This window comes from Ideonella sp. BN130291 (genome assembly GCF_036231905.1).
In the GTDB taxonomy this organism is placed as follows: domain Bacteria; phylum Pseudomonadota; class Gammaproteobacteria; order Burkholderiales; family Burkholderiaceae_C; genus CAMLIZ01.
Genome location: NZ_JAZARE010000001.1, coordinates 506,640 through 563,103 on the forward strand (window position 1 = coordinate 506,640; position 56,464 = coordinate 563,103).

Genomic DNA, 56,464 nt, shown 5'->3' on the forward strand with positions numbered 1-56,464 from the left:
AAACCGCGTGAAGGCCGCTTCGCCAGGCGGCAGCTCGCCGCTGGGCCAGGCCACGGTGCGCAAGGCGCCATGGTCGAACACGATCTGGCCCTTGGCGTCATACACCCGCTGCAGGTAGTGGTCGGCTTCCGGCACCCGGCGCAGCAGGTCGCTGAACAGCACCAGCCCCAGACCGAAGCTCAGCTCCGCGCGGCTGATCACGTCCGGGTCGGCGCTGTTCAGGGTGATCGGCTGGGGAAACTGCAGCACGCTCCACAGGCGGGCGTTGGACACGAGCTCCGGGCGGTGGTCCAGCAGGCGGCGGACGTTGGACTGAAAGGGCATGGAAGGCGGGCCGGGTAGAGAGAAACCCGCGGACTGTGTCGCATTCCTTGCACTCCATCAAGCGATAAAATTTCCTTGTTTCATTCCAGCAAGGATTGCATGCGCCGCCTTCCTTCGATGACCGCCCTGCTGGCTTTCGAGGCCGCCGCCAACCAGGCGAGCTTCACCAAGGCGGCGCAACAGCTGTCGCTCACCCAAAGCGCCGTCTCCAAGCAGGTGCAGGCGCTGGAGCGCCACCTCGGCCGGCGCTTGTTCGAGCGCCGCGGCAAGGCGATCGCGCTCACCCTGGCGGGCGAGCAGCTGATGCGCCAGCTGCCAGGCTGGCTGAGCGCTGGCGAGCGCCTGTGCGGCCAGCCGGCCGGGCGCGGCAGCGTGGGCGGGCCGTTGAAGCTGGCCGTGCTGCCGACTTTTGGCACCCAGTGGCTGGCGCCGCGGCTGGGCGAGTTCCTGGCGCAGTACCCGCGCATCGAGCTCACGCTGGAAAGCCGGGTGCTGCCCTTCGACTTTGCGGCCACCGACTTCGATGCCGCCATCCACTACGGCCAGCCGGAGTGGCCCGGCGCGCAGCTGCAGCGGCTGTTCGGTGAGGTGACGGTCGCCGTGGCCGCGCCGGCTGTGGCCGCCGGCATCAAGACGCCCCAGGACGCCCTGCGCCAGCGCTGGGTGCTGCAGACCACACGGGCGCAGGCCGTGGCGGATTTCCAGAGCTTCCTCAAGGCGCCCGCGCCGGCGGCGGCCACCTTGCCGCCGCTGCATGTGGAGCAGTTCGCCACGCTGGTGCGCATCGTCGGTTCGGGGGCCGGCATCGGCCTGGTGCCCGAACGGTGGGTGCAGGACGAGCTGGCCGCGGGCCGGCTGGTCACCCTGCTCGGTTACGCCCGCACCGAAGGCGCGGCCTACCACGTGGCCACACCCACGGGCCGAGCGGCGTCTCTGGCATGCGCGGCTTTCGTGCGCTGGATCGGCGAACAGGCGCAGGGCGCCTGAGCGGCCGGCCCAGGCGCGGCGGCGATACCCGCCTAGGCGTACGGGCGAGCCGAAAGCGCGCCGCGTTCAGCGCGCCTTGCGCGGCTTGGCCTCGGGCTTGCGGGCCGGCGGCTCGATCGGCAACCGCAGCTCCGACTTCACTTCCTTCAGCACCACGCTGGAGCGCACATGGGTCACGCCGGGGAGCTTGAACGCGGTCTCGTGCAGGAACTGCTCGTAGCCCTTGATGTCGGGCACCAGCACCTTGATGACGTAGTCCGCCTGGCCGGTGGTGGAGTAGCAGCTCACGATCTGCGGGCAGTCGGCCACCGCCTGCTCGAAGCGGCGCACGTCGTCCTCGTTGTGGCGGGTGAGGTTCACCTCCGCGATCACGCACAGCGACAGGCCCACCTTCTCGCGGTCGATCAGCGCGGTGTAGCCGCGGATGATGCCGGCCGCCTCCATGTCCTTCACCCGCTTCCAGCAGGGCGTGCTGGACAGGCCCACCCGTTCGGCCAGCTGCTGCACCGTCTGGCGGGAATCGCGCTGCAGCTCGGTGAGCAGCACCACGTCATGTCTGTCTAGCGGTTCCATTCTTCTGTTTCCCGGTTTGGAGGAAAAACGTTCCTGCCGGATTGTCAAACCGAAGGAAGAAAGAAGCAAATTCCGCCCTTGTTTGCGTACGCTTGACGCTCCTCAAAGAGAGCCGACCAGAGCACCCGCCATGCCCGAGACAAGCCCTTCCTCCTCCGTCGTCCGCCCCGAGTACAAGCTGAGCGACAGCCTGTGGGCACGCGAGGGCCAGATCTTCCTCACCGGCACCCAGGCGCTGATCCGCCTGATGCTGATGCAGCGCCAGCGCGACGCCGCCATCGGCTGGAACACCCAGGGTTTCATCAGCGGCTACCGCGGCTCGCCGCTGGGCATGGTGGACCAGGCGGTGTGGAAGGCCGGCAAGAAGTTCGAGGAGCAGGGCCTGCGTTTCCTGCCCGCGATCAACGAGGAGCTGGGTGCCACGGCAGTGCTGGGCACCCAGCGGGTGGAGGCCGACCCCGAGCGCACCTGCGACGGCGTGTTTGCCATGTGGTACGGCAAGGGCCCGGGCGTGGACCGCGCCGCCGACGCGCTCAAGCACGGCAATGCCTACGGCGCCTCGCCGCATGGTGGCGTGCTGATGGTGGCCGGGGACGACCACGGCTGCGTCTCGTCCTCCATGCCGCACCAGAGCGACCAGGCCTTCCAGGCCTGGCATGCGCCCATCGTGTCACCGGGCAACGTCGCGGAGTACCTGGAGTTCGGCCTCTACGGCTGGGCCCTCAGCCGCTTCTCGGGCAACTGGGTCGGCTTCACCGCCTTGAGCGAGGTGGTGGAAAGCGGCTCCACGGTGGACCTGGACCTGGTGAACGCCCGCGTGGCCACCTGGCAAGACGCCAACACCGTGCGCCAGATCACCGGCTACACCCCGCCCGCCGACGGCCTGCACTACCGCTGGCCCGACCTGCCGTCGCTCAAGATCGAGCAGCGCCTGCACGCCAAGCTGGACGCGGTGCGCGCCTTTGCACGCGTGAACAGCATCGACCGCCAGGTGGTGAGCGCCGAGCACGCCACCGTGGGCATCGTCACCGCCGGCAAGGCGCACTACGACTTCATGGAAGTGCTGCGCCGGCTCGACGTCTCGCCCGAGGTGCTGGCGCAGCATGGCGTGCGCATCTACAAGCTGGGCCTCACCTACCCGATCGAGACCACCCGCATGCTGGACTTCGTGCGCGGGCTGAAGGAGGTGCTGGTCATCGAGGAGAAGGGTGCGGTGGTCGAGGACCAGTTGCGCGCCCTGCTCTACAACCACCCGGTGCGCCCGGCCATCGTCGGCAAGCACGACGTGGACGGCAAGCCGCTGATCTCCGCGCTGGGTGAGCTGCGCCCGTCGCGCCTGATCGAGACGGTGGCGCACTGGCTGGTGCGCCACTTCCCCGACCTGGACCGCCGCGCGCTGGTGCGCGACTTCACCCTGCCGGACCTGCTCTCCAACGCGAGCGACAGCGTCAAGCGCCTGCCCTACTTCTGCGCCGGCTGCCCGCACAACACCAGCACCAAGGTGCCGGAGGGCTCCCATGCGCAGGCCGGCATCGGCTGCCACTTCATGGCCAGCTGGATGAACCGCGACACCGAAGGCCTGATCCAGATGGGCGGCGAAGGCGTGGACTGGGTGTCGCACGCCATGTTCACGAAGGTGCCGCATGTGTTCCAGAACCTCGGCGACGGCACCTACTACCACTCGGGCTACCTTGCGATCCGCCAGGCGGTGGCCGCCAAGGCCACGCTCACCTACAAGATCCTGTTCAACGACGCGGTGGCTATGACCGGTGGCCAGCCGGTGGACGGCGTGATCACGGTGGATGCGATCGCGCGCCAGGTGGAAGCCGAAGGCGTGAAGCAGGTGGTGGTGCTGTCGGACGACATCGGCAAGTACGACACCATCAAGCACAAGTTCCCCGCCGGCACCGAGTTCCATGACCGCGCCGAGCTGGACACGGTGCAGCGCCGGCTGCGCGAGATGGCCGGTGTGACGGTGCTGATCTACGAACAGACCTGCGCCGCCGAAAAACGCCGCCGCCGCAAGAAGGGCGAGCTGGTGGACCCGGCACGGCGCGTGTTCATCAACGAGCAGGTGTGCGAAGGCTGTGGCGACTGCTCGGTGCAGAGCAACTGCGTGGCGGTGCTGCCGCTGGAAACGCCGCTGGGCCGCAAGCGCAAGATCGACCAGAGCAGCTGCAACAAGGACTACTCCTGCGCCAAGGGCTTCTGCCCGAGCTTCGTGGGCGTGCTGGGGGGCAAGCTGCGGAAGAAGGCGGGCGCTTTGTCCGGCGGCAGTGGCGATTTCATGAAGCGTGTGGACTCGCTGGCGCAGCCCGCTCCCCACACCTGGACCGGCCCCTACGACCTGCTGGTCACCGGCGTCGGCGGCACCGGCGTGGTGACGGTCGGCGCACTGATCTCCATGGCCGCCCACCTCGAAGGCAAGAGCGCCAGCGTGCTTGACTTCATGGGCTTTGCGCAAAAGGGCGGCTCGGTGCTCAGCTTCGTGCGCCTGGCCGACGTGCCGCAGCGGCTGAACCAGGTGCGCATCGACACCCAGCAGGCCGACGCGCTGCTGGCCTGCGATCTGGTGGTGGGCGCCTCGGGCGACGCGTTGCAGACGGTGCGGCACGGCCGCACGCGCATCCTGGCCAACACGCATGAAGTGCCGGTGGCCGAGAGCCTGCACAACCCGGACGCCAGCCTCAAGGTGCCGCAGCTGCTGGAAAAACTGCGCTTTGCCGCGGGGGCCGAGCGGGTGGAGACGTTGGACGCGCAGGCGCTGGCCGAGGCCTTCCTCGGCGACTCGATCGTGTCCAACATCCTGGCGCTGGGTTATGCCTGGCAGCGCGGTCTGGTGCCGGTGAGCCTGGCCGCCCTGCTGCGCGCGATTGAGCTCAACGGCGTGGCGGTGGACAACAACAAGCTCGCCTTCTCGCTCGGCCGCCTGGCCGCCGCGGACCCGGCGGCCATCCAGCAACTGCTGCAGGCCGACCTGGCCGAGGACTCGATGCCCGAAAAGCTGGACGCACTCGTCGCGCGGGGTGTCGCGCACCTCACCGGCTACCAGAACGCCGCCTATGCCCAGCGTTATGCCGACCTCGTGTCCAGCGTGCGCCAGCGCGAGCAGGCCCTGGGCACCGACCCCGCCCTGCCCTTCACGCGCACGGTGGCGCAGAGCCTGCTGAAGCTGATGGCCTACAAGGACGAATACGAAGTGGCGCGCCTGTACACCGACGGCCACTTCGCCGAGCGGCTGAAGCAGCAGTTCGAAGGCGATTTCGAGCTCGAGTTCTACATGGCGCCGCCGGTGATCAGCCGCGCCAGGAACGGCCAGGCGCCGAAGAAGGTGCGCCTGGGCGGCTGGATGCTGCCGGCGATGAAGCTGCTGGCCTCGGCGCGCGGCCTGCGTGGCAGCTGGCTGGACATCTTCGGCAAGACGGAAGAGCGCCGCATGGAGCGCCAGCTGATCGAGGCGTATGTGCAGCGGGTGCAATCGCTGCTCCCGGCCTTGAGCCCCGAGCGGCTGAAGGTGGCCACCGACATCGCCGCGCTGCCGCTGTCGATGCGCGGTTTTGGCCACGTGAAGATCGCCAACGTGGCGCTGGCCAAGGCGCGCGAAGCGGAGCTGCTGCATCGCTTCGACCCGGCGGCGTATCCGCGCCCGGCGGCCAGCAAGGCCGCTGGCCAGATCCGCGGCATCCGGGTCACGACGGCCGCGGCGCGCTGAGCCGGCCCGTACCGAGGCGACCGCCTCTGCGCCGCGCGGCCGCTCACAGGCTGCGCGGCGGTTTCTTCTCGTACCAGTGCGTGATGCGCTGGCCGTCCCAGTGCAACGCGATGTGGGCGCTCTGGCGCGCGGCCTTCAGCGCGCGCGGACGGAACACGCCCACGCACACGCCACCGTCGTGGCGCACGCTGTCGTAGATGACGCCCCAGCTGCCGGCGTCGCGCAGCGCGCGCCCCAGGCGCTGCGGCGCCGAGTAGTCCAGCGGGTGGTACAGCGCCGGTTCGCTGGCGCGCAGCGGCCGCAGGTCGTGCAGCGGCGCCTCCAGGTCGGCGGCGATCAGGCGCAGGTCGATGTCGATCGCCGGCTCCGCGGTGTAGGCCAGGAACACGCCGCGGTGGTAGCTCACCTCGGCGACCGCCGTCTCGCGCGTGTCGGCCGCGTAGTACACGCCGTAGTGGCCGTCGGAGAAGCGCGAGCCGTCCGGGTTCAGGTGAGTGAAGGCCGCCATGATGGGCGTGCTGCCCGGCCCGCTGATGCGCTCGTCCACCGGCACCAGCGGCAGCTGGCCCACCTCGTCGCGGATGCGCGGGTTGGTGAGCGCCTCCACCGCGTACACCACCTCCAGGTCGGCGGGGTCGGCGATCGCGTCGTACAGGCCGACGGTGGGATAGCGCGACGGGATCAGGCGATAGCAGGGCCGCCAGGCGATGGGCTCGACGGCGATGTCCGCGGCCCGCACATCGGTCAAGCCTTGCCTCCGCGTTGGGCGTCCAGGTATTGGCGCACCACGAACAGGTCGGCCACCTGGCCGCCCATCATGCGCTCCAGCGCGGAGCGGCCGGCGAACAGCGGCGCGGCATTGGGCTTGCGGATCCACTCGTCGGCCCGCTCGGGCACCGGCAGCAGGATCTGCAAGGCGGCGTAGATGCCGAACAGGTAGGACAAGCGTTCCAGCACATGCCGGTCCAGCGGGCCGGGCTTGCCCTGCTTCCACTGGTAGAGCGTGGTGCGGCCGACGCCCAGCAGCGTGGTCTGCTCCGCGACGCTCAGTTTCCAGGCTTCGGCCAGGCGCCAGAAGGTGCGTAAAGCGGCCGCGGCCGCAGCGGCGGAGTTCAGGTCAACGGGGTGGAGGTCGGGGGCACGCAGGGCAGCACTCATGCCCGGCAGTTTATTCCGTTAGTGAACAAACTTCAATCGAATGTTCATGCACGAACATCCCCGGCAGATCAAGGCAGCGCCTGCAGGAAGGCCCGGCTGTAGGCCTGCGGCGGCTGCGCCAGGCCGCTGCAGCGGGGGGAAACGCCTGCTTCGGCAGGCGGGCATGGCGTGTCGCGGTCCAGCGACCACCAATGCAGGCCACCCAGCCCTTGCTCGCGCACCGCGCGGCCCAGCTGCTCCGCGTCCGCCAGGGTGAACACGTTCTCCACCACGTCGTTCACGCCGATCATCGCGGTGAGCTCGATGTGGTTCATCGGCACACGCTGGCCCTCGTGCAGGTTCTGCGCCGCGCGCAGCGCCGAGCGCGCCATGTCGCAGCGCTGCCCTTCGGGCGTGGCCTTGAGCACGCAGCGGCTGGCGTGGGCGCGGCCGTAGTTCATCACCATCAGGTTGATGTAGGGGTCGCGCACGCGGTGCTTGCGCAGCGCCGCGAGCACGCGCTGGCCGATGCGGTTGAGGCTGCGGCCGCTGCCATCCGATGCGGCGAAGGTGGGCAGCGTGAAGCTCATGCGCAGGCCCGGGTGGCGCGCCTGCGCCCGCGCGATCTGCCGCACCAGGGCGTTGATGGACGCGTCGGACTGGCCAGCCTCGATGTCGAAGTCGAAGCCCACCAGCTGCGGCGAGGCATAACGCGCGATGAAGCGCTCCATGCCCTCGTCGCTGTCGCAGTGGAACTGCTGCCCCTGGCCGCCGGTGGACACGATGTAGCGCTGCTTCGCCTGCACGAACGCTGCCACGTTGGCCTGCGCAAAGCGCTCGGTGACGATGCCATCGCCCCAGTGTTCGTTGCCGCAGTCGCCGGTGGCAAAGGCCCAGCTGACCACCGCGCCGGGCGCCAGCGCCTGCGCCAGCGGCTGCGCCGGTGTGGTGTCGGCGGGGGCGGCCTGCATCAGGTGCGTGTGGGCATCGAAGGCGAGCGGGGCATGCTTGTAGGGCCCGATCACGAGGGACGGCTCGGCTCGCGCAGCCGGCGCGGCACAGGCCAGCAGCAGCGCCGCCACGGCAGTCGGGATTCGTCCAGCACGCATCGAGGGTCTCCAGGCAAAACGGGCAAACGGTTCAGATCGCGATGTACCAGCGGCGGCGGTCCATGGCCGCCATCAGCACCCAGACCACGCCGGTGAAAGCCACGGCGAACGCGGCCGATGGCACCCAGGGCGGCAGGCCGCTCATCGGCGCGGCAAACAGCGCGGGGTAAAGGTGCTCCATCGCGCCCGTGCCGGCCAGCGCACAAGTGCCCAGCCAGGCCAGCGCGTAGGCCGTGATGGCGTTGCGCCCCATGGCGCGGCCCAGCGGCGGCGCGCCCATGCGGTCGATGAGGCGATGCGCCAGTGCCAGCAACAGCAGGGAGAGGCCACCGGTCCACAGCGCGAACGACGGCGTCCACAGATGTTTGTTGAGCGGCTGCCACCCAGCCCACAGCGCACCCGCCACGCAAGCCGCCAGCCCCATCCCCAGCAGCGCGCCGCCGGCGCCGCGCCGCAGCAGCGCACCGGCCCGCACACCGAGCAAGGTGCTCGCGATGGCCGGCACCGTGCTCAACAGCCCTTCGGGATCATGGGCACGCCCGCTGGCCGCGTCGAACTGGTAGGCATGCGGGCCCAGGATCCAGGTGTCCACCCGATCGGGCAGGTTCACCCATGGCTGCAAGGAGCCGCCCGCTGCCAGCAAGAGGCCGTAGCCAGCCAGCAGCAGCGCCAGCAGCACCCACTGCAGGCCCGCGCGCAGGTACAGCGCCGCCAGGCCGGCCACCGCGTAGCAGACGCCGATGCGCTGCAGCACACCCAGCACGCGGAACGGACGCTGCTCGATCGTGAGCCAGGCCACCGCCTGCAGCAGCAGGCCGAGCAGCAGGATGCGCAAGGCCCGCACCAGCACCTTGCGTGACAGCGCAGCGGCGTCGGCGCCGCGCTCGCGCAGCGGCACCAGGCCCAGCGAGATCGAGACGCCCATGATCACCAGGAACAACGGGAACACCAGGTCGGGCGGCGTCAGGCCATGCCACCGCGCATGCTCCAGCCAGGGATGCACATGGCCCCAGTCACCGGCGTTGTTCACCAGCAGCATCGCGGCCACGGTGAGGCCGCGCAGGGCATCCACCGACTGCAGCCGCGCGGGTGGCGGAGAGGCGGTACCGGTGGCGAATGGCGGTATCGACGGCGGCATCTGAAGCTGCGTTGTTTGCCAGAACAAAAAAGGCGAGGCCGCCAAAGCGCCTCGCCTGGGAAGACGAGGCCGAAGCGAATGCCCCGGCCCGTGGAGACACCTCAGCTCAGATCTGGCCCCGGATGCCGAAGAAGAACTGGCGGCCGTTCTTGTAGAACGCGCGCGGCTGCTCCGGCGTGGCGGCATACGACTTCAGCGTGGGATCGTTCAAGTCCTTGCCCTCGAGGGTGAGGGACAGGTTCTTGGTGATCTTGTAGCCCAGCGACGCCGACACCGTGCCGATCGCGTCCTGGTAGATCGCGCTGTTGCGGTTCAGGCCGTTGAGGAACTTCGAGCGGTAGTTGTACGCGACCCGTGCGTTGAACAGGTCGTTCTCGAAGAAGGCCCCCAGGTTGTAGGTGTTCTTCGAGTTGCCCACCATGTCGCAATTGCCGATGGTCTCGCACGCCGAGCCGGGCGCCTTGCCGGTCTCCTTGCCGTCGGAGTGGGTGTAGTTGGCATTGAAGCCGAAGCCGTTGCCCAGATCCTGCACATAAGCCAGTTCGAAACCGCGCACCTCCGCCTTGGTGTTCGTGGCGGCGCTCATGTTGTATTCCGCGTCATGGCCCAGCGACTGGTTGAAGTAGGTCGCCTTGTACTGGCCATAGGTGACGTAGGTGCTCATGTTCATTGCGAACACGCCAGCCGACACCATCGACTTCGGAGAGAAGTACCACTCGATGCCCAGGTCGAAGTTGTTCGACCGGATCGGCTTGAGCTTCGGGTTGCCGCCGGTGCCTGTGCCCTGGATGTCCTGCAAGCTCAATGCACCCAGCGAGCCGATTTCCGGCCTGGCCATGGTGCGGCTGAGTGCCGCGCGGCCGATCAAGGACTTGGAGAACTCGTAGCGGAGGTTGGCGCTGGGCAGCACGTCGGTGTAGCTGCTGTCGTTGATCACCGGAGCCCACACGTTGTTGGGCGAGCCGTTCTCCACGTGCACCTTGCTGTTCACCAGGCGAAGGCCGACGTTGCCGGACATCGCGCCCACCCCGTAGTCCGCCATCACATAAGCGGCCGAGGTCTTTTCGCGGATGTCGAATTCGCTCTGGTAGGCGTGGTTGGCGAAGGACACGAAGCGGTCGCCCCAGGCGTTCACCGAGTCCGCGGAGAAGGTCCACGCGCCGCTCAGCATGTTCGGCAGCGGGCTGCTGGGAAAGTGCGTCAACCCACCCGTGGGGGCGTTGGCAAGGTCGCCCGCGCCGTCGGCCAGGGTGCCCCCAAGCCAGGTCAGCGTGCGGCGGTGGTTCGCGAACCGCACGCCGAAATGCAGCGCAGAGACGGCTTCCATGTCCAGGCGCAAGGTGGCGTCCGCCTGGGCATAGTCCTCCTTGTCGTTGGTGGTGATGTCCGAGGCCCACCCGCCGAAGAAAGGCGCGCCGGTGCGCGGCGAGAAGGTGCCCGCGTTGTCGATGCTCACGTTGGCCGGTGCATCCAGGCCGTGCAGCGTGATGGTGCTGCCGGAGTAGGCGTTCCACACCTCATAGCCATAGTCGCGTGCATGGCCGGTGCCGCGGGTGGTGCCGAGCTTGCCCTTGATCGAGAGCTTTTCGCTCGGGCGGTAGTCGGCGTCGAGGTTGAGGAATTTGCTCTCCATGTAGGAGCCGGGGCGGGAAATCACGTCCTGCACCGACGCACCCATCTTCGAGCAGTCCGCCACCGGACAGTTGGCCGGGAAGGTGAGCGACGTGATCGTGTCGCCGGTGACCGTATAGCTGCTGGGCACCGCGCTGTTCGCGTCATTCGACCAGTTGTTCGACAACACCTGGTACGGCGACAGCATGAAGTTCGCGTTGATGTTGGTCGCGTTCATGCGACTGTAGAAACCAGAGGCGTCCAGCGTGAGGTCGCTGGTGGGCTTGACCTGCACATCGATCAACCCGCCCTTGCGCACCCGCTCCTGCTGGAACAGCACGGAGCCGGTCAGCAAGGAGATGTTCTTGCCTTCCACTTCGGGGTTGGCGGCGATCCAGGCTGGGGCGAACCATGTGGCGACCTTGTCCCACCACAGGAACTCCTGGCCGAACCGCTGGAGATGCCGCTTCTCGTGGAACGCCTGCACCAGCACACCTACCGTCCCCGGCTCGTTCTTCCAATTGAACAGCGCGCTCACTTGCGGGTCGGTCTTCTTGGCCGCCTCGGTGTAGGCCGCTTCGATGGAGGCCATCGCACTCAGACCAGTCTGGAAGCTGAGTGGCTTGCGCGTCTCGATGTCAACGGTACCGACACCGCCACCCTCGACGATGTTGGCCTGGGACGTCTTGTAGACCGTCACGCGCCCGATGAGCTCCGATGGGAACAGCGAATAGCTGACGCTACGGCCGCCGCTGGTGATGTTGTCCACGTACCAGTCGCCGGTGGACACGGTGTGGCCGTTCAGCGTGGTAAGGGTCAGAAAAGACGGCGTGCCGCGGAGGGCCACACGGTCGTTCTCACCAAAGCCCCCTTCAGCGCCGCCCGCGGTCGCCACGCCGACACCGGGGATGCGCTGCAGGGAGTCGGCCACGTTCTTGTCCGGCATCTTGCCGACGTCCTCCGCGGTGATTACCTCGACCAGCGACTCGGCATTTCGCTTCTGGGTGAGCGACTGCTGCAGCGATGCACGGATACCGGTCACCGTGACAGTCTGGACCTCCTCCTTGGGAGAAGGCGCCGCCTGGCTGGCCGCGGAGGCAGGTGCGGGGGCGGCCTGCTGTGCATGGGCCGCCAGGGCCGCGCCCATCAACGCGAGCGCGACCGCCGATGCAATGGGTGTCTGTTGAATCTTCATGTGCTCCTCTCGACCATGGTTGGCCAGTCTCGCGAAAGCGGCCGTTGTGACGCGGGTCCGGCCTGTGGCATCGTCTTGCTCGCGATGCTTGGGCGGCCGTTCCCCCTGTGAAACCGATCCTGTCCTCCGATGCGTACCACTATACTACCACTAAGGTCCAATATGCTACCAATCCGGAACAAAATTGTTACGGGCGCTTGACCAAGCTGCATCCAACCGCGCAAAGCACCCAAGAAAACCCTAAGAACACGCGTAACATGCTCCGTCCTGACTGGTACATCCCCTGGTACCGTACTGGTATCATTTTTGAAAGACATCCCACCCGGAGGGCGGCGGTATGACATCGCTGGCGCAAATCCTCGGAACGCTGGATCCGAACAGCAGCCTCCCGCTGTACCAGCAGCTGCAGCGCGCCCTGCGCGAGGCGATCGAAAAACACGTGCTCGGCCCGGAAGACGCGCTGCCGTCGGAGCGCCAGCTGGCGGCCGACCTGGGCGTGTCGCGCATCACCGTGCGCAAGGCGATCGAAGGGCTGATCGACGAGGGCCTGCTCGTGAGCCGGCAAGGCTCGGGCAACTTCGTCGGCACCCGCATCGACAAGAACTTTGCCAAGCTCACCTCCTTTTCGGAGGACATGCGCGCGCGCGGCCGCACCCCGCGCAGCGAATGGCTCAAGCGCGCGCAAGGCACGGTCACGCCCGAAGAAGCCCTCAAGCTCGCGCTCAGCCCCGGCACCCTGGTCTACCGCTTCCACCGCCTGCGTTTTGCCGACGATGAGCCGATGTCGCTGGAGTACTGCACGGTGGTGGCCTCCTGCCTGCCCTCGCTGGAGGCGGTGGACACCTCGTTGTACGACGCGCTGGAGCGCCAGGGCTGCCGCCCGGTGCGCGCGCTGCAGCGCCTGCGCGCGCTGCTGCTGGACGAGGAACAGGCCAAGCTGCTGGAGGCCCAGCCGGGCGATGCCGGCCTGCTGGTGGAGCGCCTGGGCTACCTGCGCGATGGGCGCGCGGTGGAGTTGTCGCAATCCTTCTACCGCGGCGACACCTACGACTTCGTTGCCGAACTGAACGCCTCGTAAAACTTGTGCCGGGGCGCACGGCCTACACTGGCGGGCTTCGCACGTGAGGCCTGCCACAAGCGGTGCCCACGCCCCGGTCACCCCCTGTTTTCAGCCCTCACCCATGATGAGCAAATCCGGATTTGCGTCGCGCACCGCCGCGGCTGTTGCGCTGGCCGTGGCCAGCATCTGCGCCCAGGCGCAAACCGCACCGGCCGCGGCCGCATCGGCGCCGCCGGAAGCGGCCCGCCCCGAGGTGGCCAAGGGCCTGCAGGCGGCCCAGGCGCTCATCAAGGAAGGCAAGCACGCCGAGGCGCTGGCGAAGCTGCGCGAAGCCGAAACCGCCGTGCCCAGCCTCACGCCCTACGAAAGCTTCTTCATCGACCGCACCCGCGCCGCCGCCGCACTGGGCACCGGCGACATCCCGCTGACCATCAAGTCACTTGAAGCCGCGCTGGCCACCGACCGCATGAAGGGCGACGAGCTGCGCGACATGCTGCGCGCGCTGGCCGACCTGACCTACCGCAGCAAGGACTACACGAAGTCGCTCGCCATGGCGCAGCGCTACTTCAAGGAAGGCGGCACCGACCCCAACGTGCACACCATCCTGGTCAATGACCTGTACCTGTCGGGCGACTTTGCCAATGCCGCCAAGGAGATCGCCGCTGACGTGAAGGCCGACGAAGCCGCCGGCCGCGCCACCCCCGAGCAGACGCTGCGCATGCTGGCCAGCGCGCAGGCCAAGATCAAGGACGAAGCCGGTTACGCCCAGACGCTGGAGCGCATCGTCGCCCGCTACCCCAAGCCCGACCTGTGGGGCGACCTGATCTGGCGCGTGCAGTCGCAAGCCAACTTCGGCGATCACCTGCGCCTGGACGCCTACCGCCTGCGCCTGGCCACCAACTCGATGGTGCAGGGCGCCGAGTACGTGGAAATGGCCCAGTTGGCGATGGCCGCCGGCTACCCGGCCGAAGCGGTGAAGGCGATCGACCAGGGTTACGCCAGCGGCAAGCTAGGCACCGGCCCCAACGCCAAGGCGCACCAGCAGCTGCGTGACCAGGCCCGCAAGCAGGCCGCCAGCGACGCGCCCAACCTGGCGCAGGCCGCCAACGGCCCGCAGACCGGCCGCGACGCCAATGCGATGGTGAACATCGGCTATGCCCTCGCCACCGCCGGCCAGGCCGACAAGGGCGTCGCGCTGATCGAGCAGGGCATCGCCAAGGGCGGGCTCAAGCGGCCCGACGAGGCGCGCCTGCACCTGGGCGTGGCGCAGTGGATGGCAGGCCAGAAGGACGCCGCCGCCAAGACGTTGAAGACGGTGCAAGGCAAGGACGGCACGGCCGACCTTGCCCGCCTGTGGGTGCTGGTGGCGCAGGCGCCGGCCGCCACCACCGCGCAGCAGTAAGCCACCGCCGGCCCGCAAAACACGGGTGGGGCGACGAGGAGCACCGCCCCACCCAACCTCGCGAGAGAACCTGCTGCGACCGCGGGCGCATTCCTTCTACAGCTGCAGGCGCACCGGTACGCGGTTGATCCACCCCACCAGCGCCATCACGAGCACCGCATAGGCGGCGGCCCACAGCACACCCGGCACGCCTTGGCGCAGCAGCGGCGGCAAGCCCCAGCCGAGCGCCTGCAGCGCCGCCCCGATCACGAAGGGCAGCAGGTACAGCACCAGCGGGTTCTGCGCCGCGGGCGCCACCCAGGCGGTCCAGCGCTGCAGCCCGCGCCGGTCCACCAGCGCGTGCAGCGCGGCAAACAGGCCCACGCACCAGGCAGCGCTGTAGAAGCACCAGGCCGGCGTGGCGTGGATCTTCGAGATGCCGAACAGCGGCCGCGTCAGCGCACCGGCGGCCACCAGCGCCAGCAGCAGCAGGCTCGTCTTGGCGAAGCGGGCCACCGCATCGTCGGGCTGCCCGGCCTGGAAGAAGATCAGCGCGCACACCACGCCGCACAGCACGATGGACGTGTGGGCGGCATGGCCGTCATGGCTGAGCAGCCAGCCCTGCACCGGGTTGTCGGCGCCGCTGTGCAGGTGGCTCACGCCGTAGTACACCGTGCAGGCCGCCACCATCACTAGCAGCATCGCCACCCGCCCGCGCGCCAGCTGGTAGAGCACGCAGGCGGCTCCATAGGCCCAGCCAATCAGGCCGAGGATGCCCCACCACTGCGGCGTCATCGTCTGCCGGCCGTCCGGGCCACCGCGGTACAGCGCGGCCAGCAGCAGCAACAGCAGCACGCCCGCCAGCCGCAGCGTCTGGCGCAGCACCTGCGGCTCGAGCGGGAACACGCCCCACACCAGCAGGAAGGCCAGGTACAGCAGCAGCGACCACACCGGCATGGGCACCACCATGAACGCCGGGTTGAAGCCACTTTCGGCGTTGACCATGAAGTAGCCCATCACCACCAGCGCAAGCGCGCGGCTGCCCACGTGCCGCTGCAGCGCCCAGCCCTGTTCACCGAGCTGCAGCCGGCGCTGGAGCGCGAACGGGATGGACAGGCCGACGATGAACAGGAACGCAGGGAACACCACGTCCACGAAGCTCATCGCATCCGCGTCGGCCGGCATGTGCCTGGCCCAGGCCGGAATGCCGCTCACGCCATGCAGCTCGTTCACGAACACCATCACCAGGAAGGTGAGCCCGCGAAAGGCATCGAGCGAGCGGATGCGCCCGGCGTGCAGCGCGGGCAGGGTCGCCAGTGGCTGCCCGTTCACAGCGCGACGCGCACGCCGAGGTAGTACTGCCGGCCGTTGGAATAGAACGCGCGCGGCTGGTCCTTGTTGTCGCCGTAGTACTTGAGCACGGGGTTGTTCAGGTTGAGCGCATCGAAGGTGATGGACACGCTGTCGGTGAGCTTGACGTTCACCGACGCCGCGAGGTTGCCCACGGCGGCGGCCGTTTCGGTGGTGGAGCGGTCCAGCCCCACCAGGAAGTCCGAGCGATAGGTGTAGGCCAGGCGCGCGCTGAAGCGGTCGTTCTCGTAATACGCCTCCAGGTTGCCGGTGTTGCGGGAGGAGCCGGTGAGCCGGCCTCCGGCGTCGTCCTTGCCATCGGTGTAGGTGTAGTTCACCACCGCGCCGAAGCCGCCGCCGATGGGCGTGGACAGGCTGAGCTCCACGCCCTTGTTCTTCGCCTTCACGTTCACCGGCGAGGTGATGGAGTAGGTGTCGAACTGGTTGCGGCTTTTGTTGAACAGGCTCTGCTGCGAGGTACCGAAGCCCACGTAGGAGGACATGTCCATGAAGAACACACCCACCGAGGCCAGGGCCTTGGGTGCGAAATACCACTCCAAGGTGGCGTCGTAGTTCGTCGAGCGCACCGGCTTGAGCTCCGGGTTGCCGCCGGTGCCCGAGAGCGTCAGGTCGTCCAGGCTGGTGATGGCGCCGGCCAGCGCGCTGTAGTCGGCGCGCGCGATGGTGCGCGCCACCGCCAGGCGCGCTACCAGCTGCTTCGACAGGTCGAACTTGATGTTGGCGCTGGGCAGCGCATCGAAGTAGTTCTTGCTCACCGTCGTGGGCGTGTACGGGCCGTAGTCGGAGCCGGTGATCGGGTTGGGGCCATCGGGCACGTTGAAGTTCACACGCTGGCGTGTCTGCACCAGCCGCACCCCCGCGTTCGCACGCCAGCCTGAACCGCTGAAGTTGGCCATGCCGTAGGCCGCCAGCGTCTGCTCCTGCACACCGAGCTCGCCCTGCCAGTAGTGTTGCGTGGGCCCGCTGGACGCATGCGACAGCACATAGGCCTGCACGGCCTCGGGCGACAGGTGCCACACGTCGCGCAGGAAGCCGGCGCCCGCGCCGAAGCCGCTGCCGAAGTTGCCCGGGTACTTCTCGCCGTGCCAGTCGGCGCTGCCGCCGCAGCCGCCATCGGCCCAGCCGCAGCCGCCGTTCTGCGGGAACTGCACCTCACGCCGGTGCTTGGCATAACGCAGGCCGAACTTCAGCGATTCCCAGATGCCACTGTCCAGCGCCATCTCGGCGTCGGCCTGGGCATAGGTTTCCTCGTCGAGCACGTGCACGGTGGAGTACCAGGTGCCGAAGGGCAGCGCCTCGTTGTAGTTGGCGGGGTTGGCGCCAGGGAAGGACACGGTGGCCGGCGCGCCGATGCCGTTCATGTCGTAGCGCATGCCGGAGTTGACCAGCAGCGACTCATACCCCAGGTCGCCCGGCGTGGAGCCGATGCCATGGGTGTAGCCCAGCTTGCCGCTGAAGGTGAAGCGATCGGTCGGCTTGTACTTGCCGTTGAAGTCCACGTAATACGTTTCCGCCTTGGCGCCCGGGCGGTAGATCTTGTCCACCACGCCGGGCGACACCTCCGGATGCGCGGGGTCGTACGTGATGGTGGGGAACACCGCCGACACGATGGTGCCGTTGCGCACCGTCATCGAATCGGGCACCACGCCGGCGTCGAACAGCGCCTGCGGATTGGCCATGAAGTTGGTGTCGTAGTTGGTGGCCGCCAGGTGCGAGAAAAAGGCGTTGGCGTCCAGCGTGAGCGTGTTGCTGGGCTTCAACTCCACGTCGAGCACGCCACCGGTGCGCACGCGCTTTTGCGTGAACAGCGCGGAGCCGATCAGGGACGGGTACTTCACCACGCTGCCATCGGGCATCGTCAGCTCGCCATAACCGAGGAACTCCTGCCCGTCCCGGCGCTCATGCCGCGCTTCCGAAAAGGCCTGGAACAGCACGCCGAAGGTGCCGGCCTCGTTCTTCCAGTTCACCAGCGCGTTCAGCTGCGGGTCGTACTTTTTCGGCAGGTCGGCGTAGATCACCTGCGCCGACGCCTCCAGCGTGAGCGGCTTCTTGAAGCTCAGCGGCGTGCGGGTCTCGATGTCCACCGCGCCCGACACGCCGCCTTCCACCAGGTCGGCCTGCGCGCTCTTGCGCACCACCACGCGGCTCACGATCTCCGAGGGCAGCAGGGTGTAGCTCACGCTGCGGCCCACGGTCTCGGTCTGGTCCAGCACGAACCAGTCGCCAGTGGCCACCGGGTGGCCGTTGATCAGCGTCTGCGTGAGGCTGGGGCTGGTGCCGCGGATGCTCACGCGGTCGTTCTCCGAGAAGCCGCCCTCGCCACCGGCGGCCGAGGAGATGTTGATGCCGGGCAGGCGCTGGATCGCGTCGGCCACGTTCTTGTCGGGCAGCTTGCCAATGTCCTCCGCGGTGATCACCTCCACCACCGAATCGGCGTCGCGCTTGGCGGCCAGCGACTGCTGCCGCGAGGCGCGGATGCCGGTGATGATGACCGTCTGCGCATCGTCCTTCGCGGGGTCCGCGCTCTGCGCCTGCGCCATGCCGGCAGTGGCGAGCAGCAGCCCGGCCACGGCCAGGGCAATCGGGGTAGGCTGGGCTGTCATGGGGTCTCCGGCTGGATGCAACGCCACCGCATTGGAAGCCGGCATCGCGCGGCCGGCCATTCCGGGATGTACTCCCCGCATGCAGTAGAACTACCAAGTCCGGCGGTAGAAGCCTCGATTGCCGATGCAGCCGCCAACGCGTGAAATGGCGTCCATGATCACGACCACGAGGACGACACTGCGGCTGCGCGCACTCGCCGCCGCAGCCCTGCTATGCACCGGCCTGGCCGCGCGCGCGGCAGAGCTCAACCTGTGGGTGATGAACACCACCGAGCAGCAGCAGCAGGACATGCGCGAGCTGCTGCGCCCGCTGCTGGCCGCCAACCCCGGGCTGCGTGTCAACGTGACGGTGCTCAACTGGGAATCGGCCTGGGCCAAGATCACCGCCGCGGCCGCATCCGGCCAGGGGCCGGACGTGATCGAGCTGGGCACCACCTGGGTGCCGGCCATCGCGTCGATGAACGCGCTGGAGCCCTTGAGCGACGCGCAGCAGGCCGAAGCCGGCGGCGCGAAAGCTTTCTTCCCCGTGATGTGGGGCACCACCCGCGCGCAGAACGACGGCAAGGTGGTCGCGATTCCCTGGTATGCCGACGCCCGCGCGGCCTTCTACCGCAGCGACGTGTTCAAGCAGGCCGGCATCGAGCCGCGCGATGCCTTTGCCAACTGGGGCAGCTTCAAGCAGGCGATGCAGAAGATCAACGGCATGGAGGTCAACGGCCGCAAGATCGCTGCCCTCGGCTACCCCGGCAAGAACGACTGGAACGTGGTGCACAACCTCGCGCCCTGGATCTGGAACGCCGGCGGTGACCTGCTGTCGGCCGATCGCCAGCGCTCGGGCATCAACTCCACCGAGGCGGTGCAGGCCATCGCCTACTACACCAGCTTCGCGGCTGAAGGCCTGGTGCCCGCCAGCGCGCTGGAGAAAGACTCGGGCCAGATCGAATCGGGCTTCTTCAACGGCCAGTACGCGGTGATCTTCAGCGGCCCCTGGGTGCTCAAGCAGATGGCCACGCCCAAGGCCAAGGGCGGCCAGCTCGAAAGCCTGGCCGCGCGCAACTTCGGCATCGCGCCCTACCCCGCCGGGCTCAAGGGCCACCAGACCTTCTTCTCCGGCTCGGACCTGGCGGTGATGAAGTCGTCCAAGAACAAGGCCGAGGCCTGGAAGCTGGTGGCCTGGCTCACCGGGCGCGATGCGCAGGTGCTGTTCAGCAAGATGTCCGGCATGCTGCCCACGCGGCTGGACGCCGCGGCCGACCCGCAGCTGATGGCCAACCCGCACTACGCGCAGTTCATGGCGCAGGTGAAGAACGGCCGCCACTACCCATCCATTGCCGGCTGGGGGCCGCTGGAGTCGGTGTACCTGAAGAACCTGGGCCAGATGTTCGACATCGTGAGCGGCCAGAAGGGCAAGTACTCACCGCTGGCCATCAAGCAGGCGATGGACGCGGCCGCGCATGAGGCCGACCAGGTGCTCTCGGCCTCGCGCTGAAGGCCACGCTCAGCCGGCCATGACCCGCAAGCGCAGGCTCGACCCCTTCCCTTACCTGCTGCTGCTGCCGGCGGTGGGGCTGATGGCCGCGGTGAACGGGCTGCCGATCGTGCAGGGCTTCTACATGAGCCTGCTCAAGCTCAACCAGTTCACCTTGGGCCAGTACCTGGACGCGCCCTTCGTCGGGCTGGACAACTACCGGCGCGTTCTGTTCGACCCCGACAACCCGCTGCGCGCGGGCCTGGGCCATGCGCTGCGCAACACCGCCTTGTTCACGCTGACCGTGTCCACGCTGGCCATCGGCATCGGCCTGGGCGTGGCGCTGCTGCTGAACCGCGACTTCCCCGGCAAGGCCATCGCCCGCACCCTGCTGCTGCTGCCGTGGATCGTGCCCTCCTACGTGGTGGGCACCTTGTGGGGCTTCATGTGGCAGCGCGACACCGGCATCGTCAACACCGTGCTGGTGGACTGGCTGCACCTGCTGGACGACAAGCCCTTCTGGCTGCTGGGCGCCAACAGCTTCTGGGCGATCGTGATCCCCACCGTGTGGCGCGCCTGGCCGGTGATGATGCTGATCTTCCTGGCCGCGCTGCAGGCGATTCCCGAAGAGCCTTATGAAGCCGCCACCTTGGACGGCGCCAGCCGCTGGCAGCAGTTCCTGCACATCACCCTGCCGCTGCTCAAGCCGGTGATCGTGATCCAGCTGATGTTCCAGATCATTGACAACGTGTACTCGTACAACATCGTGTCGATGATGTTCGGCAACGGCGCGGGCTTTCCGGGCGAGTGGGCCGACCTGCTGATGCCGCTGCTCACGCGCCAGTCCTTCAGCTACTGGCTGTTTGGCCAGGGCGCCGCGGTGTCCTTCGTGACCATGGCGCTGATGCTGCTGTTCGTGGCGGTGTGGCTGCGCGCCTTCCGCCAGAGCATGACCCATGATGAGGACTAGCCGCCGCCGGGCCTTCGCGCTCAACACGCTCACCTGGGCCATCGTCGCGCTGTCGCTCATGCCGATCGGGTGGATGCTGCTGAGCTCGCTACGCCACCCGGGCGACATCGTGGCCGGCAGCGTGGGGTTCAGCGACGCACCGCTGCGCTGGCAGAACTACCGCGACCTCTGGATCAACGTCGACTTCTTCACCTACTTCCGCAACAGCCTGATCGTGTGCGGGCTCACCACGGTGCTGTCCACCTTGTGTGCGCTGTGCGCGGCCTATGCGCTGGCGCGCTTTCGCTTCCGCGGCGCGCGCGCGGCCAGCCTCGGCTTCACGGTGACGCAGGTGGTGCCCGGCATGCTGTTCTTCCTGCCGCTGTACATGCTGTACCGCAGCCTGGGCGACCGCTGGGGCCTGCAGATGCTGGACAGCATGCACGGCCTGGTGTTCCTCTACGTGGCCCTGTTCACCCCCGCCAGCATCTGGATCATGCGGGGCTTCTTCGTGTCCATACCGCGCGACCTGGAGGACGCCGCCCGCATCGACGGCTGCTCGCGCTTCGGTGCCTTCGTGCGCATCGTGCTGCCGCTGAGCGCGCCCGGCATCATCGCCACCGCCACCTTCGTGTTTTTGCTGGCGTGGGACGAACTCTTTTTCGCCTGGGTGCTCACCAGCTCGCCCGACGTGCAGACCATTCCGGTGGGCATCCGCCTCTTCATCAGCCAGTTCCAGCACCGCTACGACCTGATGATGGCCGCCGGCGCAGTGAGCACGCTGCCGGTGCTGCTGGCCTTCTTTGCAGGGCAGCGCTACTTCGTGCAAGGCCTGGCGGCGGGGGCGGTGAAAGGATGAGGGGGCGCACATGAAGTTCCTGCACAACCATGTGGGCTATGCGCTCACCGCACCGAAGCGGGCGCTGCTGCAATGCAGCCCCGGCTTTGGCGGTGGCCGCTTTTCGCTCGTGAACGCGGACACGCGCGAGCTGCTGCTGGGTGCTGAGCTGCGGCCGCTGGGCGGTGTGGCGCGCTGGCGCGACTGGCAGTTCTGGGAGGCCGACTTTTCCGCGGTGCAGGCGCCGGCGCGCTGCTTTATCAGCCTGGACGGCGCCACGCCGCCGGTGGTGTCGCATACCTTCACGCTTGCCCCGCGGGTGCTGGACCGGCCGCTGCTGTCCGACCTGCTGCACTACTTCAAGGGCCAGCGCTGCACCGGCATCTTCGACGCCGCCGACCACGCCTGCCCGATCTTCGGCAGCGACGAGCGCGTGGACGTGCACGGCGGCTGGTACGACGCTTCGGGCGATGTGTCCAAGTACCTCTCGCACCTGTCCTACGCCAACTTCCTCAACCCACAGCAGACGCCGCAGCTGGTGTGGAACCTGATCGACGGCCGCTCGCGCCTTGGCGCGCAGCCGCTGTGGTTCGACGAGCGCATGGTGGACGAGGCGCTGCACGGCGCGGACTACCTGCTGCGCCTGCAGCACCCCAGCGGCTACTTCCACATGACCGTGTTCGACCGCTGGAGCAAGGACGTGGCGCAGCGCCGCGTGTGCAGCTACACCACCCAGCAGGGGCACATGTTCAGCACCACGCAGGCGGCTTTCAGGCAAGGCGGCGGCAGCACCATCGCCGCGCTGGCGCGGGCCAGCCAGCTGCCGCGCGACGGCGAGGCGCCGCGCGAGGCCTACCTGGCCGCGGCCGAGCGCGGGTTCGCGCACCTGCAGGCGCACAACCGCGAGTACCTGCCCGATGGGCAGGAGAACACCATCGACGACTACTGCGCGTTGCTCGCGGCCTGCGAGCTGGTGGCGGCGACCGGCGCGCCGGCGTATGGCGATGCGGCCGAGGCGCGCGCGGCCCGGCTGGTGGCGCGCCAGCATGAGGAGGGGTGGTTCTGGGCCGACGACGCCGCCACCCGCAGCTACGTGCACGCGGCCGAAGCGGGGCTGCCGTGTGTGGCGCTCGCCCGCTTTCTGGAGCTGATGCCCCGCTCGGCCGTGGCGCCCCGGGTGCGCGATGCGCTGGTGCGGGCCTGGCGGCATCAGCTCGCACTTGCGGCGCCGGGGGAAGGCAACCCCTTCGGCTACCCGCGTCAGTGGGTGCAACAACCCGGCCGCGCGCCGCGGGCGCAGTTCTTCATGCCGCATGACAACGACAGCGGCTACTGGTGGCAGGGCGAAAACGCGCGCCTCGCATCCATCGCCAGCGCGGCCCTGGCCACCCTGCCCCATCTGCAGGACCCCGCGCTGCGCAGCGGCCTGGCGGCGCTGGCGCAGCAGGCGACCGACTGGATCCTGGGCTTCAACCCGTTCGACGCCTGCATGATGCAGGGCCAAGGCCACAACCCGCCGCAGTATGAGCCGGGTTACTTCAACGCCCCCGGCGGCGTGTGCAACGGCATCACGGCCTGCCTGCACGACGAAGAGGACATCGACTTCCGCATGCCGCAGGACACCGACATGTCGCAGTCCTGGCGCTGGAGCGAACAGTGGCTGCCGCATGGCGCCTGGCTGTTTCTGGCCACCGCGCACGCCATCGGTGCCGGCTGAAGCGCAGTACGCTTGGGGCCCTTTCCCCCACCGAACTCGACCATGCCCCAGCACATCGGCATCGTGGCCTGCTCCGCCGAGGGCGCCGCGCTGTGTTACCGCACCATCTGCAGCGAGGGCGCTGCGCTGCTGGGCGCCCATGCGCACCCGGAGGTGACCATGCACACGCCGTCGCTGTCGCACTACGTGCAGTGCCTGGACCGCGGCGACTGGGCCGGCGTGGCCGAGCTGATGCTGGCCTCGGCGCACAAGCTGGCCGCGGCAGGCGCGGACTTCCTTATTTGCCCCGACAACACCATCCACCAGGCGCTGCCGCTGGTGTTGCCACGCTCGCCGCTGCACTGGCTGCACATTGCCGAGGTGGTGGCCGAGCAGGCGGTGCAGCGCGGCTTCGCTTGCGTGGGCATCACCGGCACCCGCTGGCTGGTGGACAGCGAGGTCTATCCGCAGGCGCTGACAGCGCGCGGCCTGCGCTGGCAGCGGCCGCCCGTGGATGAGCGGGTGGAGATCAACCGCATCATCATGGACGAGCTGGTGTGCGGCGTGATCCGGCCCGAAGGCGTGCGCTATTTCCAGCGCGTGATCGAGGGCCTGAAGGCGCAGGGCTGCGATGCGGTGGTGCTGGGCTGCACCGAGATCCCGCTCATCATCGACGACTCGAATTCCGCGTTGCCGACGTTGGACTCCACGCGCCTGCTGGCGCGCGCGGCGCTGCAACGCGCCTGCGCGGCGGCCTGAGCCGGCGCGGCTCGCGAGCGGCTCACAGGCCGCCGCGTGCGTTCAGGCCGCTTCGTTGCGCGCCGGCAGCTGCCGGGCTTGTTCACTGCCGATCGCCGGCAGGGCGAACGCGCCACCACCCAGATGGTGCACGGTATGCAGCTCGGTGTTGTCCGCCCGGAAGGACCAGCGGCCGGCCTGGAACACGCGGTCGTCGGCCCAGGCGCCCACCACTTCGCCGAAGAAGGTGTCGTAGGCCGCCTGCGCATGCGGCTCGCTGATCAGGCGGCATTCCAGCCAGGCCACGCAGCCTTCCACCAGCGGCAGGCCCAAGCTGCTGCCGGCGAAGGCGGCTATGCCGTAGCGCTGGAACTTGTCCTCGCCTTGCACCGCGGCGTCGCGCCCGGACACGCTGCCCACGCTGTAGGCCAGGTCCATCACCGCGCGGCACGGCACGTTCAGCGCAAAGCGGCCGCTGGCCAGCACCAGCTCGCGGGTGTAGGTGGTCTTGTCCAGCACCACCGCCACACGCGGCGGCACGAATTCCACCGGCATGGACCAGGCGGCGGCCATCACGTTGCGCCGGCCGGCGTGTTCGGCGCTCACCAGCACCGTGGGCCCATGGTTGATCAGGCGGTTGACGTGTTTGGGCTCCACCGGCTGCTTCATGCGACAAACCCTTCCAGCACATTGACCACGTTCACCCCCACCGCCGAGACCGCATAACCACCTTCCATCGTGAAGACGGTGGGCAGGCGCGCCGCAGCGAGCAGCTCGCCCATGCGCAGGTAGCGCTCGCTGCGCAAGGTGAAGCCGGAGATCGGATCGCCCTCGAAGGTGTCCACGCCCAGCGCCACCACCAGCGCCTGCGCGCCCAACCGGCGCACCTCGCCCAACACCTGCTGCAGCGCCTGCGCCCAGGCCTCGAAGCCGGTGCCCACCGGCAGCGGCAGGTTGAGGTTGAAGCCCTCGCCGCGGCCCAGCCCGCGCTCGTCGGCATACCCCAGGTAGAACGGGTATTCGGTGCGCGGGTCGCCGTGGATGGAAGCGGTGAACACGTCATCACGTTCGTAGAACAGGCTCTGCGTGCCGTTGCCATGGTGGTAGTCCACGTCCACCACCGCCACCCGCTCGACGCCCGCGTCGCGCAGCGCCTGGGCCGCCAAAGCCGCGTTGTTCAGGAAGCAGTAGCCGCCGAAGAAGTCGGCGCCGGCATGGTGGCCGGGCGGACGGGTGAGCGCCGTGGCCACCGCCGCACCGCCGGCGACAGCACGCGCCGCATCGATGGCGCAGGCCGCGCCGGCCAGCGCGGCGGCCCAAGTGCCAGCGCCCAGCGGCGTGCCGGCGTCGAAGGTGTACTGGCCGACGCGGGCGGAGAAGTTGGTGGGCGCCACGTCCCGGCGAAGGCCGTGGTTGGGCCACACCGAGGGAAGGATGTCGACCTCGTGGTTGGCCGGGTCCAGCGCCACCCAGTCGGCCCACGCGCTGGCGAGGAAGTCCAAGTAGTGCGGCGCATGCACGCGCCGCAGCAGCGCCATGTCGGGCGCACCCGGTTCACGCAGCATGCCCACCGGGCGGCGGCGCAGCTCGTGCATCACATGGTCCAGTCGCGCGGGGGTTTCATGGCAAGGCACGAGGCGGCCGCGGAACATCTCCTGGCGGCCGGCGTGCCCCTGGTGCACGGGGTTGTGGAAGATCAGCATGGTGGGAAAGTGTCGCAGCGTTTGGTGGCGCGGCTTCGCGCAGGGCCTGCTGTTCACATGCAATAGAGGTTGCCTGCTAAGCAGAGGTTGCCGTCAGAGTCGCTACTTCGACGGGGCCGCAATCCGACTCAAAGCTGAAGTTCAGGCGCCACTGGCAGGATGCCGGAAGCAGACATCCAAGGGGTTAGGGCGAGGGGGCACCCTACTTGCGCCGCTGGATGGCAAGCGCCGCAGCACTGTCCGTTTCAAACGAACTTTCACACTCCCGGCGCGCCTGTTCGTTTTCCCCAAAGAGAGATAAGCAACGCGCTAGAAACATTCCAACGACAAGTGATGCGGCTTGAAATGCAGAAGTCATCTTCGGACCCTGTGCCTTTACAAAGGGGGTCGTTGGGTGACTCCGGGTACAGCGCCACCGGTCTTCCATTTGCGGAGAAAAGCCTGTGCATCACTCAAGCGTGATTTGCAGACTTTCGCATCCATGACACTTGGCATCCTGTGTAGTCAACCGTCAGGCTAGACGTCCTGGGATAGATGCGAGCAATCGTTCCAGGGCCGTGCGACTCGCTTGCACTAGCTGGACGTACAGTGACATCGCAGTTCCGGCCATGGGGTCGGCGCTCCGCCAGCGCCGATCCCGTCGCCACAATGACACGACCGGCGATCGGTCTGGTGATGTGCATAGTTCGCTGAACGTTTGACATGAGCGGCGACCGGAAACCGGCGAAGCTTGCTGGGAGACGTTCGCTCGATGGAAGGTTTTGGCCTCACCGCGCCTACTGAACATAGTGCTGCAAATCGGGTCGGGCAGAAATAAGCTGACGAAAGAGCACATCAATCGAGAGTGCCAGCGCATAAAGGCCGGTAGGTCCACTTGCAGTCATCCCGAAGCCTACGAAGCAGCCGGACTGGATGACCAGTGCACCGTCGGGGCGATCGGCTTCAGCGGTACTAGATAGCCTGGCAGCCAAACCTTCCGTGGTGCTATGGCCAGCGTAGCCAACGGCGATGACAGGGATGTAGTGTGTTGGATCAGAGTCACCAGCAATCGTGACCGCATTGAGGTTCCTCCGCAGTCGCTTGACAGCCGCTGTCGTTCCAACAACTTCCGACCATTGACTTTGCAAGTCTGACTTGACTTCGACTACCGCAGCAACTGACTCCGCGAGCAAGAGCCGTTGGCTGGCGTTAGGCATTGGAAAGCTCGGCGAGAACCCAAACTCAATCGCGATGTCGACTTGACCTGAGATGTTCCCTTCAGCATCAGTGATTGCGCCGCTTGAGAACCGTCTATGCGCCGGAAATATCTTCTCGAGGAACTCACGCAGGAACGTCTCTCGCTCGGCTCCAGCCACCGCGGAAGGTAAGCCGACTGACCCCGACTTGTGTGCAAGCAAGACCTGCTGGATGGCAGTCAAGCGCTGGAGCAGGTAAGCGTTCACCATGAATTGTCAGACTTAACGTGCGACATGAATGACATGAGCGTTTGACTTGAGCGGCTTGCCGAAGCGAGGTCCGCTCGAAGGAAGGGTTATGCCGCAATCGCATTGATGCTTCGGAAGCGCTGAATGCCAATGCAACTGATGCGGTGGTTATGACCGGCCTGGATTGACTTGAGGCCAACGCGGGAGGCGTAGGAGGTGACAGCGGTTGCCAGATCTTCGTGCATGAATCGATGGAGAGCAAGCATTTGACTATTCACAAACTCACTGATCTGCGTGAGAGCCATCTGCGAGCGCCCATCAGCTGTCGGTTCCGAGCGTTCCGTACCTGCCGCGTTCACCAGCGCGAACGAAGGAATGGGCGTTTCGAACACGACAACTTTAGATTTGTAATGGACCACGTTGTCTCGGTCGTTCGCGAGACGCGCCATCCATTTCGAGGCGCTTGCGAAAGCCTCTGCAAACTCCGGGAAGGAGTCGGAATTCTTTGAAAGGTATTGGGCCAATGTGAACACAGACATCTCACGGTTCTTCGGATGAACACCTCCAGTGAGTCCTTTGAAGCCCCTGAGGCTGCTGGGCATGATCTGTCTGATAACAAACGCCACATCGTTCATCACGATCCGAAAGCGAATGATGTAGTGCTCAAGATCAGCGTCAAGGAACAGGCGATCTTCACGGGACATGGCAAGGGCCAAGAAGACCCGTTCGTAACACCCAAATAGGCGCGTGAGGGACCAGAACAGCGTGCCGGTGTCGAAGTGCCGAATGTTTCCGTGCTCGCCGAAGCCGATGGCATCCAACGATTGAAAAAGAGGGACATGGAGCGAGTGAGGGCTATTTTCTTGCGCCATAACGTTTGAGCATTGCGACGCCTCCGGTATGGCGCTTGGCCTGGGAGGAGCGAAGTTACAGCGAGCGCCGCGGGGGCCAAAGGCCATGCTGGTCGAGGTCGCTCGAGCAAAGGGTTAGGTTCCTGGCACTCCGCCAAACTGGATTGCTTGTTCCCCTTGCGCACCAGTAGTGAAGCCGATGTGCTCAACGCCGCCAACCGGCATTGGGATTTCCCCGCTCGCGGCCATCTCCAGAAGCGTTCGAGTCTTGGGTTGCCCAATGTGCTCCGGCAAGGAGAGGCCCAACGCCGGCCAGGTACAGCCGATGATCGATTCACCAGCCACCGACTGGTTAATGCGAGCTTCGTCGGAGGATGCGTCTGCGCATACGACTCCACAAGCCGCTACGGTTGTCCCAGGTTTCGGGATGAAAAGATAGCCACCGCTCATCCCGGGCTCGGCCGGAATTGAGGTTGTGAAGCAGGGCCACCTGTACTGCCGAAGGCCGCGAGGAAACACACCCGTGACCACGCCGAGTCGGATGCTTACCCGCCTGGAAACTATGAGGACTTGGCCTTGACCCGTGCGATCGCTCGGCGGCTCTGACTCGCCGACCTTCATTTCGTCGATGGCAACCATCTGAGCCGGATCTCCGACGCTCGGAAGCTCAGTATGGAAGGGCACGGAACGCGGATCGAATGGAGGAGGTTCGCGCTCCTGCGGTCCGATGGCGCAGACAGCGACATCATGGCTAGCGTTGTAGCTGGCGCAGTGAACGTCCAGAAGTCCAGCGCTGCGGCCGTCAACCCAGACCGCCTTGAGATGTTCCGGGCTCAGAGAAACGTTGATTCTGTCCGGTACGAAGATGGCAGACGGTGAACTTGTGCGACCAAGGCCCTGGAACTGAGAAACGCCCTCAGTCAGCACGTGTTTCGCAGTGGCGACCAGTGCGAGACCGGGGTCGCCCGCGATGACAAATCCGGTTCCAGCCAAGCGGGGCATTCGTTCACGATCAAATGCAAGGAACGCGACCAGTGTTGGTTTGAGGCGTTCGACTTCGGCCGGATTTGCACTTGAGACTTCAATCCATGCGCGGCGTTCGGGATCTCCGTGGACAAAGGGCTGCATTGCGAGGCCTAACGAATGAGAGGGACTTCCCGGTCCCAAACTGCCGTGTAGCGGCGACCGGCAGCGAGTGCCACGATGGGGTTGCGATATCTCATCAACTCTCTCGAAAGGGGAGGTCCATGTCATTTTGGCCGTCGGCATGGATCGCGCCAAGCAGGTTTTTCGGTGCACGCCGTGGAGGGGTAGCAAGCCGGTTTTTGGTTGAGCCGGCGACGCCGCGCGACAAGCTACTCGCCCTAGTGCCCTCGGCGTCAAAGCGCCACCTCTGAGAGTGGAACGGGTGTCCCCAACGCCCTGCCCGAGACACCCACCACAGCCGCTACTCCCCCACCTTCCCCGGCAACGACAAATTCCCCGACGCCACCTTGAACACATCCACCACGCACAGCAGCGGGTTGTGCACGCTGGCGTTCACCCGCAGCGCCGCCGTCACGCCATCAAACCCCGCGCTGGTGACCACGCCGATGTCGTCAAACGGCACGCGCACTTCCAGCGTCTTGCCCTGAAAGCTGGGGCTCCAGCCGGGGCTGTCGATCAGGATCGGCAGGCCGGGCCAGGTCTTGGGCAGCTTGGGCTTGCTGCCTTCGGGGATGTCCACCACCTTCAGCGCGCCGTTGCCGCAGGCGGCGTCGGGTTGCAGCACCACCCAGTGTGAATGCCACACGTTGCCGTCGTTGGCGCGGTCGCCGTCGCCGTTTTCGTCGAACAGCGGCGTGTCGTCGAAGTCGGGATGCGAGGTGACGGCAAACGCGAGGATGCCGCTCTTGGCCTCGAAGCCCACGGCCGACGGGTCCATGCTGGTGGGCCACACGTAGGAGAACACGCTGCTGCCGGCCAGCTTGCCGGAGGGCGTGGGCCGGGTCGCGCCCGCCTTGCCGGACACGGCCATGTGGAACACCGCCACCTTGCCCTCGGTGGTGATGCGGGTGTGGAAGATGTCGAAGGCCGGCTTCACGGCGGGCGCGGGCTTGCTCTGGATGCCGCCCGTATGGGCGTGGGCCGCAGGCCCGTGGGCTTGGCTGGTGGCCCCGGCGAGGGCGAGCGCCAGCGCGAGGGTGAGGCGGGTGGCGGGGATGCGGTTCATTCGATGGCTCCTGTGGGTTGATTGGGCTGCAGTGGCGATCACTCGCCTTGCAGCGGCCCACGCAGTGTGCGGCGGCCTGCGCTACGATTCGGTATGGTTCGTCCAGCAAACACATCCAATCGTCCAAGCGGCGCCAAAGCGCCCCCGCCCAGCGTGGACCGCTTGTCCTCGCTGCTCGAACGCTTCCGCGTGCGCGCCCACCTCTTCCACACCGGCCCCTTGTGCGGCGTGACGCGCTTTGCGGCGGAGCCGGGCCGCGGCTTTCTGCATGTGATGCGCCGGGGCGAAATGGTGGTCACGCATGCAGCGCGCAGCGGTGCGCCGCGCCGGCTGACCGTGGCCGAGCCCACGCTGCTGTTCTATCCGCGGCCGCTGGCGCACCAGTTCCACAACGCGCCGGCCGAAGGCGCCGACTTCGTCTGCGCCACGCTCGATTTCGATGGCGGCGACAAGCATCCGCTGGCGCGTGCGCTGCCGCCGCTGGTGCGGCTGCCGCTGCGCGCGGTGGCCGGCTTGGAGCACACGCTGGCGCTGCTGTTCGCCGAGACCGAGCAGGTGCGCTGCGGCCATCGCCTGCTGGCCGATCGCCTGTTCGAGGTGTTGCTGCTGCAGCTGCTGCGCTGGCTGCTGGACCATCCGCAAGAAGGCGGGCTCTCGATGGGCCTGCTCACCGGCCTGGCCGATCCGCGCCTGGCGCGTGCGCTGGTGGCGCTGCACGACGCGCCGGGCGAGGCGTGGAGCCTGGCGCGCATGGCGCAAACGGCCGGCATGTCGCGCAGCGCCTTCGCGGCGCACTTCAAGGCCGTGGTGGGCGAAACGCCAGCCGACTACCTCACCCACTGGCGCCTCACCATCGCGCAGGCGCAGCTGCGCGAAGGGCGGTCGGTGAAGGTGGTGGCCGATGCTTTGGGTTATGCCAATGCGTCGGCGCTGTCGCGGGTGTTCACGCAGAAGACGGGGCGCTCGCCGCGCGCCTGGCTGGGCAGCCTGGCGGAGGCGCAGCCTGCATGAGCCGCCGGGCCGCTCCCAAGGCGAATACCGCAGCCCGCAGGGCGGAGGTCGCCCTATGAGAGCGCGGCTTACGGCTGGCGCGCGTAGCTCTCGGTGAGCATCTCCCACTGGTGGCCGTCGGGCTGGTTCCAGTAGACGATGCGCCCGCCATGCGCGGTGTCCACCTGGTGGTCCACCGGCCCATGCACGCTGCTGCGATAGGCGATGCCGGCCGCCTGGATGCGCTGCAGGATCGCATCGAAGGCGGCAGCGTCCACGCGGAAGCAGTAGTGGATGAGCGGCAGCGGCTCGGGCCACTCGTCAAAGTCCAGCGTGAAGCCGTCATTCACGTACACCGGCGCAAACGGGCCGATGCCGGTGGCCGACCACGGCACACCGAGCAGCCCAGCCAGTTGCCGTGCCGCGGCCACCTTGTCGCGCGCCGGCACCATCAGGTGATCGAGGTGGATCGTCATCGGTCGCTCCTGTTGCCAGCCCCCATGGTGCCACCCCGCGGCGGCGCAGCCCGCAGCACCCACGGTATTGCGTTCCGATACTCCACTGGCCCGTGATTGAGCGCCACGCCGAACTCGCCGATCCTCGCGCCGCGGCAATGTGCCCGCGCCTTGAAAGCCACCGTGAGTTCGATGCATCTTTTGCGTTCCCCGATCTCCACCACCCGACGTGTCGCCTGTGCCTGTGCACTGGCGGCCGCCGCACTGCAGGCCTGCGTCGTGGTGCCGGTGGACCCGCGCACCGGGCAGCCCTACCCCGCCACGCCGCGTGACCCGATGGGCCAGGCGCCGGTGACGGTGATCGCGCCCCCCGCGGCACCAAGCGGCCAGCCACCGCAGGCCAGCCTGATGACGGCCCGCCTCTACCCGCTGAACACGCAGGCCAACCAGGGCGGGCTGCTCACCGCGACAGTGATCGACAACCACACCGGCCGCGGCAGCTTCTCGCTGGTGTACCTGGGCGACACGCTGCAGGGCGAAGCCACGCGCGTGGACGGCAGCTACAGCGCCTTCGGCCGCCTGCACAACGAGGTGCTGGGCGTGGCCCCGCGCGGGTTCAGCGGCCGCCGCGGCATCGCCAACGCCTACGGCAGCAGGGGCGTGAACGCGCAGTGCGAATACGTGCTCAGCGGGCCGGCGCAGGGCACGGGTGTGTGCCTGTTCTCCGACGGCGCAAAGTACCAGATGCACTTCGGCGCTTGACGCCTCCGCGCCCGGGCGCGGCGTTGGTCAGGCTTTGGGCGCCGCCGGCGCGGCCGGCGCGGCGCAGCCCACCGCCTGGCCCAGCCCCTTGAGGTAGGCGCGGCGGATGGTGCCGGCGGCAATGGCGGCTGCCACGTCGCGCGAGTACTTCTCGGCGCCTGAAAGCTTGCGCACCCAGCCGCGGAAGGGCACCACGCCTTCGGCCGCGCCGCGCAGCGCGCCCACGGCCGCGTTGCCCACGGTGCTGGCGCCGCGTTCAATGAGGCTGGGGTTGGCTGCGCTGGGCGGCACGTCGAGGTCAGCCCCCAGCACCGCATCAAGCGCCTGTACTTGCAGCGCCAGCGATGGGCAGGCCATGTCGGCCGGCGGCGCATAGGGCGCCTTCTGCGCCGCCGCCAGCACCGGCGGGATCTCGGCGCGCACCAGGTTCAGGTCGTTCAGCGGCGTGACGGCGGCCTGGCCGATCTGGTCGGCCGCCGCGGACCCGGATGCGGGCGCAACGGGGTTGGAATCACCGGTGGTGGTGGCGCAGCCGGCCAGCAGAAGGGCCAGCACGGCGCAGGGAAGAACAAGCGGTTGAGTCATGGGCCGGCAGGGTAGCAGCGTTGCTGCTGCCACCGCTAACCCTGCCACACGCTCAGTGGCACTTCCCGCAGTTTGGCCGCCAGCTCCATGCCGGTGCGCACGTTGAACTTGTGGCAGATGCGCAGCCGGTGCGCTTCCACCGTCTTGATGCTGATCTGCAGCTGGTCGGCGATCTGCTTGCTCAGCCGCCCGGCCACCATCTGCGTGAGCACCTCGCGTTCACGCGGCGTGAGGCCGGCAATCTCCTGCAGCAGCGCCTCGCGCGAGCCGTGCAGCGCGCGCGCGCTGCGGTCGGCGGTCAGCGCCTTGCCCACCGCGTCCACCACGGTGCGCGGGTCGGCCGGCTTCTCGAGGAAGTCGCTCGCGCCCTGCTTCAAGGCCTGCACCACCATCGGGATGTCGCCATGCCCGGTGAGGAACAGCACCGGCGGCAGGTAGGCCTGGCGCTCGCGGGTGCGGCGTGTGAGCTCGTCATAGAGCTCCAGCCCGCTCATGCCGGGGATGCGCACGTCCAGCACCAGGCAATTGAAGCGGCCGGGGTCGGCGCCTTGCAGAAAGTCCACCGCACGCTCGAAGGCCTCCGAGGCCCAGCCGCGCGTGTCCAGCAGCATGCCGAGCGAGCGGCGCACCGCGGGGTCGTCGTCGACGATGGCCACGCAAGGGGTGGTGGGGCTGTCCAGCGGCAGGGTGTTCATCATGATCAAACCAGCGCAAGGGTGGATCGGGGCAGGCGCACGCACACACGCGCGCCGCCGCCGGGGTTGGCTTCGGCCCAGAGGCGGCCGCCATGGCTTTCCACCACGGTGCGGCAGATGGCCAGGCCCAGGCCCATGCCTTCGGGCTTGGTGGTGTAGAAGGCCTGGAACAGGCGCTCCGGTTGCGCGATGCCGGGGCCGCGGTCGGCCACGCAGATGGCCACCGCCTCGCCGTCGTCGGCCACCTGCACGGTCACCGCGTCGTCGGGCGGCGTGGCGGCCTGGGTGGCCACGGCCTCCAGCGCGTTGCGCAGCAGGTTGAACACCACCTGCTCGATCATCACCGCGTCGCAGTCGATCTGCGCGCTGCGGTCGCGCGCGTCCACCTTGATGCCCACCTGCAGCCGGCGCGCCAGCGGCTCCAGCAGCGCCAGCGGCTCGGTCAGCAGGTCGGCCACCGCATGGCGGCGGTGCTCCACCTCGCGCTTCTGGATGAAGCTGCGCAGGCTGTGGATGATCTTGCCGGCGCGCTGCGCCTCCTCGCCCATGCGAGCCACGGCGTCCTCGGCCTTGTGCTTCAGCGGCGGGTCCTGCGCCAGGCAGGCACTGGCCACGGCGGAGTAGTTGGCGATCGCGGCCAAGGGTTGGTTGAGTTCATGCGCGATGCCGGAGGCCAGCTCCGCCAGGCTGGCCAGGCGGGCGGTGTGCTGCAGCAGCTCGTCGCGCTCGTGCGCCATGCGCGCCGCGGCCGCCCGCTCGCGCAACCAGCGGCGCAGCAGCTGCAGCAGCCACACGAGGGTGACGGCCAGCAGCGCGGCCGCGGCCGCCAGCCCGGCCAGCAGGCCACGCGGCTGCGCGTGTTCGTGCAGGCCGGCTTGCAGCGCCAGGCCGCTGTCGGGTGGGCCGAAGGTGAGCGTGTGCTGCTCGGGCGCCGGCTCGGCCGCGGCCACGTCGGTGGGGAACAGGCGTTTGTGGTTGCGGTCGACCAGGCTCAGGTCATAACGTTGCACGAACCACCACGGCACCTCCAGCTCCAGCAGGCGGTCCAGGTTGTAGGTGGCCAGCACGGCGCCCTGGGCGCCGGCCTCGTCGAGCAACGGCACCACCAGCACCCACAGCGGCGCCCCTTGTTCGATGACCTGGCTGTAGACCGGGCGGCGCAGCGCACGCGCCTGCACCAGCGCCGCGCCGATCAGCGGGTCGGTGAGCGGCGGCAGCTGGCTGGGGCGCTCGGTGTAGTCCGGCAGGCCGGTGATGCGCTTGCCGGCTGCGTCCACCTGGTCGATGGCGAGCAGTGCGCGGTGGTCCTTCATCAGGCCGGCGATGCGCTCGCGGAATTCGGCGCCGGTGGCCTGGCCTGCGCCAGGCGCGGCCAGGTCCTCGGCCCAGTTGACCAGCATGCGCTGGTGCGTCTCCAGCGTGCGCTGCAGCGTCTGCTCCAGCCACAGCAGGTCCAGCGTGAGGCGGCGCGCCTGGGCGTCGCGCTGGTCGGCATACCACCACCAGCCGAGCGTGGTGCAGACAAACAGGCCCAAGGTCAACGCCAGCGACACCGCCAGCCACGGCCAGCGGCGCTCAATCAGTTGGAGTGTGGACCGTGCGGTTGTTGCCATGCCAGCGCTGCCGCCCCGTACAGACCCGCGTCCGCACCCAGGGTGGCTGGGATGATTTCATGCTGGTACAGCGCTGGCAATCGGTGGAATTCTTGGCGCAGGCGCGGCAGGTAGCCCGGCCGCAGGCCCAGGCCGCCGCCCAACGCGGTGCGCTGGATGCCGAGCATCACGCTCAGGTCGGCCAGCTTGTGCGCCAGCAGGCGGATGCCGTGGCGCAGCAGCTGCTCGGCACGCACATCGCCCGCGTCGGCCGCGTCGCACAGGGCCTTGGCGTCGGCCCAGCCGTGCTGCCGCGCGATGGCGCCCAGGCCGGTGCCCGAGGCATGCGCCTCCAGCGTCTGGCCGTCGGGCGCGAGCGTTTCGCCGAGCTCGGCGTCCATGCCGTTGCCCGCGAGGTGCAGCCGCCCGCCCAGCACCAGGCCGGCGCCCACGCCGGTGGACACGGTGACGAAGAGGAACTCGCTGCAGCCTTGGCCCGCGCCGAAGCGGTATTCGGCCCAGGCGGCCGCACGCGCGTCGTTGAACACCTGCACCTCGCGCCCGAGGCGCTGCTGCAGGCGCTCCGCCAGCGGAAACGCCGACCAGTCGCGCAGGATGTCAGCGTTGTGGGCGGTGACCGCGCCACCGGGCAGCACCTGGCCCGCCACGGCCACGCCCACCGGCACCTGCAGCGGGTGCAAGGGCTGCAGCAGCGCCACGAGGGTGTCGACCATCGCCTGCGGCCCCATCTGGCCGGGCGTCGGTTGGCTGGCACGCCAGGTGATGCGGCCTTGCTCGAACAGCGCGGCGCGGCTGTGGGTGCCGCCCACGTCCAGGGCGATGACCGGTCCCAACGCTGGCGCGCTAGAAGTCACAGCTGGAGGCCAGCGGCGGATTGGCGGGCGGCACGCCGTCCACCTGCGCGGTGCCGGCCTGGCGGTAGGCCGCCACCGCGGCCTGCACCTCGGCGGTGGACAGCACCTGGCCCTTGGCGTGGAACACCCAGTCCACGTCCTGCTGGTAGGTGCGCGGTGCGGTGCTCTTCGCCAGCCCGCCGGGGGAGAACCACAGGTTGAAGTTGATCGACATCGGCGACACCGGATAGTTGCGCCCGCCGTGTTCGTCCAGCGCCTCGCCGTCCAGGAACCAGCGCGTGCGGCCGCCAGCCGCCTGCATCAGGAGCACATGCCAGCCCTCCACCGAGCGCTGGGCCTGCAGCGTCTGGTTGTACGAGGTCCAGGGCTTCAGGCGCACGGTCTGCCAGCTCACGCCGTACAGCCGCGTGCGTGCATCGCCCCAGCCGCCGTTGGGCAGGTATTCCCAATCGAGCTCGCTGTACTCGGGGTCGAAGTCGAAGCGCAGCGGCGTCACGGCGTAGAAGGTCTGCACCACCACGTCGCCGTCCGGACCCTCCACCGGCGCATCGCTGAAGCGCACGCGCGCGGCGTAGGTGCCTTCGAGGTACTTGCGGGCGTGGCACACCTGCGCCTGGTGCGTGCCCTTCGGCGTGCCGTCGGTGCGGGCGTTCAGGCGCAGCAAGCGGTTGCCGGGCTGTTCGGGGTCGTCCACCAGCCGCACCGTGTCGCCGCCCCAGGCCGCACCTTCGATGCCGGGGTGGCCGCGCTTGTCGCGCACGGTCCAGCCGCTTTGGGTGAGCGTTGCCAGGTCCCGCTGGCTGAAGTCGTCGAAGAACACCGCCGCGGGCTCCGCCGCCGTCACCGCGCTGGCCCACAGCGCTGCCAGCACGCCGAGCAACAGCAACCAGCCGGCGAAGCGCAGGCCCTTCATGCTTCCACCGGCCGCGCGTTGGGCTCCTGCTGCCGCGTGACCTCTTCACCCGGAATGCGCACGAAGCGTGACAGCAGCAGCACCGGAATCGCCGACACCAGCACCCAGAGGAAGAAGCGTTCGTAGCCCAGCGCGGTCTGGATGTCCCCGCTGATCGACTTGAACAGCACCATGCCCAGCTGCATCACGCCGGTGCCCAGCGCGTAGTGCGCTGTCTGGTACTTGCCCACCGCCACCACCTGCATGATGAAGAGGATGACGCCCACGAAGCCGAAGCCGTAGCCGAACATCTCCAGCCCCAGCGCGGCGGAGATCACCGGCAGGCTGGTGGGCAGCGCCACGCCAAGGAAATAGAACACCGCGTTGGGCAGGTTGAGCGCGAGGATCAGCCACAGCATCGCGCGCTTCAAGCCCAGCCACGAGGTGAAGTAGCCGCCCAGCACGCTGCCCACCAGGAAGGCCGCGGTGCCCACCGTGCCATACACCAGGCCCACTTCATCGGTGCTCAAACCCAGCCCGCCATGGTCGCGCGCCTCGCGCAGGAACAGTGGCCCGATGGTCTGGATCTGCCCTTCGCCGGCACGGAACAGCACGATGAACAAAATGGCCAGCCAGATGCCGGGCTTGCGGAAGAACTCGACGATCACGTTCTTCAATGTGTCGCCGATGTCCGCGCTGCCCGCCTCGCGCACCACGTTGCGGGTGCCAGGCAGAGCCCAGGTGTGATACAGCGCCAGCGCGGCCATCATCACACCGAGCAGGCCGAATACGATGGACCAGGCATTGGCCACGCCCAGGCGCTTTTCGAGGTAGCCCGCCAGGATGACGAGGCCGCCGAGCGCCACGAACTTGGCCGCGTTGAAGAAGGCACCCTGCCAGCCCGCATACGCGGCCTGCTGCTTGTTGGACAAGGCAGCGATGTACAACCCATCCGCCGCAATGTCGTGCGTGGCCGATGCCAGCGCCACCAGCCCGAGCACACCAATGCTGATCGCAAAGTAGCCGGGCAGCTGCACGCTCAAGGCCACCAGCAGCAGGCAGGCTCCGCCGATCGCCTGGAACACCACCACCAGGTGCTTCTTGCTGCGCGCCGCTTCCAGCAGCGGGCTCCACAGCGGCTTGAACACCCACGCCAGCCCGAGGATGCCGGTCCAGCGCGCGATGGTGTCGTTGCTCTCGCCCAGGCTCTTGTACATGAGCCCCGCGATGAGCGCGACCGTGTAGAACGGCAGTCCTTCGGCGAAGTACAGCGTCGGCACCCAGCTGATCGGCGAGCGCTTGAGTAGTGGCGTGGTGTCGGTGCTGCTCATGCCGGGTCTCCTGATCTCAGTGTTGTGTCGTGTCGAACGGCTGCCACACTCAACCGGTGGCGCATGCTGCGGGCGGTGGGTAGCCCACTTCGCTCATGTCCCCCGGGCCGGGCTGCGCCCGCCCCTCCTCCTTTACTTCGCTACGTGGGCCACCCACCACCCTTGCCACCCCGCCGCTCGTGGGGCGGGCCGATGGACCGCCACGGTGGTGTGGGATCGGGACGGTGGGGCGTTCTGCGCAGCGAAGTAAAGGAGGAGGTGACGGCCGGAGGCCGGCGCCGGGGGACATGAGCGGAGCAGAGCGCCCCGGCGGCCCGATCCAGCGCTCGACAGCTCGTACGAGGCCGAGTAGTTGCATATCAACGCGCCAAAGCCAGACGCACCGGCGCACGCCCCAAAGCCTGCCCACGCCCTTCCAGCCAGGCGCGCACGGCTGCGAGTGCTCCGGGTGCATAACCCCAGCTCACCACCGCGGGCGCACGAACGTCCAGCACCTGGAAGGGATTCCACAGTGCCAGGTGCAGCTCGGGCCGCCAGCCGCGCGCGGCCTCGCCATACCGTTCGCGCAGGTTGGAGGCGATGATGTTCTGGCGCCCGTCCTGTGGCACCGTGTCCCATGCCAGGTCGTGCAGGCGGTCGAGCTGCACGATCTCGGTGTCGGGGAATTCGGTGAACAGGGCGGCCACGTTGTCGCCGGACAGGCCGGCCTCGGAAACGCCGTCGCTGGGCACGCCGCGCTGGGTGAAGACACGCAGGCGCTGGTCCTTGCGTGGCGGGCGCGCTGCGCCGACCGTGCTCAAGCCTTGTGCCCAGGCGCGGCGCATCAAGGCGTCGTCGTCCTCGTGCTGCTCGGTGGTGTAGGGGCCGGGCTGCACCGGGTAGCGGGCGGCCAGCGCGTCCAGGCGGTTGCAGGAGCGCTGCAGTTGCGGCGCTGTCAGCGCGCCGCTGTCCAGCGCGGCGGCAATGGATTGCACGGCGGCGAGCTGGTCTTCCTGCGTGCCGAGGGCCATCACCATGTCGGCACCGGCTTGCAGCGCCAGCACGGCGGCGCGGTGGTGGCCGTAGCGGTCGTGGATGGCCTTCATCACCAGCGAGTCGGTGATCACCACGCCGTCGTAGCCCCAGTCGTCGCGCAGCAGCTGGCCCAGCACTTGCCTGGACAAGGTGGCGGGGTGCTCGGCATCGAGCTGCGGGTAGACGATGTGCGCGGTCATCATGGCCGGTGCCTCGCGGCGCAGCGCGCGGAAGGGCAGCAGCTCCAGCGCTTCGAGCTCTGCCAACGGCTTGTCCACCACCGGCAGGTCGCGGTGGGAGTCGACGTGGGTGTCGCCATGGCCGGGGAAGTGCTTGACGCAGCAGGCCACGCCTTCGTGCAGCGCACCGCGCATCCAGGCGCCGGCGAGGCGCGCCACCTGCTTCGGGTCTTCGCCGAAGCTGCGTTCGGCGATCACCGGGTTGGCCGGGTTGTTGTTCACGTCCAGCACGGGCGCGAAGTTCCAGTTGAAGCCCAGCGCACGCAAGCCGCGCGCGGTGGCCGCCCCCACGCTTTCTGCCAGCGCCGCATCACCCACCGCACCGAGCGCCATCGCGGCCGGCGGCTGCGGCAGGAAGGTGGCGCGCACCACCGAGCCGCCTTCCTGGTCCAGGCCGATCAGCGCATGCGGGCCCATCACCTCGCGCAGATCCGCCGTGAGTTGCCGCACCTCGGCCTCGGTGCCCAGGTTCCAGCGGAACAGGCACACCGCGCGGATGCGGTGCTCGCGCAGGAAATGCGCTTCCTGCGCATCGAGCCGCTTGCCCGCGATGTTGACCATCACGAGCTGGCCTGGGCTGACGGGATGGCTCATTGCGTGCGGGTCACTTTGGCCAGGTGGCGCGGTTTGTCGGGATCGAGGCCGCGCGATTGCGCCAGCGCCTCGACCATCGGATAGAAGCTCTGCACCATGCTGATCGGGTCCAGGTCCTCCGCGGCGGTGGCCACCACCGGGAGTTCGGCGTCGGGCGTGCCGCGCGGCGCAGCCACCAGCACGCGGGCACCGCGGCGGCGCATTTCTTCGGCCAAGGTCAGCAGCCCGGGCTGCGCCGGCCCGCGCGGCGCAAACACCAGCAGCGGATAACCCTCGTCCACCAGCGCCATCGGCCCGTGTTTCACCTCGGCGCCGGAGAAGGCCTCGGCCTGGATGCCGCACACCTCCTTGAACTTCAGCGCCGCTTCCATCGCGATGGCCAGGCCGGTGCCGCGGCCGATCACGAACAGCTTGTCGGCGCCGGCGAGCGCCTGCACCGCGGGCGACCAGTCCTGCGCGGCGGCGGATTCCAATGCGTCGGGCAGGCGCTCCAGCGCGGCTTGCAGTTGCGCGTCGTTCTGCCATTGCGCCACCAGGCGCGCGCCTGCCACCAGCTGCGCGATGTAGCTCTTGGTCGCGGCCACGCTGGTCTCCGCACCGGCATGCAGGGCGAACAGCCATTCGGCGGCCTGCGCCAGCGGCGAATCGGGATCGTTGACGAAGGCCACCGTGCCGGCGCCGCCCTGGCGGAAGAAGCGCATGGGCGCCACCAGGTCGGGGCTCTGGCCCGACTGCGAAAACGCGAACGACAGCAGCCCTTCGCATTGCAGGCGCGACTGGTACAGCGTGACCAGCGACATCGGCAGCGAGGTGACCAGCCGGCCCAGGCGCGCCATCACCAGGTAGGCCATGTAGTGGGCCGCATGGTCGGAGCTGCCGCGCGCCACGGTGAGCATGGCCTGCGGTGGCTGGGCTCGCAGGGCGGCGCCCAGCGCGGCGTTGGCCTCACGGTCGTTGGCCAGCAGGCGGGCCACCGCCTTGGGCGCCTGGCGCGCCTCCTCAAGCATGCGCGAGGTCAATGTCTTCTCCTTCCACGGTCACACGCTGCAGCTGCAGCTCACGGTTGAGCACCACGGTGTCGGCAAACGACCCCGGCTGCAGGCGGCCGCGCTCGGGCAGGCCCAGGTAGTCGGCCGCATGGGTGGACACGCGGCGCGAGGCGTCGTCCAGCGCGAGGCCCAGGCTGACCAGGTTGCGCAGCGCCTGGTCCATGGTGAGCGTGCTGCCGGCCAGCGTGCCGTCGGCCAGGCGCACGCCGCCCAGGCACTTGGTGACCACATGGCGGCCCAGGCGGTAGTCGCCATCGGGCATGCCCGCCGCCGCGGTGGAGTCGGTCACGCAGTAGAGGCACGGGATGGCACGCAGCGCCACGCGGATGGCGCCGGGGTGCACATGCAGCAGGTCGGGGATGATTTCCGAGTACTGCGCATGCGCGAGCGCGGCGCCCGCCATGCCGGGGGCGCGGTGGTGCAGGCCGGTCATTGCGTTGAACAGATGGGTGAAGCCGCCCGCGCCCTGCGCCAGCGCAGCCACGCCGTCTTCGTAGCTGCCCAGCGTGTGGCCGATCTGCACCCGGAAGCCCGCTTCGCGCAAGGGGCCGATGAGTTCCAGGTTGCCTGGCACTTCGGGCGCCAGCGTGATCAGGCGGATGGGGGCCAGCGCATGCAGGCCGAGGATCTCGTCCACCGACGTGGCGCGCGCAAAGTCCGGCTGCGCGCCCAGCTTGCCGGGGTTGATGTACGGGCCTTCCAGGTGCACGCCCAGCACCCGCGCCGTGCCACGCGGGCGGCTGTGGCAGGCGGGCCCAAGCGCCTGCATGGCCGCCTCGATCTCGCCCATGGGCGCGGTCATCGTGGTGGCCAGCATCGCGGTGGTGCCGTGTTTGACATGCATGCCGGCGATGTGCGCGATGGCGTCGCCGGCTTCCATGGTGTCGGCCCCGCCGCCGCCGTGCACATGCAGGTCAATGAAGCCAGGCAGCACCAGGTGGTGCGCCTCCTGCCGCGCAGCCTCCGCGCTCACCGGCTTGCCTTCGATGCGCAGCACGCGACCGGCATCGTGCACCAGCCGCCCTTGCACAAAGCCCTGCGGCGTGAGGATGTGGCCTTCAAGAATCATGTTGTCGTCACTGAGTCGCGCCGCATCTCGGCGACAAAGCCGTAGTAGTCGCTGCGGCAGTAGGAATGGGTCAGCTCCACCGGCTGGCCGGACTCGAGGTAGCCCACGCGGGTGATGAACAGCACCGCCTGGCCGTTGGGTACTTCGAGCATGCCGGCCAGCTGCGGTTCGGCATTGAGGGCGCGGATGTGTTGCAAGGCGCGCACCGGCGCCTTGCCGCGCAGCGCGAGGTAGGCGTACAGCGATGCGTCCACCTGCAGCGGATCGGGCAGCACGTGTTCGGGCAGCACCGTCATCTCGTAGGCCATCACCACGTCGTCGGCCAGGCGCAGGCGCTCCAGCCGCACCACGCGCGCGCCGGTGGACAGGCCCAGGCTCAACTGCTCGTCGGGCGCGGCCGCGCTGATGTTGCGCGTGAGCCAGCGCGAGCTGGGCGTGAAGCCGCGCTGGTTCAGCTCCTCCGAAAAGCTGGTCAGGCGCGTGAGCGGCTGCTCGAGCTTGGGCGCGATGTAGTTGCCCGAGCCGCGCTTGCGCACCACCAGGCCCTGCTCCACCAGCTGGTCGATCGCCTTGCGCGCGGTCACGCGCGAGAGCTTCAGCGATTCGGACAGCAGGCGCTCGGACGGCAGCGCCTCGTCGGCCTGGTAGCGGCCGTCGCGGATGGCCTGCGCGAGCTTTTGCGCCAGCTGCACATACAGCGGCGACGCGGCCCGCACATCGGCGCGGAATTCGAAGGCCATCTTCTTCACCGGGCGCCGTCCAGCTGCTGGCGCACCAGATAAAGGGCGCCGTCGGCCGAGTCACCCAGCGGGGGCGTGAAACGGGCCCGCAGGCTGGGGGCGAAGCGAGGTTGGAGGCGCTGGCCCAGGCTGCCGGTGATCACCAACGGCAGGCTGCCGGACGGGTCCAGCGCATGGGCCGTCTGCTCCAGCGCCTGCACCGCCTGCTCCAGTAGCGCGGCGGCCACCGGATCGTCCGCTTCATGGTCGAACACCAGCGGCGCCATGCTGGCGTAATCGGCCTGGCCCGCGGCTTCGCTCCAGGCCAGCAGCGCTTCGCGGGTGTGGCCGGCGATGGCCCACACACTGTGCGCCAAGGGGCCGGGGGGCACGCGGCCGTCCTGGGCGCGGTGGGCGTGGCGCACGGCGCGCAGGCCCAGCCAGGCGCCGCTGCCTTCGTCCCCCACGCCAAAACCCCAGCCACCCACGGTGACCCGTTTGCCATCGGCCCGCAGGGCTTCGCCGATGCTGCCGGTGCCGGCGGCCACGACCGCGCCGGGCTGCCCGCGCAGGGCACCGTAGAGCGAGGTGCTGCCATCGTCGCTGAGCAGCACATGGCCATAAGGCGGCGCGGCCGCCACGAAGGCGTCGCAGCGGCTGCGCACATGGGCGCCGGACAAGCCCAAGCCCAAGGCGCATTCCCCAGGAGCAGCGGGCACCAACCCGGCGTTTTCGAACGCCCGGGCGATCGCACGCTGCACGTTCTGCCAGGCTTGCGCCACGCCCTGGCCCAGGGCGGAAGGGCCGGCCTCACCCACGCCGAGCACCCGCCCTCCGACCGCGGCCAGCCGCGCCCGTGTGCCGGTACCTCCCCCATCCACTCCGACGATGTACCGGATGTCCACGTGTTCTCGCTCCGCCGCCTCACGAATGATACCAGTATGGTACCAGACATACCACCCGGTCAAGTGGTATTCACGCCGCCCGCGATGCGCTGGCGTCCAGAGCGAGAGCGTAGCCTCCGACCGACATCAGGATCTGGCACGCGCATCGTTGCGACAACGGCAAGCGGCGGTATGAACCAGCGCGGCGCTAATACCAGTTTGAGACCATCATTGGCAGGGTGTACGGACAGTTCAAGCGAGCGGACGCACCGCTCTGGGTGTCGGACTTCGCCCGTGGCTCGACGTGGCAGGGCTGGCACTACGTGGCCTTCGTCATCGATGTGTGCGCACGTTGCATCGGTGGCTGGCAAGTCAGCTGGAGCGGGCGCTGCACGCGCGCCAGCCGGAGCACGACAACGGCCTGGTTCTCACTCGGACCGGGGCTCGCGTTACGTAAGCATCGGCTACTTCGAGCGCTTGGCTGAGGCCGACATCGAACCGTCCGGGGTCAGCAAAGGCGACAGCTACGACAACGCGCTGGCCGACAATCAACGGGCTCTGCAGCGCCGAGTTGATCCATCGCCGGGCACCATGAAAACCAACGACGCTGTGGAACTCGCCACCCGGCAATGGGTGGCTTGTTCAACAACCATCGCCTGCTGGAGCCGAGGCAAACTACTACCGGCACCTCGCCAGCCCAGCCACCGAGGTGGTGGCTCGACTCACATCAAACCGTCCTCCGCGAAACCTCGAGCCGTTCACTATGCGCTGACCAGCAAGGGTTGCCATTAACGCTCCGGTGTCCCGGCGGCTTGGTGCGGCGGCGATGGTGGTGACAGTTCAGGGACTAGACTTTTAGAAGAAGGATTGCGTCGTTCGACCACAACCTCACACTAGTTGCGAGACCACCATCGTTTTGGCTCGTCCCGGTGAAGTATGAGTTGTGACCGTCATCGTCTCCCAGAATCCGCCGGTACGCTTGGCCGAGAGGGGCGAGATCAACGATGGTTTGCATGGCAACAAAACCTTCGGGACGCGTGAAAACTACGTTCTGGCCCTGCTGGTTCCATTTAAGTATCACGCAAGGCGCGCCATTGAGTGTGGTAGAGACTGGTGGGGCGGAGAGCGTGAATGATCCGTTGAAAGCACAATCTGTCGTGAAGGTGAAAACGTCGCCCTTGACGAACGCGACGGAACCCGCGGAAATGGAGAACTTCACCAGCCCATTGTCATAGTTCCGTCCGACAGTCGCCGACGCTTGTAAACCTGACGCCGAACCGCGCACCTCAAAAGTAGTCGATGACAGAGCGGTCAACGTCCACACTTCAGTGACTAATTTTGGGCGTTTCACCTGCGGTCGTGAGCAGCTGCCATTGCCGGTATTGCTTGGAGAGGCCTTCGGAAGGGTAGACAAATAGCAGTCTTGGATACGGATGAAGTCATTCGTCCGCTTGCTCATGTCGGGGCCTCCGACCCACGTCAACGTCACTATGCCGTCGCGTCGCTCTAGGGTAAGAGGCGCCGCGCCTGTTCCGGCGTTGCCCATCCAGCCGCCATAGTTGCTGCTGGGGTTGAGCACAACGCAACCGTTCTCATATTTTCGAATCCACACGCCCTTGGACCAACTCGCATAGTTCTCGGTGAACGCCGGGTCTACGGGTTTGCCGATTTGAACTTCCAGTTCGTCAAACCAATAGGGCCTGTGCGCGCCCGATTCAGGATCTGGGTTCTCTGGCGTTGAGGTCGGGGTGTCGGTGATCATCGCGATACCGTCTCCCAGCATAGCTAAACCTAGGCCATAGCGGGCCTTCTGCAAGGTGCGTTCCTTCGTGTCGAGGTTACTATCAAGATAGGAACAAACGAAAACGTTCTTCAGCGCACCGTTGGCTGCTGATTTGTACAGCTTCAGTGTTGCGTTCTTGAAGTCCCTTGCATATGTGTCGACTGAATAGTTCCGCCCAGTAAGGGCTTCGATGAATGCATAGTCATACACCTTGTAAAGAGTATTGGACTCCGCGGTATTTATACGCTCTAGGCAACTGGTAAAGCGATACTGCGAACCACTGGCGATGTCGTAGTCAGCATTGGCAATTAGGCTCAGGGCCTTGGAGCGAGCCGTTGAGTCGTTGGCCTGCAGCGACTTCAGTCGATTTACATAACTTATGTAGCCCAGTCGGAAACGCGCGTTCACGCTTAGGTTTCTATCTGCTGCCCAGCTGGACGTTTGCTCGTTGGTATTTCCGTCGTAAGCGCCCACCCAGCCCTTGCCCTCGCCAGTCTTCAATAGCGCATTAGACCCATCACTGGCGCGTGCATCAGATGTACCGGGGTTGGCCCATACGTTGTCGTTGAAGGCCATATTCAGCCCCACCGACGCGAGTGGACGCAGCACGGTCTGATACCACCAGTCGGCCATTGCTTGGACCGCGGGGATCTTGTTTTGATTGACGTCCCACGCGTCATAGTTGGTGCCAGCGAGCGGCTTGGTTCGATGTTGAGGAGCGACCGGATGAAGGGGGTCCACGCCATCGCTGGTCGTTCCCGTCATGACCCACCAGCCGTTTGTGGTGAGCGTATCGATGATCGTCTGGTACTCCGCTCCAGGGTCATACATCTGGGAGAGGATGGTGTACTGACCGATCGCGATGGTGCTGCTGGCGTTGCGCAACTGCTGAACGTGCAGGTAGCCTGCGCCCCCGGGCGAAGTTCCTGCGGGCGCCTTGGCGTGCGAGGGCAGCATGTTGAGCACAACATGCGAATACTTCAAATGAAGCGCTATTGCTGCCGGCGTGTTGAGAGCACCTTTCCGGTAATCCAGAGCGGCGGCCTTCGGTCGGTCGAAAGTGGTGCCAGCAGCGCTTGAGACTCTAGGTAGCGCAAGGGAGCCTGCGAGTGCCCCGCCAGTTTGCATAAATCTGCGACGGGAGTTGTCCGTTTGCATGGGGTTCCATCCAAAAGGAGCCAAGCTTGGAGGACTCCTTCGCATTGAACAACCCGTCCCGGTTAGGGGGGCACGGGGGTATGCGTATTGCTCAAAAACGGCCCTGAATACGAACAGTTGTACGGTACGTGTTGTTGCGCATAAGCGAACGCACAAGATTCAGCGCGCATCGTCGGCGACCACTCTCCGGGTTCCTTATGTGTACCTTGATGCTGCAGCAGGTACCGCCCGCGCTGCTCCTGTTTGGTTTCAGCGGCTGGGGGTCGGGTTCTAGAGCACGTGCGCACGTGCACTGCCGCGTGTTCGGCCACTGGCTGATCGGCTACTTCTCACTGCGGCCTCGGGAGTGGAAGCCGATCTAGGTGCGCGCCGGGCACGGCGGGCCTGCCATGGGTACGCAGCGGCTGCGCGGCAATCCTCTGATGTTCTTTACACAACCCAGCGGTCATCGACCGCCCGCGCGTCGCCGTTCTTCAAACACCTTCGCTGCCGGACCGAACCGATGCCCCTGCGCCTGGCCACCGGCCGGACGGGCGTGTGCCTGTCCTTGTTGCTGCCGCTCACCATCGCACTGCTGCCCGGCTGCGCCGCACCGCCCGCACCCGGCGGCAGCGGGGTGAGCGCAGCGCAGCCACTGCGCGCCGCCACCGCGCCGCAGGACGTGGCCTGGCTGAACCGGCTCACCTGGGGTGCCAGCGCAAGCAGCCTGGCTGAATGGCAGCGCCTGGGGCGCGAACGCTGGCTGCAGGCCCAGCTGCAGCCCGGCCCGGTGGCGCCGCTGCCCGCCGCGGTGCACGCGCGCATCGACGCCATGGCGATCAGCCGCACGCCGTTGCCGGAGCTGGCCCGCAGCCTGGAAGCGCAGCGCAAGCAGCTGGACAGCATCGCTGACGATGCGCAGAAGCAGGCCGCCCGCCAGGCCTACCAGCAACAGCTGAACGGCCTGGCGCGCGAGGCGGCTTCGCGCATGCTGCTGCGCGCCATCTATTCACCGCAGCAGCTGCGCGAGCAGATGACCTGGTTCTGGTTCAACCACTTCAACGTGCACCAGGGCAAACATGCGCTGCGCGCCGCCGTGGGCGACTATGAGGAGCAGCTGCGTACGCATGCGCTGGGGCGCTTCCGCGACCTGCTGCGCGCGTCCGCGCTGCACCCCGCGATGCTGCTGTACCTGGACAACGCGCAGAACGCCGCCGGCCACTTGAACGAGAACTACGCCCGCGAGCTGCTGGAGCTGCACACCCTGGGCGTGGATGGTGGCTACGGCCAGGGCGATGTGCAGGCGCTGGCCCGTGTGCTCACCGGCCTGGGCGTGCGGCTGAACGACGAAACGCCGCGTGTGCGGCCGGCGCTGCAGCCCTCCCTCTGGCAACAAGGGCTGGTGCTGTTCCACCCCGGCCGCCACGACTTCGGCGACAAGCAGCTGCTGGGCGAGACGGTGCGTGGCACCGGCATGCCGGAGATCGGGCAGGTGCTGGACCGGCTGGCGCGCCATCCGTCCACCGCGCGTTTCGTGAGCCGGCGCATCGCGCAGTACTTCGTGGCCGACGTGCCGCCGCCCGCCCTGGTGGAGCGCATGAGCCGGCGCTTCCAGCAGACCGATGGCGACATCGCCCAGGTGTTGCGCACGATGGTGGATTCGCCCGAGTTCGCAGCCTCGTTGGGCCACCAGTTCAAGGACCCGCTGCACTACGTCGTGTCTGCCGTGCGCCTGGCCTACGACGATCAGCCGGTGCTCAGCACCGCGCCGCTGCTGCACTGGCTGAACCAGCTGGGCGAAACGCCCTACAACCACCCGACGCCGGACGGTTATCCGCTGGAGCAGGCCGCCTGGGCGGGGCCGGGACAGATGAACACCCGCTTCGAGATTGCGCGTGCGATCGGTGCCGGCAGCGCCGGGCTGTTCCGCGCCGAAGGCGCACCGCCACCGGAGCGGCTGCCGCCCCCGCAGCTCGCCTCCCCGCTGTACCGTGAGGGCATCGCACCCGCCCTGGCACCCGCCACGCGGCAGACGCTCGCCCAGGCCGGTTCGCCCTCCGAATGGAACGCGCTGCTGCTGGCCTCGCCCGAATTCATGCACCGCTGATGCACCGAGGAATCTCCATGCAACGACGCCAATGGCTGCAGCTCGGCATCGCAGGTGCTGCGGCCTCTCTGCTCACGCCCAGCACCCGGCTCTGGGCCGCCGCGCCCGGCACCAGCGGCCCGCGCCTGCTGGTGGTGTTCCTGCGTGGCGGTTATGACGCGGCCAACCTGCTGGTGCCACACGGCAGCCCGTTCTATTACGAGGCGCGGCCCAACATCGCGATCGCGCGGCCCGGCAGCGCGCCCGAAGCCGCCCTGCCCATCGACGCGCAATGGGGCCTGGCCCCCGCGCTGGCGGGCAACGTGGCCACCCTGTTCAGCAGCGGGCAGGCGACCTTCGTGCCCTTTGCCGGCACCGACGACACCTCGCGCAGCCATTTCGAGACGCAGGACCGCATCGAGCTCGGCAACGCGCCGGACTCGGGCGCGGCCGGGCGGGCCAGCGGCTTCCTCAACCGCCTGGCCGGTGTGCTGGACGCACAGCCGGGTTCGGCGATGGCATCACTGGCCTTCACAGAACAGGTGCCGCTGGTGTTCCGCGGGCCGCAGCCGGTCGCCAACCAGTCCTTGCGCGCGATCGGCAAGGCCGGCATCGCACCGCGCCAGGCGGCGCTCATCGAGCGCATGTACGCCGACACCGCGCTGGCCGGCACGGTGAGCAGCGGCTTCGAGGTGCGCCATGAAGTGGCGCGCGAGATGGCGGGCGAGATGGAAGCGGCCAACCGCAATGCGATCGGCAGCAAGGGTTTTGAAGCGGAAGCACGCCGCATCGGCCGGCTGATGCGCGAGTCGGTGCAGCTGGGCTTCGTGGACGTGGGCGGCTGGGACACGCATGTGGGCGAGGGCGGTGCCACCGGCGCCCTGGCCTCGCGGCTGGGCGAACTGGGGCGCGGGCTGGCCGCGCTCGCCGATGCACTGGGCCCAGCGTGGCAGCGCACCGTGGTGGTGGTGCTCAGCGAGTTCGGCCGCACCTTCCGGGAAAACGGCAACCGCGGCACCGACCATGGCCACGGCAGCGTGTACTGGGTGCTGGGTGGCGCGGTGCGCGGCGGCGTGCGCGGCGAGCAGCAGGCGCTGAGCGCGGCCACCTTGTTCCAGAACCGCGACTACCCGGTGCTGAACGAATACCGCGCGCTGCTGGGCGGGCTGTTCCAGCGCATGTATGGGCTGAACGCGGCTCAGCTGGAACGGGTATTTCCCGGCACGCGGCCCAGCGACATCGGCTTGCTTTGATGCGTCGGCAGTTTACTGGATGCAGATTTCCAGTAAACTGCACGACATGGACATCAACGACCGCATTGCGCGCCGGGTGCGCGAGCTGCGCGACGAACGTGGCTTCACCCTGGACGCCCTGGCCGAGCGCAGCGGCGTGAGCCGCTCCAACATCTCGCTCATCGAACGTGGCCAGAGCAGCCCCACCGCCGCCGTGCTGGACAAACTCTCCGCCGGCCTGGGCGTGACGCTGGCATCGCTGTTCGAGGACAGCAGCAGCACCCCTTCCGCCGAGCCGTCGCCGCTGGCGCGTGTGGCCGAACAACCGGTGTGGACCGACCCGGCATCGGGTTATGTGCGCCGCAATGTGTCGCCGCCGGCGCGCTCCCCCATCCAGCTGGTGGACGTGCTGTTCCCGCCCGGGCAGCGCGTCGCCTACGACAGCGCCGCGCGCGACGCCGACATCCACCAGCAGGTCTGGATGATCGACGGCAGCATGGACGTGACCGTCGGCCCCACGCAGTGGCAGCTGCACAGCGGCGACTGCCTGGCGATGCGGCTGGACCAGCCCATCGTTTACCGCAACCCCACCCGCAAGCCGGCGCGCTACCTCGTCGCGCTGGTGAACCTGCCCTTCACGCCCCCCAGGAGACAAGGATGAATGACGATGTGAGCGTGCGCCGCGTAGGCGCCAACGAAGCGGCCGCCTGCGTGGAGGCGCTGGCCGAGGTGTTGATGGATTGTGTGGAAGGCGGCGCCTCGGTGAGCTTCATGCGGCCGCTGTCGCGCGACAAGGCGATGGCGTTCTGGCGCAACGTGGCGGACGGCGTGGCGCGCAACGAACGGGTGCTGCTGATCGCCGAAGACGCCGAAGGCCAGGTGGTGGGCACGGTGCAGCTGATCACCGCGCTGCCCGAGAACCAGCCCCACCGGGCCGACGTGGCCAAGATGCTGGTGCACCGCAAGGCCCGCCGCCGCGGCATCGCGCAGCGCCTGATGGCCGCGGTGGACCAGGCGGCGCGCGAAGAAGGCCGCAGCGTGCTGGTGCTGGACACCGTCACCGGCAGCGATGCGTCGCGGCTGTACGAACGCGCGGGCTGGCAGCGCGTGGGTGACGTGCCGCGCTACGCGCTCATGCCGGACGGCACGCCGTGCGACACCACCTTCTTCTACAAGCACCTCTGAGGGTTCAGCCCGGCCGCACCTCGATGCGGTTGCGCACGTCCACCACGCCGCACACGCGCCAGGCATCCATCTCGGCCAGGCGCTTTTCCTCGTCGCGCGGCACCACACCGGCCAGCGTTACTACGCCACCGTCGCTGCGCACATTGATCTGGTCGGCATGGGCCAGGCGGTCCATCTCCAGCACCAGGCGGACGGCATCGGTGAGCTCGTCGTCGTTGTCGTCCTCGGCCGGCTCCACACGCAGCCGGTTCACCACGTTGCAGCAGCCGGGCGTGCGCCAGGCGATCGCTTCGATCATGCGCTTGTGCGACAGGCTGATCACCTTGCCTTCGAGCGTGATCTCGCCGCCTTCGCAGGCCACGCCGATCTCGCCGCTGGGCCAGTCGTGCTGCGCTTCCTGCACCATCTCGGTCTGGCCGCGGTGCTGCTGGCGCACGGTGCAGTTGTGCAGCTCCATGCACTGCTGCAGCGCATGCACCAGCGCGTCGCGCATCTCGCCATCGGGGCGGCGGTCGGCCACCAGGCGCACCCCGTCCACCACCGGGCCGTCGCCGCAGACCTTGCGCGCCAGTGCCAGCGCCACCCGCTTGGCGCTGATGCTGTCCACCTCGCCCTCGAGGCGCAGCGCCTCGCCGTCGCGCCGCACCTGGATCGGGAAGCGGCGCAGGTCGATCCGGGGGTCGGCCTCCAGCGCCGCGGTCACCTGCTGTTCGATGTCACCATCCTGAGCTGCCATGTCGATTCCTTTCATGCACTGAAGCGGGCGGACGCCCTGCCCAAGAGCGCAGCAACCGGTGAACCTGTGGCGCCCACGCGCCGCTTCACGAGGGCAGCACGCCACCGGCCAGGCCGGTGCCGGCGGCGGGCTCGCGCACCGAGCCGTCCGGCCGTTCGTAAGTGCCTATCAGGCAGCCGCTGGCGATCGCGTACTGCTCCAGGGCCTGCAGCACCGCATCGCGGCCGGGCGTGGCCGGCAGCGCGCTGCCGGGCGCCAGCGCAAAGACCTGGAACACGTACCGGTGCACGCCATGGCCGGGCGGTGGATCCGGCGGCAGCCAGCCGACGCCGAGGAAGGAGTTGCGACCCAGCTGCGCATCCGGGTCGGCCTCGGCCTTGTTCATCGCGCCTTCGGGCAGGGAGCCATCTTCGCCCGGCAGGCCTGCCAGGATGGCGTGCACCAGCGGATGCGGCGTGGGCGAGTCGGCGTCTTCCACCACCACGATCACGCTGTCCGCGCGGGCGGGCACGCCGATCCATTGCAACGGCGGTGAGATGCCGGGGCCGTCGGCGGTGCAGTTCATGGGCAGGGGCGTGTGGTCCTCGAAGGCCAGGCTGCGCACCTGCAGCGCGCCCATGCCCTGGCGCAGGTCGACCCGCTGGAACAGGGTGTGGTCCAGGCCGGAGCGCTGCCCTCTCAGGGCGTGGCCGACGGCATCAGGCAGTTTTTCAAGCATGGGGATGGCAGCTCAGTGGCGCGCGGCGCGCGCTTCGCACGCGGCCAGGTAGGCCACCGCCGGCTGGGTGAGCCAGGGGTCGTCGGCCTGCAGGGCCTGGGATTCGAGGGCCACCAGATCGATGTCCACGCAGCGAGTGGTTGAGGCGAGCGTGGCATCGCGAGCTGCTGCCTTGTGGTCTGCAAAGGCTTTGCCGGACCACAAACTGCGGGCGAACGGATCCAGGAACGCTTTGAACATCAGCATGGCAGCCCCCAACGGATATCGAGGCAACTCAGCAACCGGCGTGCCGGGAGGGCGCCCCCCTGACCATGGCCCCCCCGTCGAAGGAACGCTGCCTGCAGGGCTGGCCTATCGCCACTGAAACGCGCTGCCGACCATGCCTGACACCGACGACCACGAGGTGCCCCGTTGAACCGCGGTGGCAGCGCAGCCACGGACCACGCCGCCATGGTGAACAGCGTCCGGGCCGTGCGGGATGCCGCCCGCCAGACCTTGTGGAGCGCTCGCCACAGCGGCCGGTGCGACAACGCGGTGCTGCGCCTGCTGCAGTCGGTGGTGCAGGCGTTCGACGGCCTGCTGGAGCAGGCGTGCAAGGCTGCTGGAGCAGGCGTGCAAGGCTGCAGGCGGCCCCACCGCAGACGCTGGGCAACTCACAGAGTGACGCTGGGCTCAGCCAAGCCGCGCTTCGATCGCCTCGTAGAGCGCGTTCAGTTCCACCGGCTTGGCAAGGTGCGCATCGAACCCGACGGCGGCGGTGGACTCGCGGTCGCTGGCCTGCGCATAACCGCTCACTGCAATGAGCACTGCAGCGGGAAGGGCTTCCGATCCGCGCAACCGGCGCGCCACCGCGAAGCCGTCCAGCTTGGGCAGGCCCAGATCCAGCAGCACCACCCGCGGACGCAGCTCGGCGGCGACGGACAGCGCCTGCTCACCGTCGTAGGCCACTTCCACGCGATGCCCGTCCAGGCGAAGCAGCGACGCCAGCGTGTCCGCGGCGTCCCGGTTGTCGTCCACCACCAGCATCGGCAAGGGCCGGATGCGAGCAGATGTGGTGGTCACCTGGGAGCCACGCAGCTCTTCGCGCCGGCCGCGGCGCGGCAGGCACACCACGAAGCGCGCGCCACCGCCATCGGCCCCTTCACAACGCACGTGGCCACCATGCAGCTCGGTCAGGCGCTTGACGATCGCCAGCCCGATACCCAGCCCGCCTTGCGCACGGTCAAGCGTGCGCCGGTCCTGTGTGAACAGCTCGAAGATGTGCGGCTGGAGGTCCGGCGCGATGCCCGGCCCGTTGTCCTGCACCACGATGGAGAGGTGGTGCTCGTTTTCCGCCTGCACGCTCACCTCGATGCGCCCGCCTTCCGGGGTGTACTTCACCGCGTTGGTCACCAGGTTGGAGATGATCTGGGTTAGGCGGGCCGGGTCCACCACCAGGTCCAGCGCGGGCGACACGTCCACGCTGAGGGTCTGCTCGCGCTCACGCGCCTGAGGGCGAGCCGCCTCCACGGCCTGGAACACGGCGGTAGCGACCAGCACGTTCTCCATGCGCAGCTCGATCCGGCCCTGGGTGACGCGGCTGACCTCCAGCAGGTCATCCACCAGGCGGGAAAGGTGAGCCGTCTGGCGTCGCAGGATTTGCGTCGCCATGGCCCTGCGGTCCGGCGCATCGCCCACTTTCTCGAGCAGGCGCACCGCATTGGCGATCGGCGCGAGGGGATTGCGCAGTTCATGGGCCAACATGGCGAGGAACTCGGTGCGGCGCTTGTCCGCCTCGGCCATCGCCTGCTCGATCAGCTTGCGCTCGGTGATGTCGAAGTTAACGCCCACGAGGCGGGATTGGCGCCCGTCCTTGTCGTGCAGCACGCGTCCGCGGCTGACCAGCCAGCGCACCTCGCCGTCTGCGCGGAGGATCCGGAACTCCGATTCGTAGTCGCCACCCTTGGCCAGCACCCGCGCGATCTCGGCGTCGAGCTTGGTCCGGTCGTCCGGGTGCACCATCTGCAGGAAGTGAGATGCCTCCAGCGGCTCATCGGGGTTGGCGGGCAGGCCGAGCAGCGTGTAGACCTCCGGGCTCCAGAAGCTGGTCTGCGACGCGGGCGCCCAGTCCCACACACCCATGCGGCCCGCCTCCAGCGCAATCTGCAGCCGGTCCTGCGAGTGGCGGAGTTCCCGTTCACGCTCCAGGAGCTGGGCCTGGCTTCGCCGCAGCGACTCTTCGGCTTGGCGTTGTTCGGTCACTTCCTGGGCGACCAGGCTCAGCAGCGCGATCTGGCCGCAGTCGTCGCGCAGCGGCGTGACATGCTCCACCCAGACGCGCTCCACGCCGGGGTGCGCAGGCGTTTCGCCACGCACCTCCAGGTCCCGCACCGGTTGCCCGGTGTCCAGCACGCTTCGCAGCATCGTCTCCGCCTGCTCCGCCAGGTCGGGCAGCAGTTCGCGCACGGTGCGCCCGATGTGCGCCGCGACCGGCAGGCCATTCATTTCGGCCAGGCGCTGATTCACGCGGACAAAACGAAGCTCGGTGTCCAACACGCCGAGGCCCACCGGGGCGGTCTCGTAGATGGATTCCAGTTCAGGGCGCGCAGGCATAGTCGAACAATGAGTCTGCGGTCAGAGCGTCGATTCACCGGCGTCCTGCGGCAGCGCCGGAAGGGCGGGCTGCAGAACGTCCGGTATCGCGCCGTCCGCGGACAGTGGCACCGACGCGGCCAAGGTGAGCGGGGCGGCCACCGGTTCCGGCCTGCGGCGGTCGATGCGCAACCACAAGGCACCGGCGTGAACGGGCTGCCGGGCCAGGTCATCGATGGGCGTGGGTTCGGGTGCCGCCCTGCCTTCGCGCAATGCCGCCACAAACCAGGCTTCCACCGCGTCCGAGATGTTGGCCATGCACTCCCGCACGCCGTCGCCGGTCGAAAGGCAACCGGGCAGATCGGGCACGGCCGCTGCCCACGGCTCACCGGGCTGCGGCGGCGGGGTGAGGCATGCGGCATACGCGGCCGAACCGCGGTCGTTCGACGGTGCTACAGGCAGGCTGTCCTCGTGGGGCATGCAGCAGGCGAAGCAGGCGGCGGGCCCGGTCCATTGGAAGCCGCTCCCAGGCAAGCCGGAACGCGGTTTGCTTACACTGATGGAAACCCGTTTTGGATGGCGCTTGGTGGATTGCGCAGACCTGTTTGACAGACAACTTGCAGAAATTGCAAGCCTTGCCAAGGCGTTGCAAGCGCCCCTGCTCCGGCCCACGGCGCAAACCATGTTCCAGCAACTGTGCAATCGGTCGGTGGTGCATGTGCAGGCGCGCGAACAATTCCTGCTTCCCGCCTGGCGCCGCGCGCACTGGAAGCATTTGCCATCCGACGCACTTGCGACGCACATGGAGTTCAAACGGGCGTTGGCCGACCTGATGCTGCAACGTCCAGGTTCAGAGCACTTCAACGAAGCGCTTGCCGCATTCGTGGCGACCGTCGAGGTGCACCGCCGGAGCGACCGCGACCGCCTAGTGCCCGCGCTGCGTGAGGCAATTGACCTCGCTGATCGTCGGCAGCTGTGCAACGACATCGAAGTCTTGTACGAGGCGGGCGCCTCCTCCACCGCGTCGCTCTCGCTGAATCAGCCGTTTCTGTCGTCCCGCGACCTCATTGAAGAGGCGGAGGTCGTGCTGTCGTCGATTCTTCAGCCTGGGCAGGCGGGCCGCGGCGCCGAGGCGTGAGTCCCCAGTCAGCGATGTCATTGCGGCGCGTGATCTACATCAGCCGGGCTCAA

The 56,464-nt window shown here is 68.1% G+C and carries 50 protein-coding genes and 1 pseudogene (2 of these 51 only partly in view); 18 read left to right on the forward strand and 33 right to left on the reverse strand.

The window, feature by feature from the left end; genetic code table 11:
- On the reverse strand, positions 1 to 324 hold the beginning of the coding sequence (locus VPH43_RS02385; protein WP_328576042.1) for a 2-oxoadipate dioxygenase/decarboxylase family protein. Its footprint begins 705 nt before the window's first position; 324 of the gene's 1,029 nt are visible here — the first part of the coding sequence; the start codon lies at positions 322 to 324; its stop codon lies off the left edge, out of view.
- A 99-nt stretch (positions 325 to 423) separates the two neighbouring features.
- On the opposite strand from VPH43_RS02385, the gene VPH43_RS02390 reads away from it, so the two are divergent.
- Positions 424 to 1,311 carry a LysR substrate-binding domain-containing protein gene (locus VPH43_RS02390; RefSeq protein WP_328576043.1) on the forward strand — a complete coding sequence of 296 codons (888 nt, stop codon included), beginning with the start codon at positions 424 to 426 and terminating at the stop codon, positions 1,309 to 1,311.
- A gap of 66 nt (positions 1,312 to 1,377) precedes the next feature.
- Here the strand turns inward: VPH43_RS02390 and VPH43_RS02395 are convergent, their stop codons facing one another.
- On the reverse strand, positions 1,378 to 1,884 hold the full coding sequence (locus tag VPH43_RS02395; RefSeq protein ID WP_328576044.1) for an Lrp/AsnC family transcriptional regulator: 507 nt from the start codon (positions 1,882 to 1,884) through the stop codon (positions 1,378 to 1,380).
- A gap of 130 nt (positions 1,885 to 2,014) precedes the next feature.
- Between VPH43_RS02395 and VPH43_RS02400 the strand changes: the two genes are divergently transcribed.
- Entirely contained in the window at positions 2,015 to 5,596 is a 3,582-nt protein-coding gene (locus VPH43_RS02400; protein ID WP_328576045.1) for an indolepyruvate ferredoxin oxidoreductase family protein, read from the forward strand.
- A 43-nt stretch (positions 5,597 to 5,639) separates the two neighbouring features.
- Here the strand turns inward: VPH43_RS02400 and VPH43_RS02405 are convergent, their stop codons facing one another.
- The 5 genes from VPH43_RS02405 to VPH43_RS02425 form a co-directional block, all read right to left on the reverse strand.
- Positions 5,640 to 6,335, reverse strand: a complete 696-nt coding sequence (locus VPH43_RS02405) for an RES family NAD+ phosphorylase (protein WP_328576201.1) — start codon at positions 6,333 to 6,335, stop codon at positions 5,640 to 5,642.
- Positions 6,336 to 6,340: 5 nt separating this feature from the next.
- Positions 6,341 to 6,754 carry an MbcA/ParS/Xre antitoxin family protein gene (locus VPH43_RS02410; RefSeq protein ID WP_328576046.1) on the reverse strand — a complete coding sequence of 138 codons (414 nt, stop codon included), beginning with the start codon at positions 6,752 to 6,754 and terminating at the stop codon, positions 6,341 to 6,343.
- Positions 6,755 to 6,822: 68 nt separating this feature from the next.
- Entirely contained in the window at positions 6,823 to 7,842 is a 1,020-nt protein-coding gene (locus VPH43_RS02415; RefSeq protein WP_328576047.1) for a glycosyl hydrolase, read from the reverse strand.
- A 31-nt stretch (positions 7,843 to 7,873) separates the two neighbouring features.
- Positions 7,874 to 8,980 (reverse strand): acyltransferase family protein, encoded by a 1,107-nt coding sequence (locus VPH43_RS02420; protein ID WP_328576048.1) that lies wholly within the window; start codon positions 8,978 to 8,980, stop codon positions 7,874 to 7,876.
- A gap of 106 nt (positions 8,981 to 9,086) precedes the next feature.
- Positions 9,087 to 11,786 (reverse strand): TonB-dependent receptor, encoded by a 2,700-nt coding sequence (locus VPH43_RS02425; protein ID WP_328576049.1) that lies wholly within the window; start codon positions 11,784 to 11,786, stop codon positions 9,087 to 9,089.
- Between the two features lie 337 nt (positions 11,787 to 12,123).
- Here VPH43_RS02425 and VPH43_RS02430 point away from each other — a divergent pair, with 337 nt between their 5' ends.
- A complete protein-coding gene (locus tag VPH43_RS02430; RefSeq protein ID WP_328576050.1) occupies positions 12,124 to 12,864 on the forward strand; it encodes a GntR family transcriptional regulator in 741 nt (246 codons plus the stop codon).
- A gap of 103 nt (positions 12,865 to 12,967) precedes the next feature.
- Entirely contained in the window at positions 12,968 to 14,248 is a 1,281-nt protein-coding gene (locus VPH43_RS02435) for a tetratricopeptide repeat protein (protein ID WP_328576051.1), read from the forward strand.
- A 96-nt stretch (positions 14,249 to 14,344) separates the two neighbouring features.
- Here the strand turns inward: VPH43_RS02435 and VPH43_RS02440 are convergent, their stop codons facing one another.
- The gene (locus VPH43_RS02440) at positions 14,345 to 15,559 is read right to left on the reverse strand and encodes a DUF5009 domain-containing protein (protein ID WP_328576052.1); all 1,215 of its coding nucleotides are present in this window, start codon (positions 15,557 to 15,559) and stop codon (positions 14,345 to 14,347) included.
- Complete coding sequence (locus tag VPH43_RS02445; protein WP_328576053.1) at positions 15,556 to 18,201, reverse strand: TonB-dependent receptor; 2,646 nt, start codon at positions 18,199 to 18,201, stop codon at positions 15,556 to 15,558. Before VPH43_RS02445 ends, VPH43_RS02440 begins: the two co-directional genes overlap by 4 nt.
- A 154-nt stretch (positions 18,202 to 18,355) precedes the next feature.
- Between VPH43_RS02445 and VPH43_RS02450 the strand changes: the two genes are divergently transcribed.
- From VPH43_RS02450 to VPH43_RS02470, 5 genes are read left to right on the forward strand one after another with little or no spacing between them, the layout of a single operon-like run.
- Positions 18,356 to 19,690: an extracellular solute-binding protein gene (locus VPH43_RS02450; RefSeq protein WP_328576054.1), complete on the forward strand. Its 1,335-nt coding sequence runs from the start codon at positions 18,356 to 18,358 to the stop codon at positions 19,688 to 19,690.
- 19 nt (positions 19,691 to 19,709) lie between these two features.
- Positions 19,710 to 20,639, forward strand: coding sequence for a carbohydrate ABC transporter permease (locus tag VPH43_RS02455; RefSeq protein ID WP_328576055.1), 930 nt, complete (start codon positions 19,710 to 19,712; stop codon positions 20,637 to 20,639).
- Positions 20,629 to 21,477 (forward strand): carbohydrate ABC transporter permease, encoded by an 849-nt coding sequence (locus VPH43_RS02460; protein WP_328576056.1) that lies wholly within the window; start codon positions 20,629 to 20,631, stop codon positions 21,475 to 21,477. Before VPH43_RS02455 ends, VPH43_RS02460 begins: the two co-directional genes overlap by 11 nt.
- 10 nt (positions 21,478 to 21,487) lie before the next feature.
- Positions 21,488 to 23,173 (forward strand): glycoside hydrolase family 9 protein, encoded by a 1,686-nt coding sequence (locus VPH43_RS02465; RefSeq protein WP_328576057.1) that lies wholly within the window; start codon positions 21,488 to 21,490, stop codon positions 23,171 to 23,173.
- 42 nt (positions 23,174 to 23,215) lie between these two features.
- Positions 23,216 to 23,911 carry an aspartate/glutamate racemase family protein gene (locus tag VPH43_RS02470; RefSeq protein WP_328576058.1) on the forward strand — a complete coding sequence of 232 codons (696 nt, stop codon included), beginning with the start codon at positions 23,216 to 23,218 and terminating at the stop codon, positions 23,909 to 23,911.
- Positions 23,912 to 23,953: 42 nt separating this feature from the next.
- Here VPH43_RS02470 and VPH43_RS02475 read toward each other — a convergent pair whose 3' ends face one another.
- From VPH43_RS02475 to VPH43_RS02500, 6 genes are all read right to left on the reverse strand, one after another.
- Positions 23,954 to 24,559: a flavin reductase family protein gene (locus VPH43_RS02475; RefSeq protein WP_328576059.1), complete on the reverse strand. Its 606-nt coding sequence runs from the start codon at positions 24,557 to 24,559 to the stop codon at positions 23,954 to 23,956.
- The gene (locus tag VPH43_RS02480; protein WP_328576060.1) at positions 24,556 to 25,593 is read right to left on the reverse strand and encodes a histone deacetylase family protein; all 1,038 of its coding nucleotides are present in this window, start codon (positions 25,591 to 25,593) and stop codon (positions 24,556 to 24,558) included. The genes VPH43_RS02475 and VPH43_RS02480 overlap by 4 nt, the downstream gene beginning before the upstream one ends.
- A 776-nt stretch (positions 25,594 to 26,369) precedes the next feature.
- Entirely contained in the window at positions 26,370 to 27,035 is a 666-nt protein-coding gene (locus VPH43_RS02485; RefSeq protein WP_328576061.1) for a DUF6602 domain-containing protein, read from the reverse strand.
- Between the two features lie 89 nt (positions 27,036 to 27,124).
- Positions 27,125 to 27,889 (reverse strand): hypothetical protein, encoded by a 765-nt coding sequence (locus VPH43_RS02490; RefSeq protein WP_328576062.1) that lies wholly within the window; start codon positions 27,887 to 27,889, stop codon positions 27,125 to 27,127.
- A 114-nt stretch (positions 27,890 to 28,003) separates the two neighbouring features.
- Entirely contained in the window at positions 28,004 to 28,996 is a 993-nt protein-coding gene (locus tag VPH43_RS02495) for a trypsin-like peptidase domain-containing protein (protein WP_328576063.1), read from the reverse strand.
- Positions 28,997 to 29,315: 319 nt separating this feature from the next.
- Complete coding sequence (locus VPH43_RS02500) at positions 29,316 to 30,080, reverse strand: hypothetical protein (RefSeq protein ID WP_328576064.1); 765 nt, start codon at positions 30,078 to 30,080, stop codon at positions 29,316 to 29,318.
- 93 nt (positions 30,081 to 30,173) lie between these two features.
- Between VPH43_RS02500 and VPH43_RS02505 the strand changes: the two genes are divergently transcribed.
- Complete coding sequence (locus tag VPH43_RS02505; RefSeq protein WP_328576065.1) at positions 30,174 to 31,091, forward strand: AraC family transcriptional regulator; 918 nt, start codon at positions 30,174 to 30,176, stop codon at positions 31,089 to 31,091.
- Positions 31,092 to 31,159: 68 nt separating this feature from the next.
- Here the strand turns inward: VPH43_RS02505 and VPH43_RS02510 are convergent, their stop codons facing one another.
- Positions 31,160 to 31,546 carry a VOC family protein gene (locus VPH43_RS02510; protein ID WP_328576066.1) on the reverse strand — a complete coding sequence of 129 codons (387 nt, stop codon included), beginning with the start codon at positions 31,544 to 31,546 and terminating at the stop codon, positions 31,160 to 31,162.
- 180 nt (positions 31,547 to 31,726) lie between these two features.
- Between VPH43_RS02510 and VPH43_RS02515 the strand changes: the two genes are divergently transcribed.
- Entirely contained in the window at positions 31,727 to 32,287 is a 561-nt protein-coding gene (locus VPH43_RS02515) for a hypothetical protein (RefSeq protein ID WP_328576067.1), read from the forward strand.
- 27 nt (positions 32,288 to 32,314) lie between these two features.
- On the opposite strand, the gene VPH43_RS02520 is transcribed toward VPH43_RS02515, so the two are convergent.
- The 11 genes from VPH43_RS02520 to VPH43_RS02570 form a co-directional block, all read right to left on the reverse strand.
- Positions 32,315 to 32,872 (reverse strand): hypothetical protein, encoded by a 558-nt coding sequence (locus VPH43_RS02520; RefSeq protein ID WP_328576068.1) that lies wholly within the window; start codon positions 32,870 to 32,872, stop codon positions 32,315 to 32,317.
- A 35-nt stretch (positions 32,873 to 32,907) separates the two neighbouring features.
- Entirely contained in the window at positions 32,908 to 33,570 is a 663-nt protein-coding gene (locus VPH43_RS02525) for a response regulator transcription factor (RefSeq protein ID WP_328576069.1), read from the reverse strand.
- Positions 33,571 to 33,572: 2 nt separating this feature from the next.
- Positions 33,573 to 35,180 carry an ATP-binding protein gene (locus VPH43_RS02530; RefSeq protein ID WP_328576070.1) on the reverse strand — a complete coding sequence of 536 codons (1,608 nt, stop codon included), beginning with the start codon at positions 35,178 to 35,180 and terminating at the stop codon, positions 33,573 to 33,575.
- Complete coding sequence (locus tag VPH43_RS02535) at positions 35,147 to 36,013, reverse strand: ROK family protein (protein WP_328576071.1); 867 nt, start codon at positions 36,011 to 36,013, stop codon at positions 35,147 to 35,149. The genes VPH43_RS02530 and VPH43_RS02535 overlap by 34 nt, the downstream gene beginning before the upstream one ends.
- 10 nt (positions 36,014 to 36,023) lie before the next feature.
- Positions 36,024 to 36,947: a glycoside hydrolase family 16 protein gene (locus VPH43_RS02540; RefSeq protein WP_328576072.1), complete on the reverse strand. Its 924-nt coding sequence runs from the start codon at positions 36,945 to 36,947 to the stop codon at positions 36,024 to 36,026.
- On the reverse strand, positions 36,944 to 38,257 hold the full coding sequence (locus VPH43_RS02545; RefSeq protein ID WP_328576073.1) for an MFS transporter: 1,314 nt from the start codon (positions 38,255 to 38,257) through the stop codon (positions 36,944 to 36,946). The genes VPH43_RS02540 and VPH43_RS02545 overlap by 4 nt, the downstream gene beginning before the upstream one ends.
- Before the next feature lie 359 nt (positions 38,258 to 38,616).
- Positions 38,617 to 40,104 carry a beta-N-acetylhexosaminidase gene (gene nagZ / locus VPH43_RS02550; protein WP_328576074.1) on the reverse strand — a complete coding sequence of 496 codons (1,488 nt, stop codon included), beginning with the start codon at positions 40,102 to 40,104 and terminating at the stop codon, positions 38,617 to 38,619.
- Positions 40,101 to 41,111, reverse strand: a complete 1,011-nt coding sequence (locus VPH43_RS02555) for an SIS domain-containing protein (protein ID WP_328576202.1) — start codon at positions 41,109 to 41,111, stop codon at positions 40,101 to 40,103. Before VPH43_RS02555 ends, nagZ begins: the two co-directional genes overlap by 4 nt.
- On the reverse strand, positions 41,104 to 42,222 hold the full coding sequence (nagA, locus tag VPH43_RS02560) for an N-acetylglucosamine-6-phosphate deacetylase (RefSeq protein WP_328576075.1): 1,119 nt from the start codon (positions 42,220 to 42,222) through the stop codon (positions 41,104 to 41,106). The genes VPH43_RS02555 and nagA overlap by 8 nt, the downstream gene beginning before the upstream one ends.
- Positions 42,219 to 42,962 (reverse strand): GntR family transcriptional regulator, encoded by a 744-nt coding sequence (locus VPH43_RS02565; protein WP_328576203.1) that lies wholly within the window; start codon positions 42,960 to 42,962, stop codon positions 42,219 to 42,221. Before VPH43_RS02565 ends, nagA begins: the two co-directional genes overlap by 4 nt.
- Positions 42,963 to 42,967: 5 nt before the next feature.
- Entirely contained in the window at positions 42,968 to 43,846 is an 879-nt protein-coding gene (locus VPH43_RS02570; protein WP_328576076.1) for a BadF/BadG/BcrA/BcrD ATPase family protein, read from the reverse strand.
- Positions 43,847 to 44,073: 227 nt separating this feature from the next.
- Here VPH43_RS02570 and VPH43_RS02575 point away from each other — a divergent pair.
- A pseudogene (locus tag VPH43_RS02575) lies at positions 44,074 to 44,661 on the forward strand (hypothetical protein); the annotation flags it as partial.
- A gap of 11 nt (positions 44,662 to 44,672) precedes the next feature.
- Here VPH43_RS02575 and VPH43_RS02580 read toward each other — a convergent pair.
- Complete coding sequence (locus tag VPH43_RS02580) at positions 44,673 to 46,766, reverse strand: hypothetical protein (protein ID WP_328576077.1); 2,094 nt, start codon at positions 46,764 to 46,766, stop codon at positions 44,673 to 44,675.
- 502 nt (positions 46,767 to 47,268) lie between these two features.
- Here VPH43_RS02580 and VPH43_RS02585 point away from each other — a divergent pair.
- Genes VPH43_RS02585 through VPH43_RS02600 form a run of 4 tightly spaced genes read left to right on the forward strand, consistent with a single transcriptional unit; the run spans position 47,269 to position 51,248 of the window.
- On the forward strand, positions 47,269 to 48,852 hold the full coding sequence (locus VPH43_RS02585) for a DUF1800 domain-containing protein (protein WP_328576078.1): 1,584 nt from the start codon (positions 47,269 to 47,271) through the stop codon (positions 48,850 to 48,852).
- A 17-nt stretch (positions 48,853 to 48,869) separates the two neighbouring features.
- Entirely contained in the window at positions 48,870 to 50,084 is a 1,215-nt protein-coding gene (locus tag VPH43_RS02590; protein ID WP_328576079.1) for a DUF1501 domain-containing protein, read from the forward strand.
- 46 nt (positions 50,085 to 50,130) lie between these two features.
- Entirely contained in the window at positions 50,131 to 50,724 is a 594-nt protein-coding gene (locus VPH43_RS02595; RefSeq protein WP_328576080.1) for a helix-turn-helix domain-containing protein, read from the forward strand.
- On the forward strand, positions 50,721 to 51,248 hold the full coding sequence (locus tag VPH43_RS02600; RefSeq protein ID WP_328576081.1) for a GNAT family N-acetyltransferase: 528 nt from the start codon (positions 50,721 to 50,723) through the stop codon (positions 51,246 to 51,248). The genes VPH43_RS02595 and VPH43_RS02600 overlap by 4 nt, the downstream gene beginning before the upstream one ends.
- 4 nt (positions 51,249 to 51,252) lie before the next feature.
- On the opposite strand, the gene VPH43_RS02605 is transcribed toward VPH43_RS02600, so the two are convergent.
- From VPH43_RS02605 to VPH43_RS02625, 5 genes are all read right to left on the reverse strand, one after another.
- Entirely contained in the window at positions 51,253 to 51,984 is a 732-nt protein-coding gene (locus VPH43_RS02605; protein WP_328576082.1) for a BON domain-containing protein, read from the reverse strand.
- 85 nt (positions 51,985 to 52,069) lie between these two features.
- Positions 52,070 to 52,702, reverse strand: coding sequence for a YbhB/YbcL family Raf kinase inhibitor-like protein (locus tag VPH43_RS02610; RefSeq protein WP_328576083.1), 633 nt, complete (start codon positions 52,700 to 52,702; stop codon positions 52,070 to 52,072).
- Between the two features lie 12 nt (positions 52,703 to 52,714).
- Positions 52,715 to 52,948, reverse strand: a complete 234-nt coding sequence (locus VPH43_RS02615; RefSeq protein ID WP_328576084.1) for a hypothetical protein — start codon at positions 52,946 to 52,948, stop codon at positions 52,715 to 52,717.
- Between the two features lie 426 nt (positions 52,949 to 53,374).
- Complete coding sequence (locus VPH43_RS02620; RefSeq protein WP_328576085.1) at positions 53,375 to 55,294, reverse strand: PAS domain-containing hybrid sensor histidine kinase/response regulator; 1,920 nt, start codon at positions 55,292 to 55,294, stop codon at positions 53,375 to 53,377.
- A 21-nt stretch (positions 55,295 to 55,315) separates the two neighbouring features.
- Positions 55,316 to 55,753, reverse strand: coding sequence for a type II toxin-antitoxin system HicB family antitoxin (locus VPH43_RS02625; RefSeq protein ID WP_328576086.1), 438 nt, complete (start codon positions 55,751 to 55,753; stop codon positions 55,316 to 55,318).
- On the opposite strand from VPH43_RS02625, the gene VPH43_RS02630 reads away from it, so the two are divergent.
- Together VPH43_RS02630 and VPH43_RS02635 are read left to right on the forward strand one after the other, a co-directional pair.
- Entirely contained in the window at positions 55,752 to 56,411 is a 660-nt protein-coding gene (locus tag VPH43_RS02630; RefSeq protein ID WP_328576087.1) for a hypothetical protein, read from the forward strand. The genes VPH43_RS02625 and VPH43_RS02630 overlap by 2 nt on opposite strands.
- 29 nt (positions 56,412 to 56,440) lie before the next feature.
- Positions 56,441 to 56,464, forward strand: partial view of a BLUF domain-containing protein gene (locus tag VPH43_RS02635; protein ID WP_328576204.1) — the 5' portion only. Its footprint extends 372 nt past the window's final position; the window shows 24 of its 396 coding nt (coding positions 1-24); it begins with the start codon at positions 56,441 to 56,443; its stop codon lies off the right edge, out of view.

Coding starts and splice junctions, on each gene's coding strand:
- VPH43_RS02390 (WP_328576043.1), top strand. CDS start 424: ATGCGCCGCCTTCCTTCGATGACCGCCCTGCTGGCTTTCGAGGCCGCC.
- VPH43_RS02395 (WP_328576044.1), bottom strand. CDS start 1,884: ATGGAACCGCTAGACAGACATGACGTGGTGCTGCTCACCGAGCTGCAG.
- VPH43_RS02400 (WP_328576045.1), top strand. CDS start 2,015: ATGCCCGAGACAAGCCCTTCCTCCTCCGTCGTCCGCCCCGAGTACAAG.
- VPH43_RS02410 (WP_328576046.1), bottom strand. CDS start 6,754: ATGAGTGCTGCCCTGCGTGCCCCCGACCTCCACCCCGTTGACCTGAAC.
- VPH43_RS02415 (WP_328576047.1), bottom strand. CDS start 7,842: ATGCGTGCTGGACGAATCCCGACTGCCGTGGCGGCGCTGCTGCTGGCC.
- VPH43_RS02420 (WP_328576048.1), bottom strand. CDS start 8,980: ATGCCGCCGTCGATACCGCCATTCGCCACCGGTACCGCCTCTCCGCCA.
- VPH43_RS02425 (WP_328576049.1), bottom strand. CDS start 11,786: ATGAAGATTCAACAGACACCCATTGCATCGGCGGTCGCGCTCGCGTTG.
- VPH43_RS02430 (WP_328576050.1), top strand. CDS start 12,124: ATGACATCGCTGGCGCAAATCCTCGGAACGCTGGATCCGAACAGCAGC.
- VPH43_RS02435 (WP_328576051.1), top strand. CDS start 12,968: ATGATGAGCAAATCCGGATTTGCGTCGCGCACCGCCGCGGCTGTTGCG.
- VPH43_RS02445 (WP_328576053.1), bottom strand. CDS start 18,201: ATGACAGCCCAGCCTACCCCGATTGCCCTGGCCGTGGCCGGGCTGCTG.
- VPH43_RS02450 (WP_328576054.1), top strand. CDS start 18,356: ATGATCACGACCACGAGGACGACACTGCGGCTGCGCGCACTCGCCGCC.
- VPH43_RS02455 (WP_328576055.1), top strand. CDS start 19,710: ATGACCCGCAAGCGCAGGCTCGACCCCTTCCCTTACCTGCTGCTGCTG.
- VPH43_RS02460 (WP_328576056.1), top strand. CDS start 20,629: ATGAGGACTAGCCGCCGCCGGGCCTTCGCGCTCAACACGCTCACCTGG.
- VPH43_RS02465 (WP_328576057.1), top strand. CDS start 21,488: ATGAAGTTCCTGCACAACCATGTGGGCTATGCGCTCACCGCACCGAAG.
- VPH43_RS02470 (WP_328576058.1), top strand. CDS start 23,216: ATGCCCCAGCACATCGGCATCGTGGCCTGCTCCGCCGAGGGCGCCGCG.
- VPH43_RS02475 (WP_328576059.1), bottom strand. CDS start 24,559: ATGAAGCAGCCGGTGGAGCCCAAACACGTCAACCGCCTGATCAACCAT.
- VPH43_RS02480 (WP_328576060.1), bottom strand. CDS start 25,593: ATGCTGATCTTCCACAACCCCGTGCACCAGGGGCACGCCGGCCGCCAG.
- VPH43_RS02490 (WP_328576062.1), bottom strand. CDS start 27,889: ATGGCGCAAGAAAATAGCCCTCACTCGCTCCATGTCCCTCTTTTTCAA.
- VPH43_RS02495 (WP_328576063.1), bottom strand. CDS start 28,996: ATGCAGCCCTTTGTCCACGGAGATCCCGAACGCCGCGCATGGATTGAA.
- VPH43_RS02500 (WP_328576064.1), bottom strand. CDS start 30,080: ATGAACCGCATCCCCGCCACCCGCCTCACCCTCGCGCTGGCGCTCGCC.
- VPH43_RS02505 (WP_328576065.1), top strand. CDS start 30,174: ATGGTTCGTCCAGCAAACACATCCAATCGTCCAAGCGGCGCCAAAGCG.
- VPH43_RS02510 (WP_328576066.1), bottom strand. CDS start 31,546: ATGACGATCCACCTCGATCACCTGATGGTGCCGGCGCGCGACAAGGTG.
- VPH43_RS02520 (WP_328576068.1), bottom strand. CDS start 32,872: ATGACTCAACCGCTTGTTCTTCCCTGCGCCGTGCTGGCCCTTCTGCTG.
- VPH43_RS02525 (WP_328576069.1), bottom strand. CDS start 33,570: ATGATGAACACCCTGCCGCTGGACAGCCCCACCACCCCTTGCGTGGCC.
- VPH43_RS02530 (WP_328576070.1), bottom strand. CDS start 35,180: ATGGCAACAACCGCACGGTCCACACTCCAACTGATTGAGCGCCGCTGG.
- VPH43_RS02540 (WP_328576072.1), bottom strand. CDS start 36,947: ATGAAGGGCCTGCGCTTCGCCGGCTGGTTGCTGTTGCTCGGCGTGCTG.
- VPH43_RS02545 (WP_328576073.1), bottom strand. CDS start 38,257: ATGAGCAGCACCGACACCACGCCACTACTCAAGCGCTCGCCGATCAGC.
- nagZ (WP_328576074.1), bottom strand. CDS start 40,104: ATGAGCCATCCCGTCAGCCCAGGCCAGCTCGTGATGGTCAACATCGCG.
- VPH43_RS02555 (WP_328576202.1), bottom strand. CDS start 41,111: ATGCTTGAGGAGGCGCGCCAGGCGCCCAAGGCGGTGGCCCGCCTGCTG.
- nagA (WP_328576075.1), bottom strand. CDS start 42,222: ATGATTCTTGAAGGCCACATCCTCACGCCGCAGGGCTTTGTGCAAGGG.
- VPH43_RS02565 (WP_328576203.1), bottom strand. CDS start 42,962: ATGGCCTTCGAATTCCGCGCCGATGTGCGGGCCGCGTCGCCGCTGTAT.
- VPH43_RS02580 (WP_328576077.1), bottom strand. CDS start 46,766: ATGCAAACGGACAACTCCCGTCGCAGATTTATGCAAACTGGCGGGGCA.
- VPH43_RS02585 (WP_328576078.1), top strand. CDS start 47,269: ATGCCCCTGCGCCTGGCCACCGGCCGGACGGGCGTGTGCCTGTCCTTG.
- VPH43_RS02590 (WP_328576079.1), top strand. CDS start 48,870: ATGCAACGACGCCAATGGCTGCAGCTCGGCATCGCAGGTGCTGCGGCC.
- VPH43_RS02595 (WP_328576080.1), top strand. CDS start 50,131: ATGGACATCAACGACCGCATTGCGCGCCGGGTGCGCGAGCTGCGCGAC.
- VPH43_RS02600 (WP_328576081.1), top strand. CDS start 50,721: ATGAATGACGATGTGAGCGTGCGCCGCGTAGGCGCCAACGAAGCGGCC.
- VPH43_RS02605 (WP_328576082.1), bottom strand. CDS start 51,984: ATGGCAGCTCAGGATGGTGACATCGAACAGCAGGTGACCGCGGCGCTG.
- VPH43_RS02610 (WP_328576083.1), bottom strand. CDS start 52,702: ATGCTTGAAAAACTGCCTGATGCCGTCGGCCACGCCCTGAGAGGGCAG.
- VPH43_RS02615 (WP_328576084.1), bottom strand. CDS start 52,948: ATGCTGATGTTCAAAGCGTTCCTGGATCCGTTCGCCCGCAGTTTGTGG.
- VPH43_RS02620 (WP_328576085.1), bottom strand. CDS start 55,294: ATGCCTGCGCGCCCTGAACTGGAATCCATCTACGAGACCGCCCCGGTG.
- VPH43_RS02630 (WP_328576087.1), top strand. CDS start 55,752: ATGCAGCAGGCGAAGCAGGCGGCGGGCCCGGTCCATTGGAAGCCGCTC.
- VPH43_RS02625 (WP_328576086.1), bottom strand. CDS start 55,753: ATGCCCCACGAGGACAGCCTGCCTGTAGCACCGTCGAACGACCGCGGT.